The following is a 47,507-nucleotide window of genomic DNA, read 5'->3' as shown; positions in this document are numbered from 1 at the left end:
TTCAATAACATTATCTTTGCTCATGTGGTGTGCTTCCTTTGTCGTTTGTTTTTCAGCGAAAACAATTATACAACAAAGGGCACGCCACCCTTTCTAGGTGCTCATACACCAGAAATGATCATAACTCTTTATATGTTGAATAATTTTCGACATGTGACAGGTAGATTTATGTTTAATTATTTGGAACAGAATTTTTACAAAGTCGCTATGGCAGGACAGGCTAAGTCAACTGTTGATTCACTAAGACTACCTTTGTTTCTTAATTTTGAGGTAACTATTCCCCCACCAGAAGAAATACAAGAAATACTGAGTGAGGTTGATAAGCTAAAGACTAAATACGAAGCATTAATATCAAGTGCGGAAAAGGCTATCAAGTTAATGCAAGAACGCCGAATAGCCCTGATCTCAGCCGCAGTCACTGGAAAAATCGATCTCCGAAATTGGCAGGCACCAGAACAAACTAAAAACCATAAGGAAGCAGTGGCATGAATTACTACGGTGGTGACACGGGATTTTGTTCCCGACAAATCCCAAGTACCTACATCCATGTAGGCAAGTCTACCGAGTTCGTTTTTCAAAACGACATGGCCGCTCCTGCGTATCCATGCGCTCGTGGCATTCGTGCATCCCTGCACATCATTCATCAAAAATTGTTGAATTATCGTTTCGGGAATTAGAGGGGAGATTGATATGGGCAAGGAAAATGAATTCACATTCCAAAACGATATGATTCAACAATTACTTGCCAATGGTTGGTTGCTCGGCAAGCCAGAAAACTATAACCGTGAACTGGCTTTGTATTCTGAGGATTTACTGGGCTTTGTTCAAGAAACCCAGGATGAGCAATGGCAGAAGTTCTGTTCTTTATACCCTAACAATCCCGAAGAAAAATTTTTAGAGCGTGTTGCTACTCAGCTCAACAAGGCGGACCCCAACGCGGCGAATACTGAGCTACGTACCTTTGGTACGCTGGGTGTATTGCGCCATGAGTTACGGGATCGTGGCACTCGCTTTAGCCTGTGTCAGTTTAAACCCGAGCATGATCTAAACCCCGATACCCTTGCGCGTTATGAGAAGAATCGTCTGCGGGTTGTGCCAGAGTTGGTCTATTCACCATGGGCTTCCCCCTCACCCCAGCCCTCTCCCGCCGGGGGAGAGGGGGCTAAAAGCGCAAAGGCCTGGCGTATTGATCTGGTGTTGTTTGTGAATGGTCTGCCCGTGGCCACCATGGAATTGAAGTCAGAATTCAAACAGGCCGTCGAAAATGCCATTAAGCAATACAAAACCACCCGCTTCGGCATTGACCCGATCACTAAAAAGCCGGAACCCTTATTAACCTTTAAATGTGGTGCCCTGGTGCATTTTGCGGTGAGTCAATATGAAGTCTATATGACGACCCGACTGGAAGGGGATGAGACTTACTTCTTACCCTTTAACAAAGGTACTAAAGAGGGCGGTGCAGGGAATGATGTGCCAGAGGATGTGAACCAGTACGCCACGGATTATTTATGGAATGAGGTGTTATTGCCCGATAATCTGTTAAAGATCCTCGCCCGGTTTGTGCATTTGCAGATTGAAGAAAAAGAGGATTGGAATGGGCGAAAATATAAAAAAGAAACCCTGATCTTTCCCCGTTATCATCAATGGGATGTGGTTAATAAACTGGTAAGTGCGGCCCACCGTGAAGGCCCTGGCCACAAATACCTGATTCAACACAGTGCCGGTTCCGGCAAATCCAATTCCATCGCCTGGTCGGCGCATCAGTTATCCGCACTTTATGATGAGCAGGGCAACAAACTGTTTAATTCCGTGATTGTGGTGACAGACCGAACTGTATTGGATGATCAATTACAGGACACCATTAACCAGTTTGAACATGCCGATGGTGCCGTTGGGCGTATCAATCGCAAAGAAGGGGAGGGTTCCAAGTCAGAAAAACTTGCGCTGGCCCTGGAGGCCTCGCAGCCGATTATTATTGTCACCATCCAGACCTTTCCCTATGTGTTAAAGGCGATTGAGGACAATGTCAGTTTAAAAGAACGGCATTACGCCATTATTGCCGATGAGGCCCATTCTTCTCAGTCTGGCTCCACCGCACGGCAGTTGAAAGAAGTTCTTATGCTGGATGCCAAAGAGGGTGATGAAGAAGAGCTGGGTTCAGAGGATATTCTGGATGCCGCCGTTGCCTCACGCCGGGCAACCAAGAATCTAAGTTATTTCGCCTTTACCGCCACGCCCAAAACCAAAACCCTGGAACTGTTTGGTCGTGTACCCAATCCGGATGAACCACCTTCCAAAACCAATAAGCCAGAGTCATACCATGTATATAGTATGCGACAGGCGATTGAGGAAGGCTTTATTCTGGATGTGTTAAAGAACTACACCAATTACAAGGTGGCCTATAACCTGGCGATGAAAATAGCTGCCAGCGATCAGGAAGTGGAAAGCAAAAAGGCCCAGGTCAAACTTAATCAATGGGTGCGCCTGCATGATTACAATATTGCGCAAAAGGTGCAGGTGATTATTGAACACTTTAAGAATAATGTGATGGGCCTACTGGGAGGGCAGGCCAAGGCCATGGTGGTGACCAGTTCACGCAAGGAGGCGGTGCGTTACAAATTGGGTTTTGATAAGTATATTGCTCAAAAGTCAGATAAGCCGGGGTATGAGACAATACATGCCATGGTGGCCTTTTCCGGTGAGGTGGAATTTAATGAAAAGGATGCCATACAGGGAAGTATCAATGTCGCGGGAGGCAGGACGCCGGGAGCGACCACAAACCCGGAAGGTTTGTTGGGTGAGAAGTTTACCGAGACCAACATGAACCCGGACCTCAAGGGCCGAGATATGCGCAAGGCCTTTGATACGGACGATTACAGAGTGATGATCGTTGCCAACAAATTCCAGACCGGTTTTGATCAACCCAAACTCGTTGCCATGTATGTGGATAAAAAGCTGGGCGGTGTGGAATGTGTACAAACCCTGTCGCGCCTGAATCGTACCTATCCCGGCAAGGCCGAGACGGGCACTTACATTCTCGATTTCTTCAATGAGCCGGATGATATTCTTGCCGCGTTCAAACCCTATTACCAAACCGCAGAACTGGATGACGTATCCGACCCGAACCTGATATTTGACCTATTCGACAAACTGCGTGCCACCAGAATATTTACCTGGCAAGAGGTAGAACAGTTTTGCGTGGCTTTTTATACAAAGAACAAAAGCAATGCCGCTATCGCCAACATTTGTAAGCCCGCTGTAGAACGTTGGCAAAAACGCTATAAGTCTGCTGTAGCCGCCTACAAACAAGCCAAGGAGATGTTTGAGCGCACTAAGAAGACCAAGGATGCGGTGCTGATAGCCAATGCCGAGAATAGCTTTAAGGCTTGCAAGCAGGAAAAGGATGCACTGGAAATATTCAAAAAGGATTTGGGAACCTTTGTCCGTTTCTACGAGTTCATGTCTCAGATAGTCGATTATGACAATAAAGAATTAGAAAAACTGAGCTTGTACGCGCGTAACCTACGGCCCATGCTGCGTGAATCCTTGATTGAGGATGATGAAATAGACCTGACCAATGTGGTAATGAGCCACTACCGCCTATCAAAAATAAAACAGCAGGATCTCAATCTTCGAGATGGAGAAGGGGAGTATTTAAAACCAGGAGAAGGCCTCGGCACTGCAAAGCCCCGTGACAGAAAGGAAGAATTTCTCTCGCAAATCATCCAACGCTTGAATGAACTGTTTATCACCGACCAGTTAACAGACAAAGATTTGGTGAATTACGCCTACACGATCAGGGACAAGGTAAGAGAAAACGAATTAGTCATGAACCAGATTGCCAACAACACAGCCGAACAGGCCATGTTAGGCGATTTCCACAAAGCCGTTGATGAAGCCGTAATGGACAGCAGCGAAGCACACCAAAACCAGATGATGCAATTACTATCCGATCCCGAAAAAGCCAAGGGGTTTGCACGGATTGTATTTGATTTGTTGAAATTGTCGGAATAATGACTCGCTAAATGAGATTTCTGAGGAAGAAACAAAAACTGGACAATTAAACTGTTTTTTGACGCTAACAACAGATTTTTACTGAATCTTAAAACCGTTAAAAGGTGGGGACTATGTTTCAGCCGAGACCTGAATACGATGTTGTATCTGATAAAATACAAATAGAAGATTTTCATCGATATAGCGATGATTTTGTTGCTTGCCCACCATATCAGCGAAAAACAGTATGGAATGTACGCAAACGACAGGCTCTATTGGACAGCCATTTTCGCAGCAACTATATACCTAAATCGGTGATTCGAGAGGTTCGACTAGGTCAGAATAAGGACGCGCGAGAAGTGGTTGACGGGCAGCAGAGAATGTCAATAGACAATTGCGGAAATCGCGTAACGATGATTTGTCGCCAGCAGACAAATTCTATGCTCTGGCAGCTTAATAAGTTGATATGTCAATGTTATTGTGCTCTCGATAGCTGCTTGCGACAGAAGTATCATTTCTTAGTGGAAATAATGGCTAAATCCCACTCACAGGTGAATCGATGACCAATAAATTGACTTTGCAAAACCAACCTCCAGCCAATTCGTGCCCAGAATGTGTCGGTATGAATCTGAGACTTCAGTATTCCAAATCGAAAAATATACCGCTTTACGCCAAAATTAGTTTCTCAACGCAATGGAAAGAAATAGCTTTACTGCGCATGAAGTGCTTGGTGGAATTTGCTTTGGTAGAAGGAGAAATGAAGCTGGAACTAGTAGGATGCGAATCGTCCGATACACGGTTCGATTTGGCTAAACAATTCGGATGTACAAATTCAACTATTACAACCACCCGAAAATTAAAGGAAAATGAAAAAGCTTCGCAAGGAACCAGTGCAAGAGTTGGAAACAAAAAGTCTCTCTTCGGTGTAGAGGGACAAAGCACTCAAGAAACAGGCAAAGAGCGAGAAAACATCGTCCAAGATATGCTAGAAGATAAACATTGCGTCATCATTGCTAAAGGCGGGGAAGTTGCTCCATCATGGAAATTCACTCGCAAATGGTGGATAAATGAGAACTATATTGAAGATCATTATAACGAACTTTTTGCTCACATCATTGTTGATGATGCCGAAAAAGCGGAAATAAATGCGACATTTTCAGTGCCAAAGAAAGAAGACTAGGGGTCAGACTAGGGGTCAGGTTCGTTGTTTCATAACTTAAATTTGAATTGATGTATCGGTTTATCGAATTATGCCCAATTCTCAACTCTCAACCCCGGTACCCGTTCGAACTCCTTATTATTGTTTGTAACCAAGATCAAGCCCTTGGCCCTCGCGTGGCCGGCGATCATCATATCGTAGGGCCCGATGGGTTTACCGATTCGATATAATTCTGCTCTGAGTTGGCCAAAATGTTCGGCAGCATGTTCTTCGAAAGGTGTAACTTCGAGGCGGGCAATCAATCCATTGATATCCGAAAGATTTCGTTCGGGTTGTGCAGAACGTTCTGCTCCATAAATAAGCTCTCCAAATGTGATGGCAGATATGCACATTTGGTTTTCGTGCTGTTTGAAAGCCTGGCGAACTTTTTCAGGACGGTTCTTGATGGTATAGATAACGATATTGGTATCCAGCATGTATTTCAACATTAGTTAAAAATTCTCCCTATGCTGATCTTCAGGCTGGTCGCGCTCAACCATAAAGTCTTCGGATACACCGGGTCCATCAAACCACTGGTCCCAGGACTCTCCAGCAGGCGTAATGATCCTCGTATTGCCAATAGCCACAATCTCTACTTTTTTAACAGAGTCAGGTAGTGCCACTGCTTTAGGGAGACGTACTGCTTGGCTTTTGTTGCTCTTAAATAAAGTGGTGTGAATAGTGGTCATTGCGTCTCCATGTATATCCATAAGGTATATCCAATTATAGTGGTTTGCAGGGATATATCAAGAGTATATCCCAGTCGCGCCTTTTTCTATAACCAATTGTATTTATTGAATTATGTGGTTTTGAAAGGTAAGTAAAACCAAAAATCCTTTGAAATGGTATATGTAAATTGGTTATTTGGCGTCCCCAAGGGGATTGGAGGTATATCCTCCGGGTTTTTGCCAAGGATGGCATTATGCCGCGAAGGCCATGGACGATGTACAGGACGACGTGCATGGATGCACAAGTATCGAGACAGGAGGTCGGGAGCGATTGCACAAGTATCGCGGGAGGCACGAGTCCATGGACGAAGTACAGGAACATGCAGTCGAGGGCAACGCAAGGAGCCGTTGCCGAGGACAGCCCCTGTAAATGGACTGGGTTTCTCCATGGAAAAATATTTTTCAAAACCACTGTTCGTTTAGAACGGTATGTGTATAATCCAGCGCGCCTTGAGGAGAGCTTCTCCAAAAGAATTTGTTGTTTCCTTATCTTTCTGCGACACCAATGGAGGTGACGTGTATGAAAAAAATTATTGCTCTGAGCGTGATTGTTGTGGTCCTTGGTTTGGCCGCGTGTGATAAGAAAGAGGCCGTCCCGGGAACCGGACCGGCAGCTACCAAAGATCAGATTGAACCAGAAACCACCAACGAGGCCGGAACCGAAACCAGCGATCAGGGTGGAACCGAAACCAGCGATCAGGGTGGAACCGAAACCAGCGATCAGGGTGGAACCGAAACCAGCGATCAGGCTGGAACCGAAACCAGCGATCAGGCTGGAACCGAAACCAGCGATCAGGCTGGAACCGAAACCAGCGATCAGGCTGAACCAGAACCTACTGATCAGGGAGCCGCGGATGTCACTGAACAGGAAGTTGCTCCTGAAACTGTACCGGCTGCGAAGAAACAGTAGTTGGTACGGGTTTCTGGTTCAGAACCTTCGCAACGTTCTTGGTTCTTGGCAGGTGCTACTGGGGTCAAAATAACTTTGACCCCGGTTTTGCAGTATGGGATCTTAGATTCCTGGTTCAATATTAAATTCAACATTAAAATTGATGAAATTTCTTGAGGATATCTATCAACCCTAAAGGTGCAGTAGTTCCGACCAAATCTGACGTTTCCTCTTCCTCTTGCAATGTTGAGGGTTACCGAGAAGCGCCGGATAATCATAGTTGTATGTTTGTTATTAAAAAGCCTCGATAGTTGGGGTTTCATAATATCAACTTCTCTAATACACGGGATCTTCGGGAGCAGCTTCTGTGATGTTTCTTTTTGTTTTTTCTAAACCAAATTGTCCCGCTAGTAAGTCTAACCCGTCTATGATTTTTATTCGGTCTGATATTTGTAGACCTTCAAAACAAGTCTTTCTGAATTCCCTATCATTTTGGAAATTTTCAATAGCGTATGCTTGCCCACAAAACACGTAAAAGACCAAAGGGGTCAGGTTCGAGGCTCGGGTCAGGTTCGTTGTTTTTGGTCGGGTGAAGTGAGGCGGCTCTAAGAACTCCTATATTTTTAATGTTTTAAACATGGTATTAACTATCGCATCCATACGATCTACATCATTGTACACTTTTCCAATGACACCAATTCCCTGAATGGTATTCAGCATTAGGTTGGCTGCGCTATCAATGTCATAGTTCGGTTCCAACTGCCCGGATTTAACGGCATCTGAAAAAGAGGTACGTAACCACATAAGATTCTCGTCAAACACTTGTGCGACTTTCAGTCGTAACGCTTCACTTTTATTACCCAGCTCAATGATCAGACGACCAAAAGGGCAACCCAATACAAAACCGCATTGTTGTTGTATCTGTCGAGAAACTTCACACCGAAAAGTCAGTATCATTCTGAGGCGGGTGAGGGGGTCAAAATCCTGTACCCATGACTGTCGTAGCTGTTGATCCATTAACCACCAGCTCTCTACGACGGCGAGTGCGACATCGTTTTTGGTGGGAAAAAAATGATAAAAACTGCCTTTCGCTACACCCGCCGCCTGGCAAATCTCATTCACACCCACGGCGTCATAGCCCTTGCTATGAAACAATTGCATGGCTGCTTGTACGATATTGTCACGTGTTTGCGGTTTATTTTTCATAAAGGCTTTACTAGACCAATCGGTCTAGTACATAATATAGACCGTTCGGTCTAGTGTATACCGGACTATACCATGCAATCGACATACATAAAAGGTATAAAAACAAACAGTTAGACGCGCGAGTCGCCGTTTTTCACAGTTCACATTACGTAGATTGATTAAAAGGAGAGAATAATGACAACACAGACTAATCCGGTAAATTGGTTTGAAATTCCATCTACTGACATTGATCGGGCAAAACGTTTCTATGAGGCTGTTCTTGGTGTTGATTTGGCGCTAAACGAGATGGGACCTATGAAGATGGCATGGTTCCCGATGGCACCAGGCGCGTTTGGGAGCACTGGCACACTGGTACAGGCTGAAGGTTATACACCTTCTCACGACGGATCCCTGGTTTATTTCCACGTCGATGATATTGACGGAACCTTGGACAAGGTAAGCAGCAATGGGGGCAAAGTTCTCAGGCCCAAAATGAGTATCGGTGAGTATGGATTCGTTAGCCATTTCCAGGATTCAGAAGGCAATCGCGTCGCCTTGCATGCTGATCACTAATTTTTCACAACCTTAAGGGTTTATCTGTCGGGGTGTCCAAAACGAGCACTCCTGATGGAGTCATTTGGAAGCGGTACTCGCTGTAGAACTCGATCATTCTGAAATCGAAATACAAAAATAATTGGATAAACCGGGGAGGGGCCATTGCCTTCGTACAAGAGAGAAATAATCATTCATACAACACCAGAACTGCTCTTCGATTATGTTACCGAACAGTCGAATCTTCCGGCATGGTCACCTCAGGTGGTTAGGTCAGAAGTAGAGGGTGGTGGGCCTTTAAAAATAGGTTCGATGTTGATTCAGACTCGAAAGCAGGGAAACCGTGTTATGACATCGAGAGCAGAGGTCATAAAGCATGATAGACCGGCTTTGCATGCCGTGACGACAGGTATGTTAGGCGTTGTCGCGACTTTCAGTTTCGCGTTTGAAAATCATGCCGGGGCAACAAGGGGAACAAAAATTTCCATGACCGGTGAGGTAAAGGGGAAGGGCTTGGGTGTTTTCGTTGCACCTTTGCTAAAGATGGCAATGGAAAAAGGTGACGATAAAGTACTTGAGAATCTTAAGAGGGTGATAGAATGTAAATAGAACTTTTTTAACAGAGTCAGGTAGTGCCACTGCTTTAGGGGGACGTACTGCTTGGCTTTTGTTGCTCTTAAATAAAGTGGTGTGTATAACCAATTGTATTAATAGAATTATGTGGTTTTGAAAGTTACTCAAAACTAAAAAAACCGTTTGAAAAAATGGTATGTGGTAAATCAGTTATACTGTTCAAATCCCCTTGAGGGTTACGGTCGAAACCCCACCCCATTCAAAGCCAATAATGCGGCCCCGGTCCTTTTCGAGCCACCTTGTCTTCGGGGTTGGATAGACGGCACTGCTCAAACGACAGACATCCACACCCTATACAGCCCACCAAACCCTCTTTAAGACGCTGCAGCTCGGCGATTCGTTTGTCGATGCGTTTTAACCATTTGCTGGAAAGCCGTGACCAGTCTGTTTTCGTGGGAATGCGGTCGCTTGGCAGTTTGTGTATCTCCTGGCTGATTTCTTCCAAAGTCAGACCGATACGTTGTGCAAATACGATAAAAGCCACACGTCGCAGTACAGAGCGATGGTAGCGTCGATGTCCCGATCCGGTGCGTTCAGATTTTATAAGTTGACGCTCTTCATAGAAACGTAGAGCAGAAGCGGCAACACCACTGCGCTTGGATACTTCACTGATAGTCAGAATATTTTTCACGGAGTGAAGATAATCACAAAAACGCCTTGACTTCAAGTTAACTTTAACTTTTAGACTTGCCATCACAATTTACTTAAAGGAGAGATCAATGACAAGACTGGAACATGTCAATTTAGTATCAAGAGATATGAATGCCACATTGGCGTTTCTCCAGGTGGCGTTTCCTGACTGGAAAATTCGGGGAAGAGGGCAAAATGAATGGTATGGGGTTAAACGTGAGTGGTTGCATTTTGGTACGGATGATTTCTACATCACCTTGAATGAAGGCAGCCAGGAAGACAATCGTGATCTGAAAGGGCATTCGCCCGGTTTGGCGCATATTGGAATAGTTGTCGATGACCTTAATGCGGTTGTCGAGCGCTTGGAGAGTCAGGGGCATGAAATATCCATGCAGGGTGCAGAACACCCTTACCGAAAAAATGTATATTTCGAGGAGGCATCCGGTTTTGAGTTTGAGTTTGTCCAATACCTGAGTGAGTCCTCGGAAAAAAGAAATATGTATGGTGGTGAGACTTAAAACCAGGGTTAACAAGCGGAGACAGATTTAACTCCCTCCGGTCTTGTTAATGAATTCATGCCCGATTCTCTAGTGTTAATCCTGGCCCCCGCGCGGCAACCGCTGGGTAGGAGCTCTGAAAACAGAGCTGTATCCTGTTGGGACGACACATAACGCATCGGTCGTTACCCCATTCATGGCTGACATAACCTTTTGATAATACAAATAAAATAACCAATACATTTTGGTTTTTCGGGTCTTAATCACTATATTTTGCTATCAAAATGATTCGCATCAGCGGTTTAAGCGGGGTGTTGATCTCCAGTTCACCACCAGAAATCGGCCGGTGTCATGACAAATCTTGACGCGTCTTTACAGTTTATCTATATAACCACCCATGGCCAATATCAAAATCAGTTCAAAAGTCGACGAGGTTGCTTGGGAAGACCTCAAACAGCTTGCCAACGAATCGCACCAACATATATCAGGTGTTTTAACCGAAGCTATTCGCGAGTATGTTCGTAAGCGCCGTGTGCGTCCGCTTGTTATGCAGCATTTGGAAGATTCCATTAGCGATAACGAAGCATTAGGTCATCTCCTTGCCAAATAAATCTGTCCGGTTCCTTTCGCTGGACGAAGTTTTGGCCATTCATGAACGGTTAATTGAAGCCTTCGGCGGGCCGGCCGGTGTGCGTGATATGGGATTGCTGGAAAGTGCCTTATATCGGCCTCAAACCGGATACTATGAAGATATTTACCAAATGTCGGGGGCCTTATTTGAGTCATTACTGATGAATCATCGGTTTGTCGATGGTAGCAAACGAGCTGCGTTTTTTGTTACTGACATCTTTCTTCGACTTAATGGTTTCAAAATTCAAGTGGAACCGAAATCAGCTCATGCGTTTATTGTAGGTCTGTTGGAGTCAAACACTGCTACTATGGAAGCACTGGTATCTTGGCTCAAAGAACATATTCATAGGATTTAAATCCGATCCGCCCACATATCTTATTAGAGGAAGTCAAAACCGGGGGGCAGAGCATAGTTCACTCTAATAATAGCGAAAACTGTGCTCCACCCCCGGTTTTAGCAGTGAGTTCCAATTTTGTTGATTGTGTGACGTTATAACTCACCATTTCAGAGTTTTTCACCAGTATATGGATCGTATTTATATCCGGGAGGGTATGAGTCCTTTTTCTTTTTATTTGTATTGTTAAAATCGATACGTTTCAGTTCACTATACTCTGCAGAGGAGTCATCATAGTTGTCAGTAATATCATTGTAAAAGGTATAAACAAAACTTCTGGTTTCGGAAACTCGACAGCTATTAAGTTTCATTAGAATATATGCGTTGTTAAGTACAAATTCCTTATTCCTACTATTAACAACAGTAATATCAAACTGCCTGTTGTGCTTTGGTGATTTCGCAAAAGTTAACGACTGAGTGAACTTTAGTTTTATTTCCACTGGTTTGGACTTAAAGTCACCAAACACAGAAGCGTCTTTTACTCTTCCCTTGCTGCAACCTATATTAGTAAAATTCACGGTCTCACCATTTGTAAAATGCACAACACCAGATATCACTTCGTTCGCCGAGACGGTATCGATAATTGTAAGACTGAGTATTGCTACAAAAGGTAAATGTAATAACTTCATGAATAAATATATCCTCTTGGTACACCACAAAATGTAAACGGCCTGAATTCAACCCTGCCAGTCGTCAACAAACGATTTCAAACATTATACGCGTATTGGCGCTCAAGCCCAGTTCTCAACCCTCAACCCCGGTACCCGCTCGAACTCCTTCATGTTATTTGTAATCAAGATTAAGCCCTTCGCTCCGGCGTGACCAACGATCATCATAGCGTAGGGTCCGATGGGTTTACCAATTCGATATAGCTCAGCTCTAAGTTGGCCAAAATGTTCTGCCGCGTGCTCTTCGAATGGTGCGACTTCGAGTCGGGCTACCAATCCATTGATACCCGCAAGATTTCGTTCGGGTTGTGCAGAGTGCTCTGCGCTATAAATGAGTTCCCCAAACGTTATAGCAGATATGCACATTCGGTTTTCGTGCTGCGTGAAAGCTTGGCGGGCTTTTTTAGGACGGTTCTTAATAGTGTAGATAACGATGTTGGTATCCAGCATGTATTTCATCATGCTTAAAGACTCTCGCGATGTTGATCATCAGTCAGGTTGGTCGCGGTATATCCAATTTTAGTGGTCTTGTGGGATATGTCAATAGTATATCCCCGAAGGGATTGGAGGCATATCCTCGGGTTTTTGTCATGGACGAAGTACAGGACGACGTGCATGGATGCACAAGTATCGCGAGAGACAGGAGGTCGGGAGCGATTGCACAAGTATCGCGGGAGGCACGGAGCCGAAAGTGATTGGACGAGGTTCACCGCCATGGATGGCGGTGGTGGACAATGTCTGGAACAAGTTGTCGAGACGTCTGCAACTGGACGTCGAGATTAAGCTGCGTTATGTTTACTATTTTTTGATTTAATTAAAGATTGCAATTTGTCCAGCAATGCTTTCATGTTGTCTTTTTCCAGGCGTATCGACTCAATTGTGAGTATGTGTGAATTATTCTCTTCATCTGATTCCGTGGAAACCAGGGCTATCACCGGCACTGAATTCCAGCGGGAGTTGGACTTTATCTCAGCCACGAATTCGGTGTAATTCACATCATTTTCCATTAGGTCCAGTACGACCATCGCCGGTAAATCGTTCCTGTCCAACTGCTGGGTTGCCTCGGAATTGTTTACATGTATTAATTGATATCCCTCCTGTTCCAAACAATCGGTTATAGTGTCTCGACGTGGTTGACTATGTGTTACCAACATAATTGGGCCAATTTTCTTTTTGCGAACATATTTCTTAATAGAGCTGATAAACTCTTCCCAATCAATTGGTTTGGATAAATAGTCGTCAGCCCCTAACGCAAATGCCAATCCTTTGTCGTCGATCATTGTGAGCATTGCAACGGGGATACTCTTTAAAACAGGGTCATCTTTCAATTCCTTTAAAATTGTCCACCCACCCACCCCAGGCATCATAACGTCTAAGGTGATTGCATCCGGTTTAATTTTTCTCGCCATTTCCAGACCTGTCATTCCATCCGCCGCAGTTTCAACTTTAAATCCTTCCTTGTTCAAATATATTTTCACCAGATTACGGATGTCAGCATCGTCGTCTATTACCAATATCGTGCTAACTGCGCGGCGCCTTTCGACTTTGGTTTTGGCAGATTTTATCCGATTCCTTGGTTCTCCCGACCTGTAGAGTAGATCTTGTCCATCTTTATTATCAACAACATCTGCCGGTAAATGTGCGCTGAAAGTGGTTCCTTTTCCTATGGCACTGATTACCTCTACATTTCCACCCAACAGTTCGCAAAAGCGTTTTGTGATGGCCAGTCCTAACCCGGTTCCTCCGTATTTTCTATTGGTAGAGCTATCTGCTTGTGAAAAAGGATCAAATATCCTGGCAAGTTGGTCTTCACTCATTCCTATACCTGTGTCTTGAACTTCGATCGTAAACCAATCTTTACCATTGACCTGGTCACTGCTAGTGTAGATCCAAATGTGCCCGTTGCTGGTAAACTTGGTTGCATTGCTAATGAGATTGAGTAAAATCTGTTTCAATTTCGTAGCATCCGAAGTCACATGACCCAGTTTCCCGCTGCATTGCAAATCAATGATGTTGTTATTCTTCTTAGCCAGTGGCTGAGCGGTCGATACTACCTCGAGTAACAAGTCGTCCAAATCCAGTTTTTCAAGATACAACTCCATCCTTCCTGCTTCGATTTTGGATAAGTCTAGTATTTCATTGATCAAAGACAATAAGTGTTTCCCGGCAACTTCTATCTTTTTGAGGTCCGGTCCTATTTCTGAATAACCACCCTCTACAGATTCTTCGATTAAGAGTTGACTGTAACCCAATATCGCGTTCATAGGAGTACGCAACTCGTGGCTCATATTGGCAAGGAATCGACTCTTGGCCTTATTGGCAGATTCTGCACTTAGTTTTTCAACCAACGCGTTCCTGGTTTTCTCAGCCGCTAACACGCGCTCCGTTATATCTTCGCCGTATGCGTGTACCATATTTTGTCCGCGGACAGGAGCCAAGGTCCACAGCATTTTTGTGTTATTATATTCAACTTCTAAATTCGTTTTCGGTTTCTCGGTGTTGAGAACCTCCGCTACAACTTCATCCAGAGGATGCGGGAGTAGGTTAAATATTTCGGAATTAGGATTCAGCTTCAGCTCCGACATGTGGCGGTATCCGCATGGGTTAATGTATAGAATGTTGCCGTGACAATCTAATGACAGCATGAAGTTGGGAGAATGTTCTACAAAGGCTGCCATTCGAGTGATATCGACTAAACCGTTTTTGATTGCATTGGATTGGTCATGGAGTCTTGAAGAAGCGGTATTGAGTGCAGTGCCAAGCTTTGACAGCTCCATGGAATAACTGACTACATTAGCTTGCTCTCCGCTGCATTTTACCAGTTTGTCAGCGAATTCTGTGTAGGCGCGAATATCCGCAACAGGCCTGCGCAACAAACGTGTAAGAAGTAGACTCGCTACGAATAGGATGATCAATCCAACTATTGCGTTCTTCCACCATAAAGAAAATATTTCGTCCGATATTGCCTGTAGTCTGAATCGAATCTTTATCCATCCCAAATGTTCACCCAGTACAACGGGTTGCCATACTATCAGGATGCCGCTTTCTGATAAAATATTTACACTTGTAGAAGTAGGTGGTGACAATGGCGGTTGTGCATAACGCGCTATAGGCGCAGTATTTTCAACGGCTACGTCACCTATGATTTTTCCTCTAATGTCGGAAACTTGTAATCCTGCAACACCTGGAAATTGGGCGGATCGCAATAGTGACAATTCAATGGATGTGTAGTCACGTTCGAGTAAATCGTCAGCGATTGTCGCTGCCAGGTTACGAGCTAACACTTGTGCTTGAAGTTGCATGGATTCTTCGCGTTGCTGTACCTGTGTAAGGATTCCGTGCACGGTAAACGCTGTCATAGAAAGTGTCATCAACAGCAGTAAAATCAACACTAACTGTGCATTGAGTCCACGTGGTAACAGTCGCATAGGCAGATACTTCGTATTACGTGTTGTATATTTCCAATACTATTGACTATTTCTCGTTTTTAAAAGGTTCAATCAACCTTCTCACGACATCGTATTCATCATCGGAAACAGGTGCGAAACCGTCGTATTTTTTATCCAATGACTTGATAATAGTATAGTGCTTGGGATCGTTTGGGTCCAAATCAAGAAAAGCTTGCTTCAGCCTGGCCAATAGTTTCATATCAACGTTTTTACTTGCCGCAATATTGTAAGGTGGTAGGTCAGGTGATGCATATAGAATCCGTGTACCCTTGTTTTCCCATTTATACGCCATCGTGTCTTTCAATATTCCTGCATCATAGTATCCATGCATCACAGCACGGATTACATTATCGTAATGCCCCAGAAACGCGTAACTTCCCAACTGTTCCATTTGGATTCCGGAACTTACCAATGCTGCACGTTGTAATAAAGCGGCACGATCACCAAATGCTACGGTTTTACCAATTAAGTCCTCAACTGTCTTCAAGGGGCTGTCTTTCCGAACAACAATCATCAGTTGGAACGAGGTTTTTTTCTTAGTGATTGTTTTAGCTATTAGTTGCGTATTTCCCTTTTCGTATGAACGTATATACGCAACGGGGGTTAAATAGGCTAGTTCCACGGCACCCGAGGCAACCTCATTAATGGCGGCTGGCATATTTGGGGATAATTTGAGAACCACCGGTCTTTGTAAAAATTCGCTCAAATACTCTGTCAAAGGCAGCAGCCTTTTGTGCATTACTGCTGGTGTATCCATCGCCACCGATCCCAAACGAACAGGCTTTGAGTATCCGGCAAAACTCACGTGTGACCAAAAAATAATAAAGAATGCGGACACAACAACAAAAAAGCGAATCATATTTTGCTCCACAAATAACATGGAAGAAATCAGGATTATTAATATGTTATCGACGAAATGAAAAAACTCTGCAACAAAAATATCGGGCCACATTACCATGGTCAGTGTGGGTGATTATTGAAAAAATTTTCCATGATTACAATGGGATGGCTGGATTTGATCCCGTACACCCCTTACATAAAGGGGTCGACAAATCGCCGCCCCTTTTTTAGTGCACCTAACTTGTTACGGTAACCTGACGACGGGGACATTGGGACTATCCTGACGCCACTGGTTAACAAGCGCGTCGTTGGTCAGGACCAATTGTGACTTTTTGGCTTGGCAGGATTTATGTCGCGTTCTATTGTTTTTTCCATACTTTCAAGTTTATAGCCTTGTTCAGCGAACAGTTTATTGTATTGTTTGTGAACGCGTGATTATTGCCTCCTGTCCAAAAAACAAGTCTATTTCCTTTAACAGGGTTTCTTCTCTAATCAGGTGCTTAGGCATCCTTACGGTATCCCTGAAAAACTTTTCTCCCATAGGAAATTGGGTAGACAGGGCATTGACCAAGTGAGTTTAGTCTCACCTTTCAATGGTATACAAAAAATCCGCCCCATGTTGTTCGCCGCTTTCGCCTTTTAATTGCCATTTATCAGAGATTTCATATCTCACGTTAAAGGTATTAACCGATTCCAGCAAACCGACACCATAGCTGACATAGAGTTTGGGTGATAAATAACGGCCTATGACCAGGTAGGCCTGTTCACCGCCGGCGCTGCTTTCCACACGCATTTCGTCCAAGCCGAAGCGTTCTCCCAGGGTTCGCGCTAATTGGTCACCGCCACTTAGGCCGATAGCCAGAGCGGCTTTGGCCATTGTGGCACCTTCCTCGTTGGAGGTGTTCTCAATGGAACGGCCCAGTATCAAATAGGACAGTGCTTCTGTTTGCCCCATGGCCGGGACGGAGAACAATTCAATTTCCGGTTTGTGCAAGCTACCGCGCACTTTCAATCCGGCGGTAACCGGCCCAGTTTTGCGTGTCGCTTTAAAGTCCAAACCCGGGTTCATTAGTGGACCACCGGCATAGACCAATTGACCATTTTCCACATCCAGCCGTTGTCCATAGGCGCGATATCGGCCCTTGACGACTTTGATTTGTCCTGTAGCTTGCGTCAATTGGTCGGGTTCATCCTTCAATACGATGCTACCGCCCAGGAGTCCATCAAATCCGAAGCCATAAAAAGTGACGTTATCTCCAAGAGAGAGGCGTACATTATTTCTGATATTCCACTTTTGCGGTTCCTCTTGTTCCCGGTCAACAATGATGACATCACCGGACGGTTGTATTGCCGTTGAAATGTCCTTGGGTTGCAGCTTGGCCTTGGGTATGACTAGTTCCCCGGTGACTTCAATATTCGGCGGTTGAATGGTGACATTCAGATCAGGCGAGACTTGCATGTGTGCCTCTGGAATACGGGCAACCTGAAAATCCTGGCCGCTGATCTTGACAGTGGTTGACCACGGTTTTTGAGTCAGCGCGGTTTTGCCTTGTAAGGTCAGTTGCCCATCTCCGGAATGGGCCTTCAATTGGTAATCGATTGCATCCGCGCCCGAACTGTGTACGTCTAATTTTACCTGGTCTATGTTTAAGCCCAGCCTGGGAATTTGAAACTGCGACTGGTTCAACGTCATACGGCCATTAAACTTGGGATGGCGAATCGTGCCGACGACGGAGAAATCCGCCTGTAGGTTTCCCGTCAATTTGTGTACTTCAGGAATCATCGCTTCCAAAAATATCAAGTCACGTACCGTCATATGGGCTTTACCATTTAATCGTTGGTTTTCAAAGTCAAATTGACTCAGTGAAAAACCAGGGAATGACACTTGTGTCTGCAAGCGCTGATCTGCCTGTGCAACGAAGTTTGATTTTGCATTCAAACCCTGCGGGTTTAGTGTGATGTTGATATCACCCCCTTGGTAATGCCATTGTTGGGCCTTTTCCGTCATCGGTGTATGTGTGACTACCCCGGGCGGAAGTTGTATGTCCAGGTGTCCTGTGGTTTTAGCAGTTTCAATGTTAAGTGCTGCCTGTGAATGAAATATACCTGCAACGCTTACATCGGTATCAATCCAGGGAGAGAGCAGTGCGATGGGGATGTGTTGCATTTGTATATTCAACATTAACGAAGATTGCTGTTGCTTTAGTTTAGAGCAGAAAGTAGCAGATATATTTTGAAAGCAGAGATCACCCACATATACAGCATTTGGTGTGATTGAGACTTCGGCAGGTTTTTGTAATCGCCAACTTTGCAGCTTAGGGCCATCTATCGCGGCGGTAACAGTTTTTCCGTACCATTGTTGTGCAGTGGCTTTACCGTCCAGCTTTAAATCAATATTGACTGCTTTGGATCGGACGGTGGATCTGAGCGAATCAGGGTTTGCGGTCAATATCCAGGATTTTAGTTTCAAAGTCTTGTAGCTGAGGTCATTGGATTGCAGAGCCAGCTTTATGGAACGCCAGTCATAGGGATTAATGTCGACTTTCGCGTCCAAATTACCGATGCTTGCCTCACCGATAGAGATAGCACTACCGGTCGCCGTGCCCTGTATGGTGGGGGATTTTAACGGGCCACTTATATGGCCCAGGCTTTTGAGCTTTCCTTTTGCCAGTGGGTATAGGTCGCCCAAACGATTGGAGGTGACGTTCCACCGCAAATCCCATTGATTGGCAATTTGGCCGTTGATATCAATTCGTGACGTGGCAGAACGGATTTGCAATTTTGAGATATTAAGGTCTGAGTCATCCAGTTTGATCTGACCTTGTGCTCGAACCGGGTAGGTGCGCAATTTACCTTTGAGCTGTTTAATTGTCGTGTTGATGAGAAGTCGATCGTTTTCCCAACCACCCTCACTGGCAACGGTACCGCTTAAGTTCCCCGGCCATTCCGGCCACTGTATAGCCGGATTGATGGCGCTGAATTGCGAATCGGCTTGCCAGTGGAATCTGGGTGTCCACACCAGAGTGCCTTGGGTTACTGTTTCTCCTTCCAGGGCGTTGATGCGCAGTGAGTGGACCTGTAACCCTTGTTTATCACCGTCGGCACTTAAAAACCAGAGCGAGGCGGGTGCTTGTTTCCAGGGGCGGTCTGTTGCCAGGCCGATTCGGTACTTGTCGGGCGTACCGTTGAACCATCCCGTGCCATAGGCGCTGTCAAACCAGGGTTTGCCTTTTATCGGCCAACGCAGGTTCTGCCATTGAAATGTGCCGTCAATTTTCCCGACGCTGTTATTTTCGTCATGGTGGTTGCCATCGTAGTTTTTGGTGTGCCAATGGCCACTGCCATGTAGAAATGCATTACGGTTGGGTATGGTTAGATTGAATTGTTTAAAAACGATGGAGTTGTCAGCCAGTCGTTGCCCTGCAATATTCCCCAGGATCGGCCCCAACTCCGGGTGATTAGCGTCTAAGTCGACTTGAAGTTGTGCCGTCTGTAGGTCGCCGTCACCAAAGAGATTCATTTTACCCGTAATAGCAGGCCAATCGCTGTTAACGTCGGTAAGCTGGAAAGCGGAAATATCGGCATTGAGTTGCCACGTGGGATTCTGCAATAGATCTTTAATATTCGCATTCATCCTAGCCTGAACGGGACCGGAAAGTACCTGATTAATCTGCGTGGATACGGTATTGCCGTCGATTTGTATTTGACCCAATAATATCTTTTGAATAGATGTTTGGTATTTCCATTGTATTTCGAAATGATGCGGCAGGTTTTCGCTTAGCTGAAATTCGCCTTCAGCAGAAGCTGCGTAGGACCCGGATTTGCCACTAATCTTTTTTATTTTTATACGATTTAATAACGTTGTCAGTTGCAATTTAAATTCTTGAACCTGAATATCAGTGTTGGCTTGTTTGATATGAACTTGGTCCACTTGGATGTCATCCAGTAGGATGCGCCATGGAAGTTCAATCGATTTAAAGCTTATACCCGTGTCAGTACTTGTCGGTTTCGAGGGTGGTAACTCTACAGTAATTGATTGCGCATGGAGTGTATCCAAGTGGATTCTGGCACTAAGTAAGGCCATTGGGTTTAATTCAAAACGCAATGGGCCGGAACTTACTGCCAATTGCTCCTGTTTGAACGTCAGAGAGTCCAGGGAAATCTTTCCGGCAATACTGCCTTTTAAGCCGGTGATGGAGAGCTCGCCAGGCAGGGCTGTCGCCAATTTTGCGCTCACCCAATTCAGGCCGCTTTGGGTGGTCAGAAGCCAAGCGGCGATCACCACCAAGGGTAATAGTAGTACAGTCGATGTCATCAGGGTAAGGCGTCTCACAGGTCCGGTCCGATGTTGATATGCACTCGCCAAGGGCGTTCTTCGTGACTGATCGCATGACCAAAATCCATTCGCAGTGGCCCGACAGGGGATTGCCAGCGTATGCCAAAGCCTGTACCGTGCTCCAGTTCGTCCGCTAAACTGTTAATGGCGTTTCCAGCGTCGTAGAATAATGCGACGCTCCATTTCGGATCAAAATGGTATTCCCATTCGACGCTACCAACCATTATGTGTTTGCCGCCAACCACTTTGCCGCTTGTGTCTGTTGGACCCAAAGACTGATAGGCATAACCCCGAACACTTTGGGAGCCTCCGGCAAAAAATCTCACTGAAGGCGGTAATTGGTTGAAACCGTCTGTATAGGTTCCCCCCAGTTTTCCTCGCGAAATTATCCTGTGGTGATCACCCAATGAGTGAATCGCTTTAATACTGCCATGCATCTGGTAAAAACTGGTGTCAGACGCCAATTTGGAGCCGGCACCGCGTATGCCTAACAGCGTGCGCACACCATCAAAGGTAAATATGTGTCTATTACCCCAGGTGCGACTCCAATTGGCGCTGGGTATGAGCAGGCTGGATACACCACGCTCAGAGGCGATTTCAAATTCTTCCTGTTGGTAATTTAGAGACAAGGTTTCTCGCCAAGCACTACGACTGTGATTCAGATTCGCTCCCACTGAATACAAGGTGCTGTCACTGGTGTCAGTGCGTTCGTTAACGGCTGCGGCACTGTAAACCAATTGGTCAGTCCGGGGATCAAAAATGGGGATTTGGTAATTGAAACTGGCCCGATATCCAATTTCGGATACCATCGTTTCGGTTTTGGTGCGATGACCGGCTGGATTAAGCCGGACAATTTCCCATGCGGCTTTTCCGCGTGTACCCGTATCGCTGCCATAACCAATTCCGAAACTGAGTCGGTTGGGCTTTCTTGGGGTTAAATGGACAATGATGGGGACTGTAGCTGCGCTTAGGTCAGCTTGACCGGGAGATACCTCGACGGTCTGAAAGTAATCTGAATCGTTTAGTGCTTGTTGAAATTCTACCAATTTGTTTAGGTTATATAGCGTTCCCTGTGCAAAGGGGATATAGCGGTTGACTAAAGCCGGATTTAGTACGTTTTGTTCCAATTTCACTTCGCCAAAATGGTACTGGGGACCGCCGGCAAAATGTAACTGAATTTTTGCCGCGTAGGTGTGTAGGTTGACTTCGACACGATGGGTTTCGAAGTGCGCAGCAATATAGCCGCGCTCTGCGGCTATCCTTGTCATGTCGGATTTGAGTTTTTCGTATTCGATGTGGCTAAAAGGACGGCCGGGGCCCATTTTGATACTGTTAATTAACTTCTGAAAAACAGGATCCTTAGCAATGGGGTCACTGACTTTAAAGTTAAATTCAGCAATGGGTAAGGGGGGGCCGGGATCAATACTGTATATTACTTTCCACTGGTCCGGAGTGGATTCCAATTCGGTCTTTATTGTAGGTTTGTAGTATCCAAACGGTTGTAGGGCTTTTTTTATTTCCGCAGGGGCTTTTTCCTGAAGACGCTGCAGCCGTGCCGGACTTAGTAGTGCATGAGACTTTTGTTGCTCGATACTAAGATATTGCCTGACGTTTTTTTCCAGTTCAGTCCCGATGCCGCGGATTTCCACTGAAACACTGGTTTCCGCGTGCAATGAAAAACTGGCAACGCAGGTGAGAAAAGTCAGCAGCCAGTGCCGCTTCAGGTACATCCAGGTTCCTTATTCTATTTGTTGGGTTACAAAGTGGTGATTCGTTTATTTATAACTATTGTACGGCAAAATCTCTACGAGTCATTAATGAGACAAAAATTTCGGCCTTTCTATCCAGTGTGGCCAAAATTTGCTTCAAAAATGTGACACAGGAATGGAACCACCGTACGGATGATGATCCGTAACCGACTGAAAGTAAAAGATTAGTAGGCCGAGCAAAGCTATGTCTTAGGTCTAGCTAGAGTTTAGGGCAAAGCAGGCGCAGCTTAGTGAGAATGGTCGCTGTAATCCCCTTGGCGTTATAATCAAGCTAGCCAAAGGGAAGCACATCATAATTTAACTTCCAAAGGGTGAGTTTCTATCAAAAATTGTTTTACTTTCTAAAGCTTATGGTTTGTCCTGGGTCAAATATTAAAGCCCATTATGGAACTATTCTTATTTTGATAGATACAACAACTGAAATTACGAAAGCAGTGATAACGATAAATAAGCCTTTTTGGCTGACGGACGGCAATTAAATTTTTAAACATTGGTGTAACATATTGCAAATAGATATAACTATATAATTTATCCGAAATATCGGACTGGGTTGTACTGAACCCAACTCTTAAGGAAGAGACGGGATGCAGGTGACCACATATGAAATCTCTACATGTTGTAAAAATACCAATCTTGATTCTGCTTTTGAGCGCGATTGTTTCTGGCTGTAGCTCAGATGAAGAGGAACTGCAAAGGTATCAGATTGGAGGCACGGTTACGGGTTTGAGTGAAGCGGCTTCCGTTGTTCTGCAGAACAATGGAGGTGACGATTTGCTCGTTGCAAATAATGGAAGTTTTATTTTTTCCCAAGCAGTAACAGCAGGTGGGACATACGACGTAACTGTTTTTGCACAACCTACTGATCCGAGCCAAACTTGTACTGTGACTGAAGGTAACGGTGTCGCTGTTCAACAGGTTGATTCCATTTTGGTAACTTGTGTTACTAACACCTTTTTCGTAGGAGGAACCGTAACTGGACTGGAAGGTTCCGGTTTGGTATTACAAAATAACAACGGCGACGATCTGCCCATATCCGCTGACGGCAGTTTTGCGTTTACCACCGCGATTGCATCTGGCGCCGGTTACAATGTGACGGCAATTGCCCAGCCCACCTTACCCAGTCAAACATGCACCGTGTCCGGTGCAAACGGCTCAGTGGCGGGGCAGAATATTCAAACCATCGGGGTTAGCTGTACCACGAATACCTATACCGTCGGCGGCACCGTCACCGGCCTGATGGGTACCGGCTTGGTATTACAAAATAACAACGGCGACGATCTGCCCATATCCGCTGACGGCAGTTTTGCGTTTACCACCGCGATTGCATCTGGCGCCGGTTACAATGTGACGGCAATTGCCCAGCCCACCTTACCCAGTCAAACATGTACCGTGTCCGACGGTAGTGGATCGGTGTTGGGGCAGAATATTCAAACCATCGGGGTTAGCTGTACCACGAATACCTATACCGTCGGCGGCACCGTCACCGGCCTGATGGGTACCGGCTTGGTATTACAAAATAACAACGGCGACGATCTGCCCATATCCGCTGACGGCAGTTTTGCGTTTACCACCGCGATTGCATCTGGCGCCGGTTACAATGTGACGGCAATTGCCCAGCCCACCTTACCCAGTCAAACATGTACCGTGTCCGACGGTAGTGGATCGGTGTTGGGGCAGAATATTCAAACCATCGGGGTTAGCTGTACCACGAATACCTATACCATCGGCGGCACCGTCACCGGGCTGATGGGTGCCGGTTTGGTTTTGCAAAATAACGGTGGGGATGATTTGAGTATTTCAGCGGATGGTGTGTTTACTTTTGCCACTGCGTTGCTTTCAGGCAGTACCTATCAGGTTAATGTTTTAACAGAACCATCAGCGCCAAACCAAACATGTGCAGTCATTAATGGTACAGGTGATGTTGTTGGTGACGCCATAACATCAGTAGTGATTTCGTGTTCAACATTTAGGGTTGGTGTGGTTGTCTCTGGATTAGAAACCGGGGCAGTTTTGACGCTGCAAAATAATGGTGTCGATGATCTGATTATTACCGGTAATGGTGGTCCCTATGTTTTTAGTTCTCTAGTACACGATTTGACCCCTTACAATGTCACCATAAGTTCCCAACCCATTACCAGTACACAACGGTGCTTGGTGGTGAACGGTGCGGGAACTATTGCATCGGCTGAAGTTCTTGATATTGCTGTTGTGTGTCCGAACGTTACGGCATTGTATCCGGTAAACGGCGCTAATTGGAATGATTATGTGAATTATACAGGAAACGACGGTTTTTCATTGGTAGATTCCGTTTGCGATGGATTGCGAGATTCTTATACCAGTTGTCTTCATGGTGGCGAATTGCGTGAAGTATTTGTGGATGGCGTTCAGAGCTGTACAGATATAATAGCCTCGGATGATCTAAATGCTTTTAACTGGCGTTGCGCAGAAAAGGTCGGCGGAATAAGTGTTATTTCGACCAGCTTAAGAAAGGGAGCTTCTTTGTCGACTTTGATAGACTTTTCGATTCAGGATTGGCGAACCAATTCCGTTACAATTTATCAATCTGCTAACATGTTGGCAAAAACTCCAAGTGGTATATGGTGGAACAATCCTATCGTTGCCGCAAACGCCGGTGGTTCGCTATTTTCAGAGGGATCTATTTTTATCATTACGCTGACGCCCTATGCAAACTATTCAATAGACGCGAATAAAATTGGAGTGGTCGTTCAACCTGGGGTAGACATGGTCGGGGCCGGAGTTGGTGCTGCCTTCTATGCAAATGGATACCAATATCTGTGGTTCGAGGGAAAAATTGATGGTGTCAATAATAGCAATTCTATCTTGTGGGAAAACGTTACTAACTCAGTTATCCGTTCTACGCAGGTTAGTAACTTGCAGGTAGGTGGTTTTGGCAACGTTATTTTGCAAAACAGTCGCGATAATATAATTAATGGCTTGCGCATAGGAAATTCACCGTCACATGGTCTTGTATTGAATAATTCGTCCTACAACACAGCTATAGATGTTATATCAACCAATAGTGGAAACTCAGGTATTTACTTGGTTGATGCAAATAACAATAATTTTACCGGTCTGGTTGCGGCGCATAATGATAACGGGAGCAGTTCCGATGGAGGCGGGGTTAGGCTCATTCGGTCAGCCGATAATCGGTTCATCAATGCAACCATAGTTTCAAATAGATTGAGTGGAATAGATCTTAGTGAGTCCCCTAATAATATTTTTATGAATGTTCTTGCTGTAAACAACTACACATCGTTTTTGATAGCTAACAACTCGAACGAAACAACTACATTAAACCTGGTGGCTGCAAATAACTCACGTCATGGCATATTAGTAGGAAGTGCCTCCAATAACTACTTTACGGGAGTTCTTAAAATTGGAGGTAATACTGATGTTGACTGTCTGGTCGAAGGTACCGGAGTCGCTCCTGGTGTTATTACAGCATCCTGTACCGATACGGGAATAGACGGATCCAATGTGTATTCCGGACAGTTATCGGATGCTACATTAAAAACCGGTATAAACATCAGCGGAACATTTGTAGGCAAAGTCGTTATCGATGATATTGTGAATATTTCTGATATAAATGGAAGCACTGATTTAGCAACCATTACCGATTGGGTAAATTTCGAAAACAGATTTCGTAGTTGGGGGCTGGATGGAGATTCATATCCATCAATAAACAGCCAGGGGCCGTTTCCATCCTGCGATATAGCGTATGCTTATCTGGAGTCTCAGTGTATTCAAAACGGTGGAGTTTGGCGTACGGACGGAAGAATATGGGATTGGCGCCTGGATGCAGCAGATGCTGGTGATGGCGGAATGTCGGTAGCACACCACGCGTTGGTGATTCCAACCGGCGAAGAATTTATCAACCACAGTTGGTCAGATACAAGTTCGTCTGGTTTACTTAGAAACGCGAATGAAATAATGGGTGACTTGATAGGAAACGATGACGGACTCTGCAATACAAACGAAGAATGTGTTTTTACTCACAATATTGGTGCCTACCAGGGAGATGAATTGGTTCCTGCAGCTGCATTTGTGGACAGTGCAAGGGGGGGGATAACCGGTGTGAAACTCTACCAATACACAAGCAGCGGAAAATAGTTTAACTTTTACTAGTGGTCAATGGGACCACATTTTAAGCTTACTTGTGTGCGGTGCTTCGGGGTCTTATTGCTACTCATATCTCGCTGATTCCCACGCGTGGATGGCGTGCATCCGTGTCTCGCCCCAATGGTATCCGCCAAGCTTTCCACTTTGTTGTATGACGCGATGGCAAGGAATAAGAAAGGCCACAGGGTTTGCGCCTATTGCTGAGCCAACAGCACGAGCTGCATTCGGTCTTCCAACCTTACCGGCCACCCGAGTGTAGCTTGATACGGTTCCCGGTGAAATTTCCAATAGAGCTTTCCATACACTAATCTGAAAATTTGTTCCGGTTACATGTAGAGATAGGGGGCGGTCTAAGGTTGTATTTGCACCAAATATCGACTTAACAATATCGAGAGTTCCTTCGTGGTTTTCACGCATTTGCGCATGGGGCCACTTTTGACATAACGCCTGAAGATGAGAATCTTCATCATGGTGGTTTAGAAAAGCCATTTTGCATATACCCTTTAACGTTTTGGCGATAAATACCTTTCCAAAAGGAGTGTCGTGTATCGAATGCTCGATTGTAACGCCGGTACCACCTTTTTTGTATTCGCCAGGTGTGACAGCTTCCAACTTAATGAAGTGATCATACAAACGCGAACCACTGCTCAATCCTACTGCATTGGATATGTCTAATAGAGAACTGGGTTCTGACAGTAGCTTTTTTGCTCGTTCTACGGTGAGTATTTGCAGAAATCTTTTTGGTGTAACACCGGCCCATCTGCAAAACAGTCTCTGGAAATGGAAAGGGCTCATATGTAAATGCGCAGCAATTTCTTCAAGGGAAGGTTGTTGACGCGCGTGTTCAATTATAAATGAAATAGCTTTCGCTATTCTCTCGTAGTCAGACATGATTTTTATCCAGCCACCTGCTGTTAAATCTCCAGTACCACATACAGATCAAGTATGATTAATCGACACACCACCGTCAACAACAAGCGCTGAACCGGTTGTGAAGCTCGACGCATCTGACGCCAGGTAAAGCGCGGATTTTGCGATCTCTTCCGGGGATGCCATACGCTTCAGTGCATAAAGGCTTTTTACGAAAGCTACCATTTCCGGTGTGTTCGCAAAGGATCTTCCCATTGGGGTGTCAGTAGCGCCGGGGAGTAGCGCGTTAACTCTTATTCCTCTGGGGCCAAATTCGGATGCAAGTGCCTGCGTGAGGCCAATGATTCCTGCTTTGCTGGCAGCATATGCGGCTGTGTGTGGAAATCCGGCCGTGTATCCTACAAAACTTGATGTAAAAATGAGAGAACCTGAGCCTCTGGCCAGCATGGCGGGGAGTTGGTGTTTGGCTCCCAAAAACGCACTCGTCAAATTGGTATTCAGCGTGTCTTGCCATTCCGCTAGATTGACTTTGCGAGTGTCACCCACCCATTTCATGGTGCCGGCGTTATTAAAGGCAATATCAAGTCCGCCGAAATGGTCCAGTGCTGTCTCTACCAGTGACTTGGCGGAACTTTCGTCTTTAACATCCCCTACAATCGCAACCGCAGTACCGCCAGCGAGGGATATTTCATTTACCAATTCGTTGAGCTTCTCCGGGTTTCTCGCGGTAACAACGATTTTTGCGCCCTCTCGTGCAAATAATTTCGATGTGGCATAACCTATTCCTGAACTGGCGCCGGTTACAATAGCGATTTTATCCGTTAGCGAATTCATTATTTTGATTTTCCGTGTATTTATTCGATAGAAAGTATTATGGGAGATTTATCCAATTTGCTCGAACCGAATCTTGCTATATTGTCGAAACGGCGGCAGCTGGGAATGGGTATAAAAGACGTCAAGTTGTCGGTTTAAAATTAAACACCTGACATAGCTTGTGATGTACCGGCGTCGGGGCGTTTGTCATATCTAAAGTACGCCTCAGTTATCGGATCATTGCCGTGATTTCGTGATACGCAGTACATGAAAAAATTGCGGATACGGCGAGGACACAGCGGCAAGGTCGCAGCCCGTATTTCACATGGACAGTTATCGCAGCGACAAGCCGTCCTTTGGCGGCTTGTCGCCATGTGCACATAGCGCTGAACAAAGAAACTCAACTGTAACGTTTCGCCATTCCTATACCTGCCAGACCAGCGAGCATTAGAACCATGCTGGCCGGTTCGGGTACCGTAGACACATCGCCGCTTCGTACCGCCAAAACGTTATATTCGTGGCTTTTCGGTTGTGCGTCCCAGCAGGCACAGTGCAGTTCCATTCGCCACGCCACATCAATCGCTTCCAAGCCCGTCCAATACCAGTCGTAACCGGTATTTGGATGGTTGAAAAAGGGGGCGATTTCGCTGAGTTCCAATATGTCTCCGCCACTCAATGTATTCCACAAGGAGCCTAATTCATTCTCCGTCGTGGGTACGGTTGGTCTGGGGTTAGCGGGGTTGTATGTCGGTAAACGCCAGTCGGAAACACCGCCAACGGATAACCCGGAAACCCAGGTTTGCGCTTGATCCCAACTCATGAGTCCATCACTGTCATAACCGCTGGTAAGAGAATAACGGAGATCCTGCAGCCAGGTTACATCGAGATCGGAATCGTAGATCATCCCGTCGCCACGATCTATGAGCAGGGCTTGCGCCGGAGTGCTAATAAGGAGAGCGAAAAACAGACAAGATTTATAGTTCACGATATACCTCCTTGTTTGCTACTAATGCTTTAATAATCCTGCATCAACAATACCGTTTATATAACATGCGGAAAAATATAAGTATTAATTTGAAAGCCGCTTTGCTTCTGTAAAAAAAACCGACACACGGTGTGGAAAGGATGAGAGTTTGAGCAAACTGAAATTCAAAAACTGTCTTTGGTTATATATTAATCACCTGATATAAGCCGATAGAACTGATAAAAATAAGAACCGCCCCAATAACCCGTTTAAACCCCGTGTCATTACTTAAAATCATGTCGTGTACTTTTAAGCCAATATAATGACCTATAGCGGCGGTGGGTAATAGAGCTACAGCAGACATAAACTGTAGATCTATGGAGAGCAGTGCGAAGGTACTCATTTTGATCGCAACAAGCGTGAACCACAACACGAACAGAGTATTACGTAATTGTTGATGCGTTACATTCCGGGCAAAGACCGCGACCATCAAAGGAGCGCCGGTGAGGGAGGTGCCCGCTATATAGCCGCCTGAGACCAGAAACATACGATCCAGCCAATTGTTGTTACTGACAAGTGACCAGTTCATTAACCAGATGACGGCATAGATGAGCGTGACACTGTATATAAAAATAACTAACCACTGATTGGGGAAAGTGATGAGTCCAAAAACGCCTACCAGAGCTGAGGGAACGATCAATGGGCCGGCTCGTTTCAAATAGTTCCAGTCTACATTATTCAAACGGGTACGTAAGGTAAGGCCTGAAAAGATCAGCAGATGAAAGCCGATGATAGGAAGCCAGTCTATGGGCTGGTTGTGAACAAATAGCAGTAAGGGTAGTCCAAGTGCGGCACCGCCAAACCCCAGGCCGGAGCGGACAAATCCGGTCCAAACAAAAAGCAAGGTAGTTAAAACGATTTGATGGGTCTCAAAAGTAAATAGCATCGAAGTGCCTTAAAAAATCGGCATTATACACGCAAGAGACTCCGGGCGGAGCATTATGAAGAGGAATACCGCCGCGGCTTAAGACTGAACGCAACAGTACAATCGGGGTGGGAACTGTTCCCGCCCGTTTTTTGTCAAGTACGATGATTTGTTCTTCCCCTGGCATGGTTGGAGCACTTCTGATTCGCTGCATATCGCAACGCCGATGGGTTGAATGGTAGATAGTTCTGTTCGTATTAATATACGGTTTTGATCGCGTTTTATTCCCCGGAAAGTAAAAAAATATTTTGTGCATGAAAAGGAATAAACAGGTGCCTGGTTGTGTATATGTCTTTGTATGCAGGTCTTGTGTACAGAATAGAGAATTCGAGTCCAAAACAAACTATCTATCGTTCAAGGAGAATAACAATGTCTATTGGAAAACACATAGCTCTTTCTTTGTTTGTCGCAGGAAGTGTGGTAGCGATGCCCACACTAACCATGGCTGATGATGATTATAAGCCTATTACAGTAAAGATGTTTGCGCCGGCTAAAGGCGATCGCGCCGGACTGGGCGGTCGAGGCTGGTTTGTGGATTTGATGGTGAACTTTGAAAAAGGGCTGGAAAGTAGTGGTTTTTCGAATTTTCAAATAACCGGACCGGGTCCCCATAATAATGTGGCGCCGTTTCCCGGAACGTTTTCCCCAGGGGCCGATGATCGCTTACCCGGATTGATCGTTTTGATCGAGACGACCACTATTGGTGCCGGTTCGTGTCAAAATTTAGCTAATTTGTTCAATCTAACCGGTGTAAGCAATGTTGATGGGGAAGAAGTCGAGATTTGGGATACATGGATTGTTGGTGCGCCACTGTTTGGTGTAAACACCAAGAGCACGATATATGTCGCCGTGGCGGACGACAAAAACCGGGATGGGATCTATAATGATGCCCCTGATGTGGTAACTGATATAAACGGAGATGGTGTTTGTAACAAACAAGACCTGAAAGATTTAGGCGTCGCATCAAATATTGCAAAGGTCAAGTTTTTTATAAACTAGCAGCCAATATTGCCGTTAAACCTGAGGGATGTTTGCTGTCAGTCTGGGGTTACCATGGAGGCTGCGTGCGCTCACTCCGGTTGGTCGATTTACAGATCCCTGGTCGGGTGGAATAACTCCACCCGACTATTTGCTTATATTGGCTACAAAAAATCCAAGCAATTGCTGTAATTGACGTCGGTTGGGGTCTGGCTAAAGAAAACTGACATTGAGTCCGCGGATGCCAAGAGTAAGCTGTCTGATAAACACAATTGACCGTTAGATACGGCCACCAACACTTCCGTGGTGCCTGCGCCACCGGTAGTGACATCTTCTACGTTCAGACGATAACCCATTGGCCCGGAAGCCAACGTTTCCGAGCCAAGCTCGGTAAAGCTCAGATCAGTGAAGTTGCTCCAGTCGTATACAGCAGTTCCTGTGCAGGTAGGGTTGCTATAAACTTCGCCTTGCTCATATAGATTGCCGTTAGACGCGAAATTGTAACTGACAATCCCCCACACCGGACTACCGCCGGGATTGCTGAGAGATTGGCAGCCAATGGTTCTCCAACACCCTAAGTACGGTGAACTACCACTACCACAGGCAACATTACCGACACTCGGTCCGGCGCTGTCACCACCACAACCGGCCAATGAGATTATTAGGCATAAAGAGGTGAAGAGCTTGTACATGGGTCTGGATGGGGATAATTGAATTAAGTATGCAAAATGTGTGACACAATTTAATACTCAACCGTTGGCGAGCAGAAAGAGGAGCACAGGGAGCTCGTCAAATACCGTTCTGCATTTCGTAAAAATTATTATAACACTTACCAGTGATCGGATCCGGTTGCCCCCCCAGTTTGACGTTGTGGAAAGCTATTTTTCAATGAGTTATTAGCCAAAACTAGAGGTTGGATAACATATATGCTCCAAAAAAAATTAACTTGTCAGTTTAACTTTAGGTGTATTTTTCACTTTTTTTCCTAAATGTGTGACGCATTTCATCGATAACATGAGAAGTCTGTCAATTGTTAAAGGGAAATAGCGATGTTCACCAAAAATAATTGCTGCGATACAACAAGAAAACTCGAAAGTCAACTGAACTTTTACGAACGCTGTCTCAGTAGCAGTTTGCTGGTGATAGTATTTTCCGTGTTGGTTCTTCTGGGTGCTAAAGCATACACCAAACAAGATGGTGAAAATCCGGTGAACCCGCTTAGTAATAATGACTCTGTTGCTGCTTACAACGATTCAACGCCTTCTTTTACTGTACCGATGTTAGACTCTTTTACCGTTCCTTCTGCGCCCGTATCAACACCCGCCGGATATTGGAAATCCTACAAGGTCGCCAAAGGTCAAAATCTGGCGCTCATTTTCAAACAATTGGATATCAATACGGATTATCTGCGAGCAATGATACAAGCTGACCCCCTCGCGAAACGTCTGCAACAAATTAAACCGGGGCAACTGATAAAAATTCGCTATGTGAATGATGATTTTGCCGGGCTTGAATACGTCGCTGAACCCACTTATAGCCTGGTAGCCCTGCGTGAGGGTGATTCGTTTGTGCTTTCAGAAAACAAAAAACAATACGAGAAAAAGACGCATCGGGCATCCGCGACAATTCATTCTTCCCTATTTATTGCGGCTAAGAAGGCCGGAATTTCGGAAAAGACTGCAATGGAACTGGCACAATTGTTTGGTTGGGATATCGATTTTGCCTTGGATATTAGGGATGGTGACAAATTTTCAGTGGTTTACCAAACGCTCCACCATGGTGGCAAAAAAATAAAGACGGGTAATATACTGGCTGCGGAATTTGTTAATAAAGGCAAAGTATACCGGGCTGTGAGATATACGGATCCGGAAGGAAACTCGGGCTATTATAATCCTCAAGGCGAAAACATGCATAAGCCATTTCTAAGGACCCCGGTGGACTTTACCAGAATCAGCTCCCGATTTGGCAGTCGGTATCACCCGGTGTTAAACAAAATGCGAAGCCACAATGGCGTTGATTATGCCGCACCTCACGGTACGGTGGTCAAAACTGCCGGTGACGGGAAAATTATTTTTCGTGGTACTTTGCGCGGATATGGTAAGACGGTGATAGTTGAACACGGTGCTCAGTATCGGACACTGTATGCTCATCTGCAGAGCTATAATAAGAAGCAGCGTACGGGAACTGTGGTTAAGCAAGGGCAAACCATAGGCTATGTTGGCAGCTCCGGTTTGGCAACGGGACCACATTTGCATTATGAATTTTTAGTTAACGGTGAGCATCGCAACCCATTGACTGTAAAACTGCCCACGGCTAAACCCCTTAACGAAAAGTACGTGGCGGATTTTCAGCAAAAAGCCAGTTATTCACTGTCCATGCTTAAAAGTACGACTGGCAATCTATTGGCAATGAACAGTTTTGCACAATAGGGTGAATTGCCACGTTCTGTAAAGAATCGCATTACGAAGCATCCAGTCACGCTCCTTCCCCACGTCCGTGTGGGGAAGGCTTCCGCTTCCTGCTCATGCTCCCTCCCTACATAAGTAACACCGTAAATGCTCTATAGCGGTGCGTGAGCTGTGTTCAGCAATTTCAACGCTGGGGTTCCTTACCGCAACAGACGCCAATAGTTATGGATAATCTGTCACTACACTTAACAATTAATAGCAATGGGTCGATACAGAATTTGTAAACTAATCAAACAAACGCCAAATCGACATGCGGGTCGACAAAAGTAATTCGTCCAACTATGGGATAATTGTCTGTGGGTGGAAACAGATGGACGACTGGTTGTCATATATGTTCGGGCTCAAAACCTATTAGGCGTATGGGGACATTCGATAGAGGTTACTCGGTGGCAGTAGGGATCGAATACGGCAGTGTAATAAAGAGAAATACCCTAGAGGCGTTTGTCATAGTGTTTTTAGTGCTGTGTTTGTTCCTGCTGTTGTTAAGGCTGTTTGATTTTATGTTTCCCAATGGAACGTCCATAAAGGACGTGGTTACAGAATCGCAAGTGTTTCGAATGTCCGGTGCTGCCAAGGATAAACAATATACTGTTGAATTGGGAGGCGAGAGTACTGACTCAGAAAGTAATTACCCTGTAGTTGCGAATATTCAAAGCCTTAAAAACGTAGTAAAAAATAAACCCGCAAACGCTATTGCCTGGGAGACGGCGAAAAAGGGGCTGTCCTTGCGCAACCGGGATGCTGTTCAAACATATACAAAAGCCAGCGCAACCATTGCTTTTAGCAATACCGATACACTGATATTAGACTCAAACTCTATGATTATTATAAATAAAATTAACGTAGATGCGGTCAGGCAGGAGCGGCAGGCCCGAATCATTCTAACGACCGGTCGGCTACGAAGCAGAATTCGAGCGAGCCGCGAATATAGGAAAAGAGTTGAAGTGGAAACCGGCAATATTGTTACTACGGTGAAAAACGCCAGTACAAAACAGACGACAGACTTTGAAGTTAAAGTGAATCCCGATCAGTCATCCACAATCACCATATTGGCAGGGGAGGCCAGTGTTAGCTCTCAAGGAAAATCTGTTTCTATTAAACAGAATCAAGCCGTCACTGTGACACCGGGAAAACCGATTCCAAAACCGGTCTATCAGCCCGCGTCGGTCCGTACCGTTACACCAAAGGATAATACCTTATACAATTACCACACAGTTCCCCGTCAAGTGGCATTATCTTGGGCGCCCTTGGCGGAAGCTGACAGTTATGACGTGATCATCGCGCAGGATCCCGATTTTCGGACAGTAATCACCAATGAACGGATCGATCGTACGACTTTTTCACACAATAAACTTACCGAGGGCACCTACTACTGGAAAGTTAGAGCGAATATAGGTTGGGTAGAAGGGGTATTTAGTAAAACTAAAGTTATCAAAGTGGTAAAAGAAAGGGAACCGCCAAAAATGAAGGTGAATTACCCGCCGGCTACTATTGCGAAACCCGAGTATGAAATGACGGGTACAACCGGAGCTGATGTCAGCCGGATTATTATTAATGATGTCCCCGTGGATGTGTCTCCTACAGGTGAGTTTCGTCACAAAGTTGCTTTAAAAAAAGGGGCAAATATTATTGTTGTAGAATCCATCGACAATGAAGGTAATGTAAAGTATGAAACAAAAATGATTACCTACACTGGAAAATAGTTATGATGCGAAAATTTAAAACACCCATTCGACATAAATTATTGGCTGCTTCACTGATTGTAACCACAGCAGTAGTCAGTGTCATTACCTTTACGATGGCCAACTTGTTTCATCAGGACAAGAAAACATATATTCACGATTTAACCTCAACCATGGTGATTCACAACACCTCGGAAATTAAAGCGCTATTGAAGGGCTATAAAAATCGGTTGGAATTCTTTGCGAGAATATTGGTGGATGAAAAATTGGAGGAGTTCACACAGCAGAGATTACTGCAAGAGATATTTGTAGATTTTCAGGACTTGATTGCGATTACCCTGGTCCGAAAAAATAAGAAAGATCTGACACTTTATGATCCGAGCATGCTTAACACTGCCGGAATCAATAAGAGCGACTACACCAGCTATCGTTTGTCCAAGCCAATACCTGAGCAGCAGCTTAAGCAACACGGCGTCTATATAGAAAATTCCACCATTCACAAAAATTTACCCAGTTTCACTTTGGTGTTTGGTATTGATGCCACGACCGTGGTCTCAGCAATTATCCGACTGGATAGCATTATGGAGATTGCGCAGCGTTCAACGCTGTTCCAGACCTATATTCTGCATTCAGATAATACGTTGTTTTCACACCTGGATCCGGTACTGACAAGGGATCCGGAGGAGCTTATCTCGTCTGAGTTGCTGGGTGATGTCCGTAATCCACATAGTTTAGGCATCACCAAGGAGTATCATCATAACGGGGTGGATGTGATTGGGGGGTTTGCCAATGTGGGGGTGGGTAATCTACTTGTTGTGTCGCAAATTCCCAAAACTGCCGCTTTTCTATCAGCAAGATCCCTATTGGAAAACCTTATCTATGTTGCCTTAGGGTTATTGTTAGTGACAGTGTTAATCAGTCTGGTGTGGGCATTCAGGTTAACGCGACCGTTGGAGTTGTTATCAAAGGCCACTAAAGTCGTGGGAGCGGGTCATTTCGATATCAAATTGAATATACACTCCAGTGACGAAATCGGGGATCTGGCCCATTCTTTTGATGAAATGGCGCAAGGCTTAAAGTTAAGGGAGGAAAAGTTGGAACAGGCGAAGAATGCCTTGATTCAATCCGAGAAGATGTCTGCCTTTGGGCAACTCAGTGCCGGGATAGCGCATGAGGTTAAAAATCCCCTTACAGGAATACTAGGGTATGCCCAACTGGCTAAGCGAAAATTGGATGAGAACAGTCCGTTGATGAAAAACCTGGAAGTAATTGAACGGGAAACTAAACGTTGCAAAGCCATAATTGAAAACTTAATGAAATTCGCCAGATCCGATGCGAGCGAGCGTCGGCCTGTCTTGATGGATTTGAACAATGCAATTCAGCATGCCGTAGAGATTGTTGATCACCAGCTTAACCTTAACGGTGTTTCCATACAGTTAAAGTTGCAGAGTCAACTACCACAGATTTTGGGAGATACAAACCAATTAGAGCAAGTCGTCATGAACCTGTTGATCAATGCTCAACATGCCATGGAAGGAGCGGCAGGTACGGTGACCATATCCAGTCGTATGACTGAACAAAATACCGTAGAAATTCTAGTTACCGATAATGGACCGGGTATGTCAGCGGAAGTACAGGCGAAAATATTTGAACCATTTTTTACCACCAAGAAGTCAGGCGAGGGTACGGGGCTTGGATTGTCAGTCAGTTACGGCATAATTCAGGATCACTCAGGCAAGATTCGGGTACAAAGTGTTTTAAATCAAGGTACTGTGTTTGTAATCACATTACCCATACCTAGTTCAAGCGACATATCTCAACGCACAGGTACCGATCCCCTTTAGTCCTGGTTCACAAAAATGTGGTGGAGTTCTAATTTTACGTTTGGTCTTCCATATACAATCCTTGAGGATAAATTATTACCATAGTGAAAACGCTTAAGAAATCATTAAGATAAGCCGATTAAAGAACTAATGGTTTTTTTTTGAGACATTGTTGTAACATGTTGTTATTTAAAAGAATGAAATATTCGTGAATCCTGCCTGCGCCAATGTTTCCCGTACAGTTCTGAGCGACAGACGCGTTCTAGTTGTCGACGATGAGGTTCACATTGTCGAACTGCTTACTTCAATTCTCGAGGAAGAAGGGTATGAGGTGATCGGTGCTTCCAGTGCAGAGGAAGCTTTGGCTTATATGGAACAATACGCGGTTCCATTAGTGGTCTCGGATATTCGCATGGGGGGAATGAGCGGTCTGGAACTCGTTGGTGAAATCAAAAAAATAAACAGTTCGGCTGAAATCATCATTATCACCAGCCATGCGTCCATCGAAAGCGCAGTTTCTGCGCTACGCGCCGGGGCTTATGATTACGTGCTCAAGCCGTTTGATGATATTGAAGTAATATCAATGGCGGTTAAACGCGCGTATGAAAAAAGTGTTTTGGTAAAAGAAAATGCCGATTTGTTGGATCAGTTGTCAGAGTTTAATATCCAACTTGTGAAAGCAAATAACCGATTGAAAAACCTCGTGAATAGAGATGGCCTTACCGGCGCCTACAATCATCGATATTTTCAGGAGGCGCTTAATCAGGAATTTGTTCGAGCCAAACGCTACGGTAAAAGGTTTTCGGTTGTGTTTGTTGATTTGGATGATTTTAAGCAAATTAATGATACCTACGGACATTTGGTTGGTGACCAAGTGTTGGTTGCAGTGACCAAATTAATTACAAAAAGCGTGCGTGATGTCGATCTGGTTGCCCGCTACGGTGGTGAAGAGTTTGTACTGCTTTTGCCGGAAACCAGTGACGATGGAGCCATGGCTTGCGCTGAAGGAATTCGAAAATTGCTTTCTGAACTGGAAATTACCAACGAACACAATTCTATAAGAATAACCATCAGTTCCGGTGTTGCACTAGTCACTGATAATTGCGATTCGGCTCAAGATGTGGTTCAGCGTGCAGATGCGGCGTTGTACCAAGCAAAAAAAATGGGTAAAAACAAAGTCTGCGCTGCCAAATAACCTCCCTGCTTGCTTTCCCGAAATGCAGAAAGTGATATAAGTCTCATTTTTTGTGCGATGACAATCGAATTTGACAAATATGTGACTTTGAGCAGCTTATTTACTCCAAAAAATACGAAACAGCAGGATAGAAAGTCTGACTATAGGTGAGTGGTGGTGATGAGTAATAAGATTATAGATCCTGCGATTTTTTCCGATTTGGTTCCCATTAAGGCGTTGAGTCCGGATCATTGTAAGGAACTGGCAGCAAAATCCAGGATTCTCAAATCTAAAGCGGGTCAGGCTTTATATAATGCTGAGGATGCAAGTCGCCGGGTTTTTTACGTCATAAAGGGTGAGGTAGAGCTTATTCAAAAGGGTGCTCCGACGCGTTCTGTTGTGGGAGGGACTAAACACTCCAAATTACCATTGGAGCGTCAGCAGTGTTCCGCTAAAGCGAAAACCGATTTGGTTTGTTTAAGTGTGGATGCAGATTTACTGGACAATATGTTAGCCTTAGAGCAGTCGGGTCGCATCGAATTGCAGGAACTTGAAGATGAAGACTGGATGACCAAAACCCTTCAATCCAGCCTTTTTCATAAAATACCCCCTTTAAACCTTCAGTCGTTTTTCATGCGCATGGAAGAAGTAGCGGTAAAATCCGGCCAAATGGTATTTAATCAGGGAAGTGAGGGAGATTCATTTTATATCATTCGTAAGGGGCAGTGCCAGGTGGTGCGTCAAACTCGGTCTTCGTCGACCGGATTGGTTCTGGCAACGCTGGGTGTGGGTTCTTTTTTTGGTGAAGAAGCGCTTATATCCGACTCCAAGCGAAATGCATCTGTGGTTATGACGACCGATGGCGTCCTTATGCGTTTGAAAAAAGACGATTTTCAAGAGTTGTTGCGGGATCCGGTACTTAAGTCCATCCAGTACAGCGACATCATGTCAGATCCCAATCTGGTGTGGTTGGATGTGAGATTGCCCAATGAATACCAAAGTCGTCATTTAAAAAACAGTGTTAATGTACCTTTTCCTCTATTACGCTCCAAACTGAATAAGCTGGATCGAAGTAAACGCTACGTCGTTTATTGTGATACGGAAAAACTCAGTTCGATGGCAACATTTCTGCTCAATCAAAATGACATTGATGCCTTTGTTTTAGATGGAGGATTGAGCAATGTCCCGCAGGATTCAATTTCCTAAAGGAGAAATAAGTTCCAATCCGATCGGTTTTCGAACGGAAACGCCACATAATAAACCAATTAAAACAAAGGGATAAAATGTAATGAGAGGCCGTCACTCACCTTAAGCCAAAATTAATAAAACGGTAAGAGAAGCTTCATCCCCCTGAGCTTTACTTACTATAAGGAAAGATTTCACACATCAACAAAGGGGGATGTCATGAATAATTCAGATCGAGTAGGTAATTTGAGCACGGTTTCACGCCTTGTTCGCGTCGGTGCGGGTGCTACATTGATCGGCGTGACCATGACTACAACCGCAACGCCACTGGGCTGGTTGGCCCTGCTGCCCCTATTGGCAATCTATCCCATGTTTACGGCAGTTACGGGCTGGAGCCCGTTGAAAGCACTACTGGGTTCTCAGGGCGAACTGTCAACGCCGGTTCGCGTTGTTGCCGCAACAGTGGGAATAGCAGCTATCGGCAGCGTTTACGTAGTTACTGCACCATTGGGTAACTTGGCAGTTCTGCCGTTGCTGGGTATTTATCCGGTGTTTGCTGCGATTGCAGGCGTAGAACCTCTTACCGCACTGTTCAGTAAGACTGAGACTGAGATTGTCGTTGAGCAATCCGAGGAACTGCCTGAGGAACAAGGCACCGAAGAACATTACGAAGTGGATTATCCCCACGCCGCTTAAGGCAGTGCCGGGATGACGAATCGAGCGGGAGTGTTCCCGCTCGATTTTTTCTTGAAAACCTGAGCTTATTCTTCCCCTGATTTTCATAGTACCTTTGTCTTTATGACTTAACCTATAGGCGTTATATCCTCCGGCCTTCATTGGTTCTAGTATAAAACAAAAGCAGCAATTGGTTCGGCGCGATTGCGTAACAATGTTTTGTTGATGGAGTACAGGGTAATGAAAATGGTGGCTTGGGTTTTGCTGATGCTGTTTACCAGCGTGTCCTACGCCGAGCCCAACTTCTATCTCTCTCCTCAGATAGGTGTAGGGCGAGTTCATGTTAAGGCCGGTAAAACCCTATATGGGGAAAGCTATACTTCGGGTGGTTTCGCGGCGTCGCCCAGAATGGGGGTGCGTCTATCCAATGATTTTGTGTTTGAAGTTGCATCTCAAGTTAACGCCGTTATATCTTTTGGGGATTCTTACGACGTGTCTCAAACACAGATACTATTCGGGAAATCATTGAAAGTCAGCAATCGCTCGCGTCTGATAAATAAAATTGGTTTGTCTAAATGGGAACTTAGGGGGTATGAGTCACCCTTTCTCAATCCGGGGCCCGAAGACAGGTCCAGGCTTACCGGGGTGGCACCGGTCTATGTTTTGGAGTGGGAAAGGAACGTCAACCGGTTTTTTGCATTTGGCATTAACAGTTCATTTCTATTGGCTGATTTTGGCAGTGCTATGTCGGGCTGCTTTTTACTAAAATTAAAAATCCCTTGAAATAGCTTGTATACCTAAGTTTAGAAGGTAAACCAGCCCGGCAGTGCCGGGCTGGACATGTTTTTAGGGGGCGAGCAGTGGAATTCCCGCTGTTCCCAGTTCACTGATGATGTTCCCGATCGGGCTGTATACATACCGACGAATGTCCTGTTGGGTTGGATCGTTTTTGTCAGCTATCCCGCCAATAAGTATTCCGGCAATTTTAGCATCTGTATTTAAGTCCCAATAGAAAACCGGTGCGCCGCTGTCGCCGGTAGCTGAAATACGCAGATTGTCTCTAATGTCAGGGTAGCTTTCCAGGTAAGTTTGGTTTTGACACAACAGTAGGGTGTCCATAAGTGGACCGGCGAAAATGTCAAAGCAAGTGGATTCAATTTTTGATACTGTCCAACCTGTGGTTTGGCCGACTTTTTCCAAGACATCGCCAACGAGTTGGTTAGACACAAATCCACTTACAGTAAACTCCGGAGAATTATGGTCAATGACTCGTGATGCCAGCCAATTCGTGGTTTTAGCGACACTACCGGTTCGCGTTGGCATTCCTCCATAGTTAACATATGCGGAGTCGCTTAAACGGCAGGTGATGCCCGGCGGGCATCCTGGAAGTGTGATGAAAGGGGGATCCAATTCTTCCACTCCGGAGTTGTTAGGCGAGTCCGGTTGGAAGAAAGTGGTTGCACTAACCGATCCTGGCTGTTCAGTACAATGTGCGGCAGTAACAAATCCGGCGATATTCAGCCAAAGGAATGGGCGTGCGCTGTTATATCCGATAGTGCAACCAAAGGTTCTGCCGTCTGCAACCCTGGAAATGCGAATGCCCCCTTGTTTTTCCGGAAAAAATTCCATATTCATGTGATTGTAAGGGATCAATACTTTACCTTGGTCTATGATTACTGCGTGAAGCGGAATACCCAGTCCGGCGAGTTCATACTCCAGTTTGGCTTTATAGCGAGCCACATCAGGAACGCCAATACTTATTCGGTTTTCGGATTCATTGATATCCAACGTTAGTATAAGCTTTTTAAATATATTGGTTCTAATTTCGTTGCGCCAGGAGAGCAGGTCCTTGAAACCATAGGCGGCGCTATGATAGATCGGGCCTGTGTTGGTGGGTTTCTTTACCAGCAGGCGATCCTTGACGGCGCCCATGGGTGCACTCATTCTGTTGATGCCAAATACGGCGCGCAAACTGCTTAACACTGCTTTCTTTTCTTCTGACGAAATTTCAGGGCCGGCCGGTTTTATGTGAATATTGAGACGGCCATAGTCATCAAAGTAGACGCCACCAAATCCGGGGGCCTTATCTGCGACTCTGGCAAATTGATCGTCCAGCGATACAAAGTTGGCGGCGGTTGCTGATGCAGTAAACAACAATGCGGTGAACAGTAGAAGAAAATTAATCAATATTGCTGAAGGTATGCGTTGATATTTCATGGTAACTGCCTTTTTGTTGATTCTTTTCACGTAGAGTATACGTAGAATATTTTCCAATCGCTTACATCGGCTGGATTTGTAGTATATCGGAAGTTACGCTATGTCCTGGGAGGGCCTGAGACGGTTCGGAGAATAGATAAATATGATGCTATTTGAATCGGTGCTGGGTGATGGTAGGATGCAGGAACTATTTGAGTTTGGTAGAGGATAACACATTGGAAATCTGGGTTGACGCGGATGCCTGTCCCGTGGTGATTAAGGAGATTTTGTTTCGGGCAGCGGTAAGAACGCAAACACAAGTTACGCTCATCGCTAACCAATTCATCAAAACACCGTCTTCCAAGTACATTCGCAGCGTAAGGGTGGACTCGGGTTTTGATGTGGCCGACAATGAAATTGTGAAACGCGTTAAAACCGGTGACCTGGTCATTACCAGTGACATTCCATTGGCGGATGAAGTATTGAGTGAGGGCGGGGCAGCGTTGAGTCCCAGAGGCGAATTATTCAGCAAGGATACGATTAAAGCCAAGCTCAATATGCGGGACTTTATGGATACGTTACGCAGCAGCGGTGTGCATACGGGAGGACCGTCCGGTTTGAGTCAAGCGGATCGAAAAGCATTTGCCGATCAGCTTGATCGTTGGCTTGCAATCAAACAAAGACAAGAGAACTAATCTTTCACTTAATCCACCGCAAAAGAAGTCCAATGCAGCAAACAGGCCGCTGCACAATTCAGTTGTCGTAAAGGGCTTTTTCCGGCCGCTTGGCGAGAACGGGTCTGAAATACTCACGCATGTGCTGTATGTCAGCGTCCACATTATCCGACAATTCCATTACCGGTCCGAAGACGGTGGCACGTTTACGATAATCCACAGCAACCAATTGCACGGGCACTTGTGCTTTTTTGGCGATATGCCAAAATCCGGTTTTCCAGTGGGGTACGGGTTTGCGGGTTCCTTCCGGAAAGATGGCCAGTAAAAATCTGTCGTGGTTGTGAAACTGATTGGCCATTTGGGTAACCATATCCGTGCGTTCACTGCGTTCAACCGGAATGGCTCCCACGTAGCCCAATAAGGTGCCAATGATTCCTTTGGTGTATTTGTTGGCTATGAACCATGAGGCGTGCAGTCCGGTTGCTAATAAAACACCAAAGTTGTTGGTAAAGTCCCACCAGGAAGTGTGTGGCGCCATGACAATTACGAATTTGGGTGATTGGCAAAACGACCCTTCAATACGCCAGCGACAAAGACGCAAAATACTGCGTCCCAGCCATTTGCTGAAGGCATTGCCCCGTCGGGGTAGGTTGTCACCGGGTTCAGGGATGTACATATAGCTGTCCGTTGATCATGGAAAAAGGTACATTATACGTTAGCGGCAATGATTCTGATAAACACTGATGAGATAATTTGCGAAAATAATTCTGTAGGTCGAAACTAAAAGTAAACCGGGATCAGTATAATAGATGTCTGAATCGGGGAGCAGGGAGAGTCCAATGCAATCAAATCATTTTTTGTCCAGAGGTGAAAGTGTCCGGATCAATTACAATGTGCAAACAGGTAATGTGGTGTTGTTACACGCATCCGGGCTGCAAATATATTACGTACAGAACAACGAATGGAAAGAATTTAATCTAAATGAATCTGTATCAGTTCCGTTGCCGTATGAGGGTTTGATCAGAATACAAGCGCTCGCCGCCGGGAAAAACTCCGCTACCTTAGTTAATGTAGATGAGCAGGGCAATGAACAGGATCGTTTGGAGATAAGGGCCGATGTATGTAGGGTTTCCTTGAAAAACGACAGTGATCGTGATGGAGATGTGGATCATGCAGACAGCGGCAATGAAGCCTGGGTTTGGGGTAGCGGTCAGAGAGGGGCGGTATTACTGGTCAACAATGATTTGGACATTTCCGAGATTGATCCGGCCTTGGGACATTTTTCCGAGTGGTCTAAATTCAGAGTTGAAGACACTTTATTGGATACGTTTCCAGAGAATGTTTACCTTAGCTTAACTGCAACGGAAGGATCGGCCGCTCGCTTTACCGTTTACGCGCAAGACATCGATGGCAGTTATGTCAGAATCCTGGGTAAAGATCCTAAAGGCGAGCAAGCTCCGCTGGTGAGTTCCGAACCTCTTTCGATCAAAGGGGGAGAGTATTTTATCGAAGCCCATGAATACCCAGGCGCAAATTTTGAAGGTCTGATTACATTAGAGTTGTTATTGGTCCAGGGACGGTCTGTTTTGGCCACGGATTCCATGGTGTTTAGAGTGGCACCCTGGATTATGACACCCAATACCCTGGCGGCGGAGCGAGTGTTTACCTGTCGAATCGCAGACGGCGGTAACAGCAATGAACGGTTTCTTCATGGATTGGCCACTGCCTTGGATACGATGGGTGTGCCCTTGACGGTGATTGAGCCGCAAGACCACATGGGGGATCGCTGGATACAGGATGAAATCGAATTCGGTTATGTTCAGGGAAGCAGCCATATTTTACCCGTCGTGATGGACAGTCCCAGGGATCGAGGCCTGGACGATTTTCCTGAGCGGGCTTTACTGGGGCCTGACTTCGGCCATTTTCAAGTGGGTGGTAGCCGGCCCAATTCCCTGGATTCCTTCGGAAATTTGGAGGTCAGTCCACCGGTAACGGTCAATGGACGCTATTATCCTTTTGGACGAATCGTGTTTGGTGGAAAAAAGTATGGTGACTATTCTGAAGCCAACCGTCAAATGATGCCGCAATTACGCAAGTTTCTGTATGCACAAAAAGTTCAGGCCCCCTTTGAGATATACACTGACTGGTTGTCTGTGGGGCATGCCGATGAAATTATCTGTTTTGTCCCGGCCAATAATGATGTGGGCTTTGAAGTGTTGGTTGCTTCACCGCAACGAGCCAAAGCTATTTTGGAACGTTTAAAAATTACCGGTTATGGCAGTAGTACTTTGTTTGAAGGACGAATGCGTGGTGAGCCGGGCAGCGGCATATCCGCAGAGATAGCCGTTAGTGACTTGCTGGATGACACAGGATTTTGGCTTGATAATATGGAATACCAAAATCATATGGATTCTAATATTGAGATTCTGAAACGCAACTTGGGTGTTGACGATCGGCACATCATACAAATACCGGTTTTATTTCACCCGGCAGGTACAAATCGGACAGTCGCTTATTTTCCAGACATGGTTAATCACCTGGTCATTGACAACACCAGCATCGTACCCAAGCCCTACGGTCCGGTCATTGAAGGTCTGTGCGCTTTTGAACAAGCGTTTCGGGATGCCGTACCGGAGCGCTCCGTCGTGTTTATTGATGATTGGTATTCCTATCATGAAATGTTAGGTGAAGTACATTGTGGCACCAATATACAACGTAAGCCTTTCCGAAATCGCTTATGGTGGGAATATAAGCCGGATGGCGGTTACGATATATAGGTGCCAGTCGCGACAACAGCGAAGTGACTTCAGTTGATTTCATCGTCGCAATTTGGAGATTGACCGAGCAAGCGTCTGCCGAGTCAATCTCCTTGCACTGTGAATCTCCTCGCGCTAAAGAGGCTTTTCAATTCTTTGCAGGTTAAATAGTAAACAGATCTCAATATTGTCTCCGCTATTGACACTAATTCAGATCGAGCTATTATCAAACTATGTGTAATCTTAGTTAGTGAAATTAAACTATAGAAATATAAAAATAAATAATGGACCCGGTCCAATATAAGAATGATCGAATTGATTATTTTTTAACTAGTGCAGTGAATTTTGTTGGTGGAACTATAAGCAGCCGTTAAAACCCATGCCTGTTCGGTCCTTGAATGCGGTCATTGCGATTGCATGAGGCGAACGCAAGCAGACAGGCGTGAGATCGCCAGATCGTTGTTTTGTGCTGTGATTATTCTGGCTGTCAGCCGGCAGCAGGTTTTCCAATCCCCAAATGTCCTGCACGTGTAAACCCAGAGAGGCCGGGAACCATGACGTGCAGTGCGCTTGTTACGCCGTTAAAACCATCTATGTCTGAAGTATCTGACTCCAGCTCCCATGGGTGCACAACGGTGTCAGATCCTGAAGCCTGGGTACGCAAAGTACTTAGCTCGGAATTGGATATTGATTTCTCACTACTTGATAAGCGTATCGACGCTTATTTGTCTCATCTAGTGGCCCGTTGTCCTACCGTCATATCCAATCACGTTCTTCGAATACATTGGATGGCGCGCAAACGTGATGCGGATAACTTATACGGTTCTTTGGTGGATTTATTTATTGCCTTGAAATCCGAGGGACAACATTTAAAACAGCGGATGCTGCAATTCGCCAAACCCATTTTAAAAGCACAACAGTTCAAAATTTTGTATCAAGCCATCCAAAAATCAGTGGATGGTGAAACTTTCCTGTATACCCGTACCTCGGTTTTAAGCAAAGGTTACATTGGCATATCCGAGTTTATTGACACATACCCCAGCATTGCGCACCAGGACAAAATCAGCAGGCTTGTTTTCTCTGCGAATGAATACATTGAATATGGACAAGTGGAAGAGGCGCAGCGCTTATTGGAACAGGGTTTGGTGCAATATCCTCACTCCAAGGAACTGCAACTTCAACTTCTCGAAATTTATCTGGCGACTTGGGATCTGGAGTCTTGTCTGGGTATGTATCAGCAATTATCCCATGAACATATTTCTGACCATGATATATGGGTTCAAACCGCAAAGAAGATTCGAAACGCCTTGCGCAGTACTCAAAGCAACACCCAAAGCAATACCCAAAGCAACAACCTTGACCTTAGTGAGACCACGATTTTATCTGATGCCGAACTAAAAGGAGCATCATTATGAGACCGGGTTCGCCTACCATACGAGTGGCAATATGTGGTGCCCAAGGGCGTACATTCCGTACTTTGCAGTTATTTTTTCAAGACCAAGAAAGTCCTGTTTATGAGTTGGTGTCTGAATATGAGGCAGATATAGGCATTTTGGATCTGGATGGGGAGTCTGCCCAAGTACGGCTGCAAAAGTACCGTGATCTATATCCCAATCGACCCACCATCGTATTATCCGATGTCTATAAAAATATTGCCGGTACTTTTTTTGTTCGAAAACCATTCCATATCGCCAGTTTGACTCGCGCTTTAAACCAGGCTGCGGTATTTGTG

General features: G+C 45.3%; 39 protein-coding genes and 1 pseudogene. 22 read left to right on the top strand and 18 right to left on the bottom strand.

The genetic code is table 11. The features are described 5' to 3' along the window. The 3 genes from OEY58_21055 to OEY58_21045 all read left to right on the top strand — a co-directional run. Positions 1-489, top strand: a 489-nt coding sequence (locus tag OEY58_21055) for a hypothetical protein (GenBank protein MDH5327951.1), incomplete at its 5' end; no start/stop codon positions are given. A gap of 201 nt (positions 490-690) precedes the next feature. Continuing rightward, the gene (locus tag OEY58_21050; protein ID MDH5327950.1) at positions 691-4,014 is read left to right on the top strand and encodes a DEAD/DEAH box helicase family protein; all 3,324 of its coding nucleotides are present in this window, start codon (positions 691-693) and stop codon (positions 4,012-4,014) included. A gap of 538 nt (positions 4,015-4,552) precedes the next feature. Continuing rightward, the gene (locus tag OEY58_21045; protein MDH5327949.1) at positions 4,553-5,173 is read left to right on the top strand and encodes a hypothetical protein; all 621 of its coding nucleotides are present in this window, start codon (positions 4,553-4,555) and stop codon (positions 5,171-5,173) included. Between the two features lie 68 nt (positions 5,174-5,241). Here OEY58_21045 and vapC (OEY58_21040) read toward each other — a convergent pair whose 3' ends face one another. Together vapC (OEY58_21040) and OEY58_21035 are read right to left on the bottom strand one after the other, a co-directional pair. Beyond that, a complete protein-coding gene (gene vapC, locus OEY58_21040) occupies positions 5,242-5,640 on the bottom strand; it encodes a tRNA(fMet)-specific endonuclease VapC (GenBank protein ID MDH5327948.1) in 399 nt (132 codons plus the stop codon). A 3-nt stretch (positions 5,641-5,643) separates the two neighbouring features. After that, complete coding sequence (locus OEY58_21035) at positions 5,644-5,871, bottom strand: antitoxin (protein ID MDH5327947.1); 228 nt, start codon at positions 5,869-5,871, stop codon at positions 5,644-5,646. A 568-nt stretch (positions 5,872-6,439) separates the two neighbouring features. Here OEY58_21035 and OEY58_21030 point away from each other — a divergent pair. Next, entirely contained in the window at positions 6,440-6,829 is a 390-nt protein-coding gene (locus OEY58_21030) for a hypothetical protein (GenBank protein ID MDH5327946.1), read from the top strand. A 594-nt stretch (positions 6,830-7,423) separates the two neighbouring features. On the opposite strand, the gene OEY58_21025 is transcribed toward OEY58_21030, so the two are convergent. Further along, complete coding sequence (locus tag OEY58_21025) at positions 7,424-8,014, bottom strand: TetR/AcrR family transcriptional regulator (protein MDH5327945.1); 591 nt, start codon at positions 8,012-8,014, stop codon at positions 7,424-7,426. 174 nt (positions 8,015-8,188) lie between these two features. Between OEY58_21025 and OEY58_21020 the strand changes: the two genes are divergently transcribed. Both OEY58_21020 and OEY58_21015 read left to right on the top strand, forming a co-directional pair. After that, positions 8,189-8,566: a VOC family protein gene (locus OEY58_21020; GenBank protein ID MDH5327944.1), complete on the top strand. Its 378-nt coding sequence runs from the start codon at positions 8,189-8,191 to the stop codon at positions 8,564-8,566. Between the two features lie 144 nt (positions 8,567-8,710). Beyond that, complete coding sequence (locus OEY58_21015; protein ID MDH5327943.1) at positions 8,711-9,154, top strand: SRPBCC family protein; 444 nt, start codon at positions 8,711-8,713, stop codon at positions 9,152-9,154. Here the strand turns inward: OEY58_21015 and OEY58_21010 are convergent. Together OEY58_21010 and soxR are read right to left on the bottom strand one after the other, a co-directional pair. Further along, positions 9,155-9,241, bottom strand: a pseudogene (locus OEY58_21010) (AbrB/MazE/SpoVT family DNA-binding domain-containing protein). A gap of 136 nt (positions 9,242-9,377) precedes the next feature. Beyond that, positions 9,378-9,809 carry a redox-sensitive transcriptional activator SoxR gene (soxR, locus tag OEY58_21005; GenBank protein MDH5327942.1) on the bottom strand — a complete coding sequence of 144 codons (432 nt, stop codon included), beginning with the start codon at positions 9,807-9,809 and terminating at the stop codon, positions 9,378-9,380. Between the two features lie 88 nt (positions 9,810-9,897). On the opposite strand from soxR, the gene OEY58_21000 reads away from it, so the two are divergent. The 3 genes from OEY58_21000 to OEY58_20990 all read left to right on the top strand — a co-directional run bounded on the left by OEY58_21000 (position 9,898) and on the right by OEY58_20990 (position 11,291). Next, positions 9,898-10,326 (top strand): VOC family protein, encoded by a 429-nt coding sequence (locus OEY58_21000; protein ID MDH5327941.1) that lies wholly within the window; start codon positions 9,898-9,900, stop codon positions 10,324-10,326. 376 nt (positions 10,327-10,702) lie between these two features. Beyond that, on the top strand, positions 10,703-10,915 hold the full coding sequence (locus OEY58_20995) for a hypothetical protein (protein ID MDH5327940.1): 213 nt from the start codon (positions 10,703-10,705) through the stop codon (positions 10,913-10,915). Continuing rightward, positions 10,905-11,291, top strand: coding sequence for a type II toxin-antitoxin system death-on-curing family toxin (locus tag OEY58_20990; protein MDH5327939.1), 387 nt, complete (start codon positions 10,905-10,907; stop codon positions 11,289-11,291). Before OEY58_20995 ends, OEY58_20990 begins: the two co-directional genes overlap by 11 nt. Positions 11,292-11,440: 149 nt before the next feature. Here OEY58_20990 and OEY58_20985 read toward each other — a convergent pair whose 3' ends face one another. The 6 genes from OEY58_20985 to OEY58_20960 all read right to left on the bottom strand — a co-directional run bounded on the left by OEY58_20985 (position 11,441) and on the right by OEY58_20960 (position 22,353). After that, positions 11,441-11,959, bottom strand: a complete 519-nt coding sequence (locus OEY58_20985) for a hypothetical protein (protein MDH5327938.1) — start codon at positions 11,957-11,959, stop codon at positions 11,441-11,443. A 102-nt stretch (positions 11,960-12,061) separates the two neighbouring features. Beyond that, on the bottom strand, positions 12,062-12,460 hold the full coding sequence (vapC, locus tag OEY58_20980) for a tRNA(fMet)-specific endonuclease VapC (protein ID MDH5327937.1): 399 nt from the start codon (positions 12,458-12,460) through the stop codon (positions 12,062-12,064). Positions 12,461-12,777: 317 nt separating this feature from the next. After that, the gene (locus OEY58_20975) at positions 12,778-15,426 is read right to left on the bottom strand and encodes an ATP-binding protein (GenBank protein ID MDH5327936.1); all 2,649 of its coding nucleotides are present in this window, start codon (positions 15,424-15,426) and stop codon (positions 12,778-12,780) included. A 46-nt stretch (positions 15,427-15,472) separates the two neighbouring features. Continuing rightward, a complete protein-coding gene (locus tag OEY58_20970; protein MDH5327935.1) occupies positions 15,473-16,327 on the bottom strand; it encodes a PhnD/SsuA/transferrin family substrate-binding protein in 855 nt (284 codons plus the stop codon). A 543-nt stretch (positions 16,328-16,870) separates the two neighbouring features. Further along, a complete protein-coding gene (locus OEY58_20965; GenBank protein MDH5327934.1) occupies positions 16,871-20,620 on the bottom strand; it encodes a translocation/assembly module TamB domain-containing protein in 3,750 nt (1,249 codons plus the stop codon). Then, positions 20,617-22,353, bottom strand: a complete 1,737-nt coding sequence (locus tag OEY58_20960; GenBank protein MDH5327933.1) for an autotransporter assembly complex protein TamA — start codon at positions 22,351-22,353, stop codon at positions 20,617-20,619. The genes OEY58_20965 and OEY58_20960 overlap by 4 nt, the downstream gene beginning before the upstream one ends. Before the next feature lie 639 nt (positions 22,354-22,992). On the opposite strand from OEY58_20960, the gene OEY58_20955 reads away from it, so the two are divergent. Then, positions 22,993-26,523, top strand: coding sequence for a right-handed parallel beta-helix repeat-containing protein (locus OEY58_20955; protein MDH5327932.1), 3,531 nt, complete (start codon positions 22,993-22,995; stop codon positions 26,521-26,523). A 72-nt stretch (positions 26,524-26,595) separates the two neighbouring features. Here OEY58_20955 and OEY58_20950 read toward each other — a convergent pair whose 3' ends face one another. From OEY58_20950 to OEY58_20935, 4 genes are all read right to left on the bottom strand, one after another. Then, the gene (locus OEY58_20950; GenBank protein ID MDH5327931.1) at positions 26,596-27,423 is read right to left on the bottom strand and encodes a methylated-DNA--[protein]-cysteine S-methyltransferase; all 828 of its coding nucleotides are present in this window, start codon (positions 27,421-27,423) and stop codon (positions 26,596-26,598) included. 48 nt (positions 27,424-27,471) lie between these two features. Continuing rightward, complete coding sequence (locus OEY58_20945; protein MDH5327930.1) at positions 27,472-28,236, bottom strand: SDR family oxidoreductase; 765 nt, start codon at positions 28,234-28,236, stop codon at positions 27,472-27,474. Between the two features lie 379 nt (positions 28,237-28,615). After that, complete coding sequence (locus OEY58_20940) at positions 28,616-29,200, bottom strand: PEP-CTERM sorting domain-containing protein (GenBank protein ID MDH5327929.1); 585 nt, start codon at positions 29,198-29,200, stop codon at positions 28,616-28,618. A 181-nt stretch (positions 29,201-29,381) separates the two neighbouring features. Continuing rightward, positions 29,382-30,125 carry a TSUP family transporter gene (locus OEY58_20935; GenBank protein ID MDH5327928.1) on the bottom strand — a complete coding sequence of 248 codons (744 nt, stop codon included), beginning with the start codon at positions 30,123-30,125 and terminating at the stop codon, positions 29,382-29,384. 327 nt (positions 30,126-30,452) lie between these two features. Here OEY58_20935 and OEY58_20930 point away from each other — a divergent pair, with 327 nt between their 5' ends. Then, positions 30,453-31,163: a hypothetical protein gene (locus OEY58_20930; GenBank protein ID MDH5327927.1), complete on the top strand. Its 711-nt coding sequence runs from the start codon at positions 30,453-30,455 to the stop codon at positions 31,161-31,163. Between the two features lie 143 nt (positions 31,164-31,306). Here OEY58_20930 and OEY58_20925 read toward each other — a convergent pair whose 3' ends face one another. Continuing rightward, complete coding sequence (locus OEY58_20925) at positions 31,307-31,834, bottom strand: hypothetical protein (protein ID MDH5327926.1); 528 nt, start codon at positions 31,832-31,834, stop codon at positions 31,307-31,309. Positions 31,835-32,191: 357 nt separating this feature from the next. On the opposite strand from OEY58_20925, the gene OEY58_20920 reads away from it, so the two are divergent. The 7 genes from OEY58_20920 to OEY58_20890 all read left to right on the top strand — a co-directional run bounded on the left by OEY58_20920 (position 32,192) and on the right by OEY58_20890 (position 40,932). Further along, positions 32,192-33,571 carry a peptidoglycan DD-metalloendopeptidase family protein gene (locus OEY58_20920; GenBank protein ID MDH5327925.1) on the top strand — a complete coding sequence of 460 codons (1,380 nt, stop codon included), beginning with the start codon at positions 32,192-32,194 and terminating at the stop codon, positions 33,569-33,571. A 596-nt stretch (positions 33,572-34,167) separates the two neighbouring features. After that, the gene (locus OEY58_20915) at positions 34,168-35,313 is read left to right on the top strand and encodes a FecR domain-containing protein (protein MDH5327924.1); all 1,146 of its coding nucleotides are present in this window, start codon (positions 34,168-34,170) and stop codon (positions 35,311-35,313) included. Positions 35,314-35,315: 2 nt separating this feature from the next. Further along, a complete protein-coding gene (locus OEY58_20910) occupies positions 35,316-37,136 on the top strand; it encodes an ATP-binding protein (GenBank protein ID MDH5327923.1) in 1,821 nt (606 codons plus the stop codon). Between the two features lie 187 nt (positions 37,137-37,323). Continuing rightward, positions 37,324-38,310, top strand: coding sequence for a diguanylate cyclase (locus tag OEY58_20905; GenBank protein ID MDH5327922.1), 987 nt, complete (start codon positions 37,324-37,326; stop codon positions 38,308-38,310). A 159-nt stretch (positions 38,311-38,469) separates the two neighbouring features. Beyond that, positions 38,470-39,495, top strand: coding sequence for a cyclic nucleotide-binding domain-containing protein (locus OEY58_20900; protein ID MDH5327921.1), 1,026 nt, complete (start codon positions 38,470-38,472; stop codon positions 39,493-39,495). A 198-nt stretch (positions 39,496-39,693) separates the two neighbouring features. After that, positions 39,694-40,170: a DUF2892 domain-containing protein gene (locus OEY58_20895; protein ID MDH5327920.1), complete on the top strand. Its 477-nt coding sequence runs from the start codon at positions 39,694-39,696 to the stop codon at positions 40,168-40,170. A 219-nt stretch (positions 40,171-40,389) separates the two neighbouring features. Continuing rightward, a complete protein-coding gene (locus OEY58_20890; GenBank protein MDH5327919.1) occupies positions 40,390-40,932 on the top strand; it encodes a hypothetical protein in 543 nt (180 codons plus the stop codon). A gap of 63 nt (positions 40,933-40,995) precedes the next feature. On the opposite strand, the gene OEY58_20885 is transcribed toward OEY58_20890, so the two are convergent. Next, entirely contained in the window at positions 40,996-42,366 is a 1,371-nt protein-coding gene (locus tag OEY58_20885; protein MDH5327918.1) for a S1 family peptidase, read from the bottom strand. A gap of 215 nt (positions 42,367-42,581) precedes the next feature. Between OEY58_20885 and OEY58_20880 the strand changes: the two genes are divergently transcribed. Then, positions 42,582-43,040, top strand: a complete 459-nt coding sequence (locus OEY58_20880) for a YaiI/YqxD family protein (GenBank protein ID MDH5327917.1) — start codon at positions 42,582-42,584, stop codon at positions 43,038-43,040. Positions 43,041-43,098: 58 nt separating this feature from the next. Here OEY58_20880 and OEY58_20875 read toward each other — a convergent pair whose 3' ends face one another. After that, positions 43,099-43,695, bottom strand: a complete 597-nt coding sequence (locus tag OEY58_20875; GenBank protein MDH5327916.1) for a 1-acyl-sn-glycerol-3-phosphate acyltransferase — start codon at positions 43,693-43,695, stop codon at positions 43,099-43,101. 163 nt (positions 43,696-43,858) lie between these two features. Between OEY58_20875 and OEY58_20870 the strand changes: the two genes are divergently transcribed. The 3 genes from OEY58_20870 to OEY58_20860 form a co-directional block, all read left to right on the top strand. Then, the gene (locus tag OEY58_20870) at positions 43,859-45,796 is read left to right on the top strand and encodes a protein-arginine deiminase family protein (protein MDH5327915.1); all 1,938 of its coding nucleotides are present in this window, start codon (positions 43,859-43,861) and stop codon (positions 45,794-45,796) included. 614 nt (positions 45,797-46,410) lie between these two features. Beyond that, positions 46,411-47,190 carry a tetratricopeptide repeat protein gene (locus OEY58_20865; protein ID MDH5327914.1) on the top strand — a complete coding sequence of 260 codons (780 nt, stop codon included), beginning with the start codon at positions 46,411-46,413 and terminating at the stop codon, positions 47,188-47,190. Next, positions 47,187-47,507, top strand: a 321-nt coding sequence (locus OEY58_20860) for a hypothetical protein (GenBank protein ID MDH5327913.1), incomplete at its 3' end; no start/stop codon positions are given. The genes OEY58_20865 and OEY58_20860, both read left to right, overlap by 4 nt.

The sequence above is a fragment of the Gammaproteobacteria bacterium genome (genome assembly GCA_029882975.1).
In the GTDB taxonomy this organism is placed as follows: domain Bacteria; phylum Pseudomonadota; class Gammaproteobacteria; order SZUA-152; family SZUA-152; genus JAJDNG01.
Note: the sequence above shows the minus strand (reverse complement) of the source record. Positions and strands in the feature narration are given on the sequence as shown.

Coding starts and splice junctions, on each gene's coding strand:
- OEY58_21050 (MDH5327950.1), top strand. CDS start 691: ATGGGCAAGGAAAATGAATTCACATTCCAAAACGATATGATTCAACAA.
- OEY58_21045 (MDH5327949.1), top strand. CDS start 4,553: ATGACCAATAAATTGACTTTGCAAAACCAACCTCCAGCCAATTCGTGC.
- vapC (MDH5327948.1), bottom strand. CDS start 5,640: ATGTTGAAATACATGCTGGATACCAATATCGTTATCTATACCATCAAG.
- OEY58_21030 (MDH5327946.1), top strand. CDS start 6,440: ATGAAAAAAATTATTGCTCTGAGCGTGATTGTTGTGGTCCTTGGTTTG.
- OEY58_21025 (MDH5327945.1), bottom strand. CDS start 8,014: ATGAAAAATAAACCGCAAACACGTGACAATATCGTACAAGCAGCCATG.
- OEY58_21020 (MDH5327944.1), top strand. CDS start 8,189: ATGACAACACAGACTAATCCGGTAAATTGGTTTGAAATTCCATCTACT.
- OEY58_21000 (MDH5327941.1), top strand. CDS start 9,898: ATGACAAGACTGGAACATGTCAATTTAGTATCAAGAGATATGAATGCC.
- OEY58_20995 (MDH5327940.1), top strand. CDS start 10,703: ATGGCCAATATCAAAATCAGTTCAAAAGTCGACGAGGTTGCTTGGGAA.
- OEY58_20985 (MDH5327938.1), bottom strand. CDS start 11,959: ATGAAGTTATTACATTTACCTTTTGTAGCAATACTCAGTCTTACAATT.
- vapC (MDH5327937.1), bottom strand. CDS start 12,460: ATGATGAAATACATGCTGGATACCAACATCGTTATCTACACTATTAAG.
- OEY58_20975 (MDH5327936.1), bottom strand. CDS start 15,426: ATGCGACTGTTACCACGTGGACTCAATGCACAGTTAGTGTTGATTTTA.
- OEY58_20970 (MDH5327935.1), bottom strand. CDS start 16,327: ATGTTATTTGTGGAGCAAAATATGATTCGCTTTTTTGTTGTTGTGTCC.
- OEY58_20960 (MDH5327933.1), bottom strand. CDS start 22,353: ATGTACCTGAAGCGGCACTGGCTGCTGACTTTTCTCACCTGCGTTGCC.
- OEY58_20955 (MDH5327932.1), top strand. CDS start 22,993: ATGAAATCTCTACATGTTGTAAAAATACCAATCTTGATTCTGCTTTTG.
- OEY58_20950 (MDH5327931.1), bottom strand. CDS start 27,423: ATGTCTGACTACGAGAGAATAGCGAAAGCTATTTCATTTATAATTGAA.
- OEY58_20945 (MDH5327930.1), bottom strand. CDS start 28,236: ATGAATTCGCTAACGGATAAAATCGCTATTGTAACCGGCGCCAGTTCA.
- OEY58_20935 (MDH5327928.1), bottom strand. CDS start 30,125: ATGCTATTTACTTTTGAGACCCATCAAATCGTTTTAACTACCTTGCTT.
- OEY58_20930 (MDH5327927.1), top strand. CDS start 30,453: ATGTCTTTGTATGCAGGTCTTGTGTACAGAATAGAGAATTCGAGTCCA.
- OEY58_20925 (MDH5327926.1), bottom strand. CDS start 31,834: ATGTACAAGCTCTTCACCTCTTTATGCCTAATAATCTCATTGGCCGGT.
- OEY58_20920 (MDH5327925.1), top strand. CDS start 32,192: ATGTTCACCAAAAATAATTGCTGCGATACAACAAGAAAACTCGAAAGT.
- OEY58_20915 (MDH5327924.1), top strand. CDS start 34,168: ATGTCCGGTGCTGCCAAGGATAAACAATATACTGTTGAATTGGGAGGC.
- OEY58_20910 (MDH5327923.1), top strand. CDS start 35,316: ATGATGCGAAAATTTAAAACACCCATTCGACATAAATTATTGGCTGCT.
- OEY58_20900 (MDH5327921.1), top strand. CDS start 38,470: ATGAGTAATAAGATTATAGATCCTGCGATTTTTTCCGATTTGGTTCCC.
- OEY58_20895 (MDH5327920.1), top strand. CDS start 39,694: ATGAATAATTCAGATCGAGTAGGTAATTTGAGCACGGTTTCACGCCTT.
- OEY58_20890 (MDH5327919.1), top strand. CDS start 40,390: ATGAAAATGGTGGCTTGGGTTTTGCTGATGCTGTTTACCAGCGTGTCC.
- OEY58_20885 (MDH5327918.1), bottom strand. CDS start 42,366: ATGAAATATCAACGCATACCTTCAGCAATATTGATTAATTTTCTTCTA.
- OEY58_20875 (MDH5327916.1), bottom strand. CDS start 43,695: ATGTACATCCCTGAACCCGGTGACAACCTACCCCGACGGGGCAATGCC.
- OEY58_20870 (MDH5327915.1), top strand. CDS start 43,859: ATGCAATCAAATCATTTTTTGTCCAGAGGTGAAAGTGTCCGGATCAAT.